Source organism: Rhodococcus sp. NPDC079359 (assembly GCF_040702585.1).
In the GTDB taxonomy this organism is placed as follows: domain Bacteria; phylum Actinomycetota; class Actinomycetes; order Mycobacteriales; family Mycobacteriaceae; genus Rhodococcoides.
The window spans coordinates 1-57,671 of the sequence record NZ_JBFBLH010000018.1; the positions used below are offsets into that span (position 1 = coordinate 1).

General features: G+C 64.5%; 51 protein-coding genes (1 of these 51 running past the window's edge). 26 read left to right on the top strand and 25 right to left on the bottom strand.

The window, feature by feature from the left end; genetic code table 11:
* Positions 1–75: 75 nt before the first annotated feature.
* Together AB0362_RS25390 and AB0362_RS25395 are read right to left on the bottom strand one after the other, a co-directional pair.
* Positions 76–519 (bottom strand): alpha/beta hydrolase-fold protein, encoded by a 444-nt coding sequence (locus AB0362_RS25390; RefSeq protein ID WP_366236285.1) that lies wholly within the window; start codon positions 517–519, stop codon positions 76–78.
* Between the two features lie 6 nt (positions 520–525).
* Positions 526–771 carry a hypothetical protein gene (locus AB0362_RS25395; protein ID WP_317533299.1) on the bottom strand — a complete coding sequence of 82 codons (246 nt, stop codon included), beginning with the start codon at positions 769–771 and terminating at the stop codon, positions 526–528.
* A 577-nt stretch (positions 772–1,348) separates the two neighbouring features.
* On the opposite strand from AB0362_RS25395, the gene AB0362_RS25400 reads away from it, so the two are divergent.
* From AB0362_RS25400 to AB0362_RS25420, 5 genes are all read left to right on the top strand, one after another.
* The gene (locus AB0362_RS25400; protein WP_317533300.1) at positions 1,349–1,756 is read left to right on the top strand and encodes a hypothetical protein; all 408 of its coding nucleotides are present in this window, start codon (positions 1,349–1,351) and stop codon (positions 1,754–1,756) included.
* A complete protein-coding gene (locus AB0362_RS25405; protein WP_317533301.1) occupies positions 1,753–2,979 on the top strand; it encodes a DUF6575 domain-containing protein in 1,227 nt (408 codons plus the stop codon). The genes AB0362_RS25400 and AB0362_RS25405 overlap by 4 nt, the downstream gene beginning before the upstream one ends.
* Before the next feature lie 1,085 nt (positions 2,980–4,064).
* Positions 4,065–4,883, top strand: a complete 819-nt coding sequence (locus tag AB0362_RS25410; RefSeq protein WP_317533302.1) for a hypothetical protein — start codon at positions 4,065–4,067, stop codon at positions 4,881–4,883.
* Positions 4,884–5,576: 693 nt separating this feature from the next.
* Complete coding sequence (locus AB0362_RS25415; RefSeq protein ID WP_317533303.1) at positions 5,577–6,398, top strand: hypothetical protein; 822 nt, start codon at positions 5,577–5,579, stop codon at positions 6,396–6,398.
* On the top strand, positions 6,395–7,216 hold the full coding sequence (locus AB0362_RS25420) for a hypothetical protein (RefSeq protein WP_317533304.1): 822 nt from the start codon (positions 6,395–6,397) through the stop codon (positions 7,214–7,216). Before AB0362_RS25415 ends, AB0362_RS25420 begins: the two co-directional genes overlap by 4 nt.
* A 637-nt stretch (positions 7,217–7,853) precedes the next feature.
* Here the strand turns inward: AB0362_RS25420 and ychF are convergent.
* From ychF to AB0362_RS25440, 4 genes are all read right to left on the bottom strand, one after another.
* Complete coding sequence (gene ychF / locus AB0362_RS25425) at positions 7,854–8,933, bottom strand: redox-regulated ATPase YchF (RefSeq protein ID WP_121873315.1); 1,080 nt, start codon at positions 8,931–8,933, stop codon at positions 7,854–7,856.
* Between the two features lie 12 nt (positions 8,934–8,945).
* On the bottom strand, positions 8,946–9,740 hold the full coding sequence (locus AB0362_RS25430; RefSeq protein WP_317533305.1) for a TIGR03620 family F420-dependent LLM class oxidoreductase: 795 nt from the start codon (positions 9,738–9,740) through the stop codon (positions 8,946–8,948).
* Positions 9,741–9,788: 48 nt separating this feature from the next.
* Positions 9,789–10,103 carry a CD225/dispanin family protein gene (locus AB0362_RS25435; protein WP_317533306.1) on the bottom strand — a complete coding sequence of 105 codons (315 nt, stop codon included), beginning with the start codon at positions 10,101–10,103 and terminating at the stop codon, positions 9,789–9,791.
* 94 nt (positions 10,104–10,197) lie between these two features.
* Positions 10,198–11,034, bottom strand: coding sequence for a helix-turn-helix transcriptional regulator (locus tag AB0362_RS25440; RefSeq protein ID WP_317533307.1), 837 nt, complete (start codon positions 11,032–11,034; stop codon positions 10,198–10,200).
* Between the two features lie 102 nt (positions 11,035–11,136).
* Here AB0362_RS25440 and AB0362_RS25445 point away from each other — a divergent pair, with 102 nt between their 5' ends.
* Positions 11,137–11,907 (top strand): SDR family oxidoreductase, encoded by a 771-nt coding sequence (locus AB0362_RS25445; protein WP_317533308.1) that lies wholly within the window; start codon positions 11,137–11,139, stop codon positions 11,905–11,907.
* A gap of 19 nt (positions 11,908–11,926) precedes the next feature.
* Here the strand turns inward: AB0362_RS25445 and eda are convergent, their stop codons facing one another.
* Both eda and edd read right to left on the bottom strand, forming a co-directional pair.
* The gene (gene eda / locus AB0362_RS25450; RefSeq protein ID WP_317533309.1) at positions 11,927–12,556 is read right to left on the bottom strand and encodes a bifunctional 4-hydroxy-2-oxoglutarate aldolase/2-dehydro-3-deoxy-phosphogluconate aldolase; all 630 of its coding nucleotides are present in this window, start codon (positions 12,554–12,556) and stop codon (positions 11,927–11,929) included.
* Positions 12,557–12,586: 30 nt separating this feature from the next.
* The gene (edd, locus tag AB0362_RS25455) at positions 12,587–14,410 is read right to left on the bottom strand and encodes a phosphogluconate dehydratase (protein WP_317533310.1); all 1,824 of its coding nucleotides are present in this window, start codon (positions 14,408–14,410) and stop codon (positions 12,587–12,589) included.
* A gap of 142 nt (positions 14,411–14,552) precedes the next feature.
* On the opposite strand from edd, the gene AB0362_RS25460 reads away from it, so the two are divergent.
* The 6 genes from AB0362_RS25460 (at position 14,553) to AB0362_RS25485 (ending at position 21,670) form a co-directional block, all read left to right on the top strand.
* Entirely contained in the window at positions 14,553–15,734 is a 1,182-nt protein-coding gene (locus AB0362_RS25460) for an ROK family transcriptional regulator (RefSeq protein WP_317533311.1), read from the top strand.
* A 141-nt stretch (positions 15,735–15,875) separates the two neighbouring features.
* Complete coding sequence (locus AB0362_RS25465; RefSeq protein WP_269595267.1) at positions 15,876–18,149, top strand: carbon starvation CstA family protein; 2,274 nt, start codon at positions 15,876–15,878, stop codon at positions 18,147–18,149.
* Positions 18,150–18,320: a YbdD/YjiX family protein gene (locus AB0362_RS25470; protein WP_094641195.1), complete on the top strand. Its 171-nt coding sequence runs from the start codon at positions 18,150–18,152 to the stop codon at positions 18,318–18,320.
* 57 nt (positions 18,321–18,377) lie between these two features.
* Positions 18,378–19,844 (top strand): AlkA N-terminal domain-containing protein, encoded by a 1,467-nt coding sequence (locus AB0362_RS25475; protein ID WP_317533312.1) that lies wholly within the window; start codon positions 18,378–18,380, stop codon positions 19,842–19,844.
* A complete protein-coding gene (locus AB0362_RS25480) occupies positions 19,841–20,338 on the top strand; it encodes a methylated-DNA--[protein]-cysteine S-methyltransferase (protein WP_317533313.1) in 498 nt (165 codons plus the stop codon). Before AB0362_RS25475 ends, AB0362_RS25480 begins: the two co-directional genes overlap by 4 nt.
* 96 nt (positions 20,339–20,434) lie before the next feature.
* The gene (locus AB0362_RS25485; RefSeq protein ID WP_269595264.1) at positions 20,435–21,670 is read left to right on the top strand and encodes an AI-2E family transporter; all 1,236 of its coding nucleotides are present in this window, start codon (positions 20,435–20,437) and stop codon (positions 21,668–21,670) included.
* On the opposite strand, the gene AB0362_RS25490 is transcribed toward AB0362_RS25485, so the two are convergent.
* Both AB0362_RS25490 and AB0362_RS25495 read right to left on the bottom strand, forming a co-directional pair.
* A complete protein-coding gene (locus AB0362_RS25490; protein ID WP_317533314.1) occupies positions 21,652–24,660 on the bottom strand; it encodes an SMC family ATPase in 3,009 nt (1,002 codons plus the stop codon). The two genes, AB0362_RS25485 and AB0362_RS25490, sit on opposite strands and share 19 nt — an antisense overlap.
* Complete coding sequence (locus tag AB0362_RS25495; protein WP_317533315.1) at positions 24,657–25,847, bottom strand: exonuclease SbcCD subunit D; 1,191 nt, start codon at positions 25,845–25,847, stop codon at positions 24,657–24,659. The genes AB0362_RS25490 and AB0362_RS25495 overlap by 4 nt, the downstream gene beginning before the upstream one ends.
* Before the next feature lie 122 nt (positions 25,848–25,969).
* Between AB0362_RS25495 and AB0362_RS25500 the strand changes: the two genes are divergently transcribed.
* Positions 25,970–27,136, top strand: a complete 1,167-nt coding sequence (locus AB0362_RS25500; protein ID WP_317533316.1) for a DNA recombination protein RmuC — start codon at positions 25,970–25,972, stop codon at positions 27,134–27,136.
* 20 nt (positions 27,137–27,156) lie between these two features.
* Positions 27,157–28,299 carry a DUF6542 domain-containing protein gene (locus tag AB0362_RS25505; protein ID WP_317533317.1) on the top strand — a complete coding sequence of 381 codons (1,143 nt, stop codon included), beginning with the start codon at positions 27,157–27,159 and terminating at the stop codon, positions 28,297–28,299.
* A gap of 60 nt (positions 28,300–28,359) precedes the next feature.
* Here the strand turns inward: AB0362_RS25505 and AB0362_RS25510 are convergent, their stop codons facing one another.
* Complete coding sequence (locus AB0362_RS25510) at positions 28,360–29,367, bottom strand: 4-hydroxy-3-methylbut-2-enyl diphosphate reductase (protein ID WP_068052876.1); 1,008 nt, start codon at positions 29,365–29,367, stop codon at positions 28,360–28,362.
* 122 nt (positions 29,368–29,489) lie between these two features.
* Here AB0362_RS25510 and AB0362_RS25515 point away from each other — a divergent pair, with 122 nt between their 5' ends.
* From AB0362_RS25515 to AB0362_RS25525, 3 genes are all read left to right on the top strand, one after another.
* Positions 29,490–30,089: a lipid droplet-associated protein gene (locus AB0362_RS25515; RefSeq protein WP_068052864.1), complete on the top strand. Its 600-nt coding sequence runs from the start codon at positions 29,490–29,492 to the stop codon at positions 30,087–30,089.
* Positions 30,090–30,169: 80 nt separating this feature from the next.
* Positions 30,170–31,348: an exodeoxyribonuclease VII large subunit gene (gene xseA, locus AB0362_RS25520; protein ID WP_217901090.1), complete on the top strand. Its 1,179-nt coding sequence runs from the start codon at positions 30,170–30,172 to the stop codon at positions 31,346–31,348.
* A gap of 14 nt (positions 31,349–31,362) precedes the next feature.
* The gene (locus AB0362_RS25525; protein WP_068052858.1) at positions 31,363–31,587 is read left to right on the top strand and encodes an exodeoxyribonuclease VII small subunit; all 225 of its coding nucleotides are present in this window, start codon (positions 31,363–31,365) and stop codon (positions 31,585–31,587) included.
* On the opposite strand, the gene AB0362_RS25530 is transcribed toward AB0362_RS25525, so the two are convergent.
* Positions 31,584–32,156, bottom strand: coding sequence for a DUF4245 domain-containing protein (locus AB0362_RS25530; RefSeq protein ID WP_269595257.1), 573 nt, complete (start codon positions 32,154–32,156; stop codon positions 31,584–31,586). The genes AB0362_RS25525 and AB0362_RS25530 overlap by 4 nt on opposite strands.
* Positions 32,157–32,291: 135 nt before the next feature.
* Here AB0362_RS25530 and glpX point away from each other — a divergent pair, with 135 nt between their 5' ends.
* Both glpX and AB0362_RS25540 read left to right on the top strand, forming a co-directional pair.
* Positions 32,292–33,332, top strand: coding sequence for a class II fructose-bisphosphatase (gene glpX / locus AB0362_RS25535; RefSeq protein ID WP_068052852.1), 1,041 nt, complete (start codon positions 32,292–32,294; stop codon positions 33,330–33,332).
* Positions 33,333–33,379: 47 nt separating this feature from the next.
* Positions 33,380–34,780, top strand: coding sequence for a class II fumarate hydratase (locus AB0362_RS25540; protein ID WP_094641182.1), 1,401 nt, complete (start codon positions 33,380–33,382; stop codon positions 34,778–34,780).
* A gap of 101 nt (positions 34,781–34,881) precedes the next feature.
* Here the strand turns inward: AB0362_RS25540 and AB0362_RS25545 are convergent, their stop codons facing one another.
* The gene (locus tag AB0362_RS25545; RefSeq protein WP_317533318.1) at positions 34,882–35,739 is read right to left on the bottom strand and encodes an acyl-ACP desaturase; all 858 of its coding nucleotides are present in this window, start codon (positions 35,737–35,739) and stop codon (positions 34,882–34,884) included.
* Between the two features lie 174 nt (positions 35,740–35,913).
* Between AB0362_RS25545 and AB0362_RS25550 the strand changes: the two genes are divergently transcribed.
* Entirely contained in the window at positions 35,914–37,461 is a 1,548-nt protein-coding gene (locus AB0362_RS25550; protein ID WP_317810890.1) for a serine hydrolase, read from the top strand.
* Positions 37,458–37,865 carry a limonene-1,2-epoxide hydrolase family protein gene (locus AB0362_RS25555; protein WP_317785836.1) on the top strand — a complete coding sequence of 136 codons (408 nt, stop codon included), beginning with the start codon at positions 37,458–37,460 and terminating at the stop codon, positions 37,863–37,865. The genes AB0362_RS25550 and AB0362_RS25555 overlap by 4 nt, the downstream gene beginning before the upstream one ends.
* A gap of 53 nt (positions 37,866–37,918) precedes the next feature.
* Here the strand turns inward: AB0362_RS25555 and AB0362_RS25560 are convergent, their stop codons facing one another.
* From AB0362_RS25560 to AB0362_RS25570, 3 genes are all read right to left on the bottom strand, one after another.
* On the bottom strand, positions 37,919–39,244 hold the full coding sequence (locus AB0362_RS25560; protein ID WP_170945933.1) for a PhoH family protein: 1,326 nt from the start codon (positions 39,242–39,244) through the stop codon (positions 37,919–37,921).
* Between the two features lie 530 nt (positions 39,245–39,774).
* Positions 39,775–41,058: a serine hydroxymethyltransferase gene (gene glyA, locus AB0362_RS25565; protein WP_037191396.1), complete on the bottom strand. Its 1,284-nt coding sequence runs from the start codon at positions 41,056–41,058 to the stop codon at positions 39,775–39,777.
* Between the two features lie 46 nt (positions 41,059–41,104).
* On the bottom strand, positions 41,105–42,301 hold the full coding sequence (locus AB0362_RS25570; protein ID WP_317533321.1) for a DUF885 domain-containing protein: 1,197 nt from the start codon (positions 42,299–42,301) through the stop codon (positions 41,105–41,107).
* Positions 42,302–42,466: 165 nt separating this feature from the next.
* Between AB0362_RS25570 and coaA the strand changes: the two genes are divergently transcribed.
* Positions 42,467–43,390 carry a type I pantothenate kinase gene (gene coaA, locus AB0362_RS25575; protein WP_037191653.1) on the top strand — a complete coding sequence of 308 codons (924 nt, stop codon included), beginning with the start codon at positions 42,467–42,469 and terminating at the stop codon, positions 43,388–43,390.
* A gap of 3 nt (positions 43,391–43,393) precedes the next feature.
* On the opposite strand, the gene AB0362_RS25580 is transcribed toward coaA, so the two are convergent.
* Positions 43,394–44,176 carry an isoprenyl transferase gene (locus AB0362_RS25580; RefSeq protein WP_037191390.1) on the bottom strand — a complete coding sequence of 261 codons (783 nt, stop codon included), beginning with the start codon at positions 44,174–44,176 and terminating at the stop codon, positions 43,394–43,396.
* A 146-nt stretch (positions 44,177–44,322) separates the two neighbouring features.
* On the opposite strand from AB0362_RS25580, the gene AB0362_RS25585 reads away from it, so the two are divergent.
* Entirely contained in the window at positions 44,323–44,988 is a 666-nt protein-coding gene (locus AB0362_RS25585) for a hemolysin III family protein (RefSeq protein WP_068052828.1), read from the top strand.
* A 6-nt stretch (positions 44,989–44,994) separates the two neighbouring features.
* Here the strand turns inward: AB0362_RS25585 and AB0362_RS25590 are convergent, their stop codons facing one another.
* The 4 genes from AB0362_RS25590 to mca form a co-directional block, all read right to left on the bottom strand.
* Entirely contained in the window at positions 44,995–45,930 is a 936-nt protein-coding gene (locus AB0362_RS25590) for a GGDEF domain-containing protein (protein WP_317533322.1), read from the bottom strand.
* Between the two features lie 96 nt (positions 45,931–46,026).
* The gene (locus AB0362_RS25595; RefSeq protein ID WP_317533323.1) at positions 46,027–48,036 is read right to left on the bottom strand and encodes a thioredoxin domain-containing protein; all 2,010 of its coding nucleotides are present in this window, start codon (positions 48,034–48,036) and stop codon (positions 46,027–46,029) included.
* Positions 48,036–48,308, bottom strand: coding sequence for a hypothetical protein (locus AB0362_RS25600; protein ID WP_300525448.1), 273 nt, complete (start codon positions 48,306–48,308; stop codon positions 48,036–48,038). The genes AB0362_RS25595 and AB0362_RS25600 overlap by 1 nt, the downstream gene beginning before the upstream one ends.
* A complete protein-coding gene (gene mca / locus AB0362_RS25605) occupies positions 48,305–49,180 on the bottom strand; it encodes a mycothiol conjugate amidase Mca (RefSeq protein WP_176460389.1) in 876 nt (291 codons plus the stop codon). The genes AB0362_RS25600 and mca overlap by 4 nt, the downstream gene beginning before the upstream one ends.
* A gap of 104 nt (positions 49,181–49,284) precedes the next feature.
* On the opposite strand from mca, the gene AB0362_RS25610 reads away from it, so the two are divergent.
* On the top strand, positions 49,285–49,725 hold the full coding sequence (locus AB0362_RS25610; protein ID WP_068052817.1) for a DUF4307 domain-containing protein: 441 nt from the start codon (positions 49,285–49,287) through the stop codon (positions 49,723–49,725).
* 225 nt (positions 49,726–49,950) lie between these two features.
* Positions 49,951–50,445 (top strand): transcription elongation factor GreA, encoded by a 495-nt coding sequence (gene greA, locus AB0362_RS25615; RefSeq protein ID WP_032394210.1) that lies wholly within the window; start codon positions 49,951–49,953, stop codon positions 50,443–50,445.
* Positions 50,446–50,515: 70 nt separating this feature from the next.
* Here the strand turns inward: greA and AB0362_RS25620 are convergent, their stop codons facing one another.
* The 3 genes from AB0362_RS25620 to AB0362_RS25630 are packed head-to-tail and all read right to left on the bottom strand — an operon-like array spanning position 50,516 to position 55,462.
* Positions 50,516–51,310, bottom strand: coding sequence for an ABC transporter permease (locus AB0362_RS25620; RefSeq protein ID WP_094669390.1), 795 nt, complete (start codon positions 51,308–51,310; stop codon positions 50,516–50,518).
* On the bottom strand, positions 51,307–52,275 hold the full coding sequence (locus AB0362_RS25625) for an ATP-binding cassette domain-containing protein (RefSeq protein WP_068052812.1): 969 nt from the start codon (positions 52,273–52,275) through the stop codon (positions 51,307–51,309). The genes AB0362_RS25620 and AB0362_RS25625 overlap by 4 nt, the downstream gene beginning before the upstream one ends.
* Positions 52,276–52,330: 55 nt before the next feature.
* Positions 52,331–55,462, bottom strand: coding sequence for an arabinosyltransferase domain-containing protein (locus AB0362_RS25630; RefSeq protein ID WP_317533324.1), 3,132 nt, complete (start codon positions 55,460–55,462; stop codon positions 52,331–52,333).
* A gap of 166 nt (positions 55,463–55,628) precedes the next feature.
* Here AB0362_RS25630 and AB0362_RS25635 point away from each other — a divergent pair, with 166 nt between their 5' ends.
* Positions 55,629–56,765, top strand: a complete 1,137-nt coding sequence (locus tag AB0362_RS25635) for a hypothetical protein (protein WP_317533325.1) — start codon at positions 55,629–55,631, stop codon at positions 56,763–56,765.
* 22 nt (positions 56,766–56,787) lie between these two features.
* Here the strand turns inward: AB0362_RS25635 and ilvA are convergent, their stop codons facing one another.
* Positions 56,788–57,671: the 3' portion of a threonine ammonia-lyase gene (gene ilvA, locus AB0362_RS25640; RefSeq protein WP_218829037.1), read on the bottom strand. The gene runs 280 nt beyond the window's last position; the window shows 884 of its 1,164 coding nt (coding positions 281–1,164); its start codon lies off the right edge, out of view — the gene reads right to left on this strand; it ends in the stop codon at positions 56,788–56,790.

Consider the following 57,671-nt stretch of genomic DNA (forward strand, 5'->3'; position numbering starts at 1 on the left):
GACTACGAAAACGAGTACCGTCATCAATGCTCGACCGCCACCTCCGACCGCGAAGTGGCTTGAACCAGGTCTCCATCAGATCCAGGACGGTTCAGTCGCGTGCAGAAATCGGTGCCTACTTCGATCGCCCCGCCGATCACCAGCGTGTCGAGGTCTTCGAGCGTCTCGTACCGCTCGTGCGGACCGGGGGCCGCTGGCGGAAAAGAGGTAGATCGACATTCCGCGCAGCGGTTCTGCGTTTACCAACAGGTCGTGGGCGGCCCACCCCGCGTTGAGGGACCCGCCGAGCATATTGTCCGCTTTGCCGCCGTAACCGGCGACGATGCTTCGCAGGACGGTTTGCCCGAGTATGCCCTCGGATAGAAAGCACCCGCTGTACGCCGCGACGGCCGAGTACTTGTCCGGGTTCCGGGCGGCCAGCATCATCGCCGACTGAGCGCCCCTCGACAGGCCCGCCACACCGTCACTGCCGTTGCCCTCGAACTCCGCGTCGATCAGCGGCGGAAGCTCCTGCGTCAGAAAGGTTTAGAAGCGGTAGGGGCCGAGGCGGGGGTCGTTGTTCTCCCCGTCGGTGTAGAAGCTCGCTGGACCGACAAGCGGGAGAACCACGTTGATGTTCTTGTCACGGAAGAACTCCGCCGCGTTGCCCTTGCGAAGCCAGATGCTGCTCGACGGTTCGTTCTCCCCGGATCGGCTGAGCATGTACAGCGTCGGGCGCGGGCCTTTACGCTCCGCGGAGGTCAGAACCTGCACCTCTATGGTCCGATCCATGCTCGGCGAGTACACCGACAGCCACGTTAGCGTCGGGCCGGTATTGATTCGGTTCTCGATCCGCGCAGGCTGGCTCGGTGCAGGATTTTCAGTGTCGATGTCTTGAGCAGCGGCGGGCACGCCCGCTAGGCAGGTGAGCAGAACTGCGATCACCACCAGAACCGGCCGCACGCCGAGCATAGAACCCCCACTGCCCGCGGCGCTGTGGCCCGCTGTCGTCGAGGCAATCTTGCAAGAAGGAATGGCACGAATCGGACTAAATCGTCAGCAACTTGTGAAAAATCCGGGATTCAGCCTGTTTTGTGCCGCACCCATTTGAATAGTTCAGTACTTAACCTAGGCCGCGAGCTTCCAGTGGGCTCCCAACAAGTGACATGCCCGGGTGACCTACTGATGTCGCACGTCGGGCTAGACCTTGAAGCGGAACGCGAGCAAGACCAAACACAATCCTCCGACCAGGTAGAACGCATAGCGCTAGGTTCGAGACATTCCCGTTTCATCCCCCTAGCTCACGATGCCCCGCTCGGCTTACCCGCCGAGTCTGAGGAACGTCGGAGTGCTGTGCGAAGATCTGCGAATGACTGGAGGAGGAGTAGACATCATCTGGCCGGACCACTATCCGGACCAGTGCCCTCCTGCTGACGCCGCACGGGCGGTTGGTCTCTACTTCCGGCTGGTCGACGCGGCCCCGCCGACAGGCGAGGACACGCTCAGCCACGTGGAGCTTAAACGGGCAGGTGCCCGCTTTAAGAACAAGGACTTCGGCGACCAAGAGTGCATGGCGTCAGGGTTCAGCGTCTTTGACGAGCAACTTGCAGCGGAACGGACACGTGAAGCAGTAGGCCCCTTGCGCAAGAAGTTGATCGCCAAGGTAGACGTCTCAGGCTCGGGGGTCCTTAAACAAACGGGGGGCAACCAGAATCACCACACGTGGTGGAGGCCGGCGGCTGACAACGACTGGGGAAACTGCGAGGTCGTGGCATGAGTTGGGTTCCGGTCGGAACAGCACTTGGGCGTCTTGAGATTGATGAGACGTTCGAGTTTTACGACGGACCACGCCTTTTTGCAGCATCGTCCGCGTCGGGCCAGCGTTACTTGGCCGCTTGGGCCGAGGAAGCCCCCGATCACGACCTCTGGCTTTACCTGCCAATATCGAATGAACGGTTCAGCATTGCACGTTCCGGTGGGATAACAGTTCGGGCAGCATTCCTGAATGCCGAGGACTTCGTGTATCTGGTTCGCACCCCCACGGATGGTGAAAACGTGGACACGATCGAGCGACTAATTAGTGGACCCGAAATTCAGGAAGAATGGCTTCCCGGCACAAATTATCGGATAGAGCGACACACCGATACAGCACCCCGTGCAGAGAGGCCATCAGAACTCGCTCGTCGAGCGATGCGCGAGGCGCGGCCATTCCTTCGTGTCGAAGTGGAACCAACCGCCAGTCGACGGACGGTCGCTCCTACTCGAGCAGTTGGCAATCTCCTAGTCCTCACCCAAAACCTATTGGACAACATGGGATACTCACAAGCACTGTCTGGTAGAGAAGCTGCGCTGCGCGGACGCGTGCCAACGAATATTCAGGAAACAATGGCCAGCGAAATCGTCAGCTTGACAGCCGCAAGTTTCGTGATTGATATTGCATCAATGGGCTTCATGAATCTGTTTGGCTCCCCGTTCGAGGATAGCTCAAACGCTATAGTGTTAATTTTTTCCATGGACGACACGAAACTGGAATTCAAAGAACAAGTGAAGTCCCTCAATACTCGTGCGCAGAGAAGTTTCCGTAGCCTTGTAAAACAATTCGACAACATCGGGGGGCCGGTCAGCCTTGTTGCAGCCAATGAGTCAGCGGAGTTCACTGAAGCAAAGCTGTCCTCTTTGAAAATTCAACGAATGCTTGCGACCCTTAATTACTTAACCCCTGATCAAATCGAGCCGGAAGTTCGAGCGCGTATGCGCCTGTTCAGGGGCGACGTTGACCATTCGACATTCGGTGCGGATAATCCGTCCAGCGAACAGACATACACGGGATACGTTGATGAACAAGCACTTTCGGGATTCAAGCAGGCCCCTCTCGGGGCCTTCTACGATATGGTCCTGTCAGTGACGAGCGTGACCGACGAATTGACCAACGCCACGCAATACACATACCGCCTGATGCAAATTAACCCAGTCCCGACTGATGGCGCGACTGCCCCCTGAGCATCCACAAGTTCGATCTGATCGCTGTGCCAAAACAGCGAAGGCGGCACCGCTCACATCCGTGACCGCGTCTGAGACGTCGTCATAGAGGTCCCCGTAAATCTCCATCGCAACTTTGAAGGAAGATTGGCAAAGGTGAGCTTGAATGGCCTTCGCTGACACGTCGGCCGCAATGAGAAGCGCGGCGCAAGTATGTCGGAGATCGTGGGAGCGCAGCGTATCTGGCGACCCCGCGACTATTGCAGCATCTTTCGAGTGCGGCAAGTAGAAGACTCGGCACCAGTGCATCGGTGTCGACCCGCAGGGCTCTGCCTCAGACATAACCGGGGTCTGCCACACATACACGGCCGGGGCCGAGCGCACCCCGTTTCGCCTGCTCTTTTCCATCAGCCGCGAGTGATGATGCGAGGACGGGAGTCAACGGTACGTCTCAAGTCTGTTGGACTGCGGCGGAACCACCTACCACTCCCCAGAACTGCTCGTGCTGACTGATTCGCTAACCGCGACCAGCCGGCGCAACCTGTTGACGTTCTTCCCCCGCAGACCGCAGATTTCGCTGGCACGCATTCTGGTCTGCGCGGTGAACCGCACCAGCATGCCGTGGCCGTCGAGTCGCTACTGCCAGCGTCGATGGCCACGGACTCCAAAGCAACAGCCAACCGCTCTACTTGCGGCACCCTCAAGAACGTCACCTCTTCTCGATGGTGTCGGGGCATGTCGTCGCGAATAAGCCCGTTGGCTGGGCTACCGTGCCCGCACCGCAACATGCCCTCGCGCGCCGATCTTCAAGGCCTAACTTAGCCCTGTTTAAACCCCGCCGGCCCCCGCATCGGGGCTCAACCACTCCTGTTCGGGACTAGACCGACGCCGTCCGGAAAAAACCGTAGGCAAGCGGTTGTCGAGTCTCAGGTCGGTCCGAACTCGGCTTACCCGTCGCGCTGAGAGCTTCCTAGTCGTTGAAGCTGAACGCTGCCCAGGCCGCGGCTAGTCGCTTGAGCAGCAACAATGCGTCGTTCAACTGAGCACTTTGCACCAAACTAGCCCAAGACTCCCGAGGTGGGTTTTCCATAGTGCAGAATGCTCCAATGACCACGCAACTGTTGGCTTCCTTCTTCGAAGGCGGGGACTCGACCTGGCCACTTACCGCTGCCTCGGCGGCGGTTGGGATATCAAGTGCCGCAGCAGCTGTTAGCGCCTTTGTCCGCACCAGCAATCGCAAGGAACAGCTCAACGAGGCCGAGGAGTTAGTGGGAGACCTTGAGGCCATCGGGAAGAAGAACCGTGAAGAGCTATACGATTTTCTTGAACTTCACCTTGGTTCAATTGACGGTGGAAATCCAGAGAGTAGCGGCAGCGTCAGCGACATCTCTGCTGCAGACCTCGCCACACTGGATGATAAAGCGGCAAAATACGTCCAACAAGCCGAAATCAAATCGAATATAGATGAGTTTACGACCAAACGAGCCAACTTATACCTTAATCACCTTAGATCTGCAGAACGTCAAAATTCGATACTACGCTTGCTTTCAATCGCGAGCATCATCCTGGGGCTCGCGGTTGTAATTTTAGGAGTCGGATTAGCTCTATTCTCAGCACTTGACGTAGGCATATTCACAGGCGTCTGCGGCGCTGTACCGACCATTTTCGGGTCGCTAATATTCCAGCGCGCAGATGCGGCAGAGAAGGTAGCGAACGAGAATTTTGCGCACCTCAACCAGGCCGTCAATGATTCGAACCGGTTAAATCAATCGCTTTCCATTGCGGCAAATCTAAAGGACGAGGCTCAGCGAGAGTATGTCTTCTCTACCATCGCACTATCGCTAGTTATGCAAAGCAGCACTCAAAGTGGCCACCCTGAGGCTGTGTACCGATCTGCGTTAGAAAACCGGCCTTCGTTTTCCTAGACGAAGCTGAACGGCCGACGACCTGGGGCCTCAATCTCTGATCACCCTCGCATCCCTCTCCCAAATGCCAGGTGCGCCAAGGCCGCTCACATCGCATCCGTGACGGCAGCATGGGCGTCGTCGTGCAGGCCAGTCACTCCTGCCAACTGGACTCATAGAGCTGACTAGCGGTGGCCATCTAGCCTTGATCTTTCGTCAGGTTGAGGTGCTGGCTGAGCGGTTCGAGACTGCGGTTTTCGACCCGCCTTGCGCCGGGTGCGCAAGGCGATGTCGGTCGGCGGCGCTCGGTTCCTCGGTACGAGTCGGGGTCTATCGGGTTGGCGGTGCGGGCGGGTTGATGGTCAGGCGGGCGCAGTGAACGCCGCCAACCGGGCCAGGTCGATGACGATCAGCGCCGACCAGGTCGCAGTTTTCGACAGTCTCAAGTGCGTGTAGTAGGCGTGGATGGCGATGCGGCAGGCGACCGAGAAGATTCATAGACGAACATGTTTGGGTCCCGCCTGCTGGCGTCGTGGTCGGCGAATTCGGGGCCGTCTCTCATTCCGACCCGCTGCATCGCGAACACACCAGCTCCCACCAAAATTGCGAGGGGTGGGGCTGACAAGCACTGACCATCGCTCGAGTTTCACCCAGCCGTCACACTTGAATGGCGGCCTACACCCGGTAGTGCCACGAATCGACAAGGATCGTTCCGTGACCGACATCTGCAACCCCGCCTACAGACTCCACACCATCCTCACCAAGATCAGGAACGCCAACGCCGACATCTCCCTGCGCGACAACCTTCGTCCACTGCTCGATGCTGAAACTCACGCCGAGGTCTTCACCAGTATCGGCCGACTATTGGCGCTGCCGGACGAAACCGAAAAGGCGCTGATCGACGCCGCAAACCGCACCGGACTCGACGTCAACAGTGCCCAGTTCATGTTCTATCGCCGCTGGCACCCCACCGTCAGCAAAGCCCTCCACACCGCCTTCTACAATCTCGCCGGCCCGACCTCCGCCGTCAGCCGAGTCATCGACGTTGAAGAGATGGCAAGTCTCGAAGCCGCCCACTACTGGCTGCAGAACCTCACTACCCACCCACCTGTCACCACCGCGACCCTTGTCGAACTACGTGAGCGCGTCACACAGCTGATCGCCGAGATATACGGCTCCAACGACTTGGACGAGCAACTTCGCTACTTCGTAACCGAACAACTCGGCCGTGTCATCGCCGCCCTTGATGCGGCCGAGCTCGTCGGTACCCGCGTAGTCCAGTCCTCAGCCGACGAAGTCCACGGCGCAATGATCCGCACCCTCACCAACACAGGCATTCCCACCACACCCGAGGGCCGCACCCTCCTGCAGAAAGTCGGCAAACTGCTCGCTGCCATCACGCTCGCTACCGGAGCCGCAGGCGGAATGCTCGTACTCCCCAGCCAAGCCAAAGAGGCGTGGGAAGTGTTCGCCGGGGAAGCCTCTTCAACCTTGAGCGATCAGCCTGCAAGCACCGCAACGAACACCCAGCGATGACCGACGGCGATCCCGCGGTCATCGGATGGCTCGCGTCCGCGGCCGTCAACATTTGGAGGTCATTCACGGCATTGCTGTCACGGTTTGCGACGGTGGAGTGGATCGCCGACGTCGGGCTGCCCCTGGTAGTTGCCGGTCTTGGTCTTTGGCTTGCCGGTCGGTACTTCAACGGCACCCTTGAGGCGGACCGCAAAGCACTGAATACACAGCTCGAGGCCGACCGAGCTGCCCGCGAACTTGAGCGACGGCACGGATTTGGTCTTGATTATGCTGCAACAGCTCGTCGCATCGCCGACAACCTTCTGGAGGACTGCGCCAGTTTCGTCCGCGAGACCGACCTTGGAAGCGTCACTACGTTCATCAAATCTGCCACGCGTGCGAACGTGGATCTATCTGCTGCGGCTGCTCTACTCAGTTCGAGACTGGGGTCCGGCCCCTATGTTTGGGCCGCCTACCAAATCCCAAACGTCTCAATTGCTCAGGCGAAAGTACTGCAGCACCACAAGCTTCGGCTCAGTGGTGAAGACCGGGCAGAAGTCATTGGCCTTCGCCGTCTCGACGTTTCCCTCCGGACTGCAACGGTTACGATCGGGGCGATCCACAAACTAGCCCTAGAACTGGACAAGTGGGATGGCGGGACGCAGAATCCCTACCGGCCAACCCCCTTCGACTACCCCCTACCGACGGACACTGAGGAGCGCACTCACTCCGCTGAACTGTCTGAGCACGAGCTCAGCGACTACCTTGAGAATCGATGTACCGAAATGGCCGATGCCGATGCGATGTTCACTCCCAGAACGTCTGGGGACACCTCTTAACTATCGTGCTCAGTTTGTTCGAGCCGGTCTCAAGCGAATGAAGCCGACCAATCGGTTCGCCATCACCCGGCATTTCATCAATTGAACCCTTTTCCCACATTTTCCCAATGACCTACAGAACCGTGGGTCCTCGCCTTTAATTGCGTTTCCAGGGAAGCCTTGACACTTGCATTAACGGGCGCAGGCGCGGCCAAGTGCACGCGAGCAGTGGGTGCACTGAGCAAGCTTCTGACCTGTTGGACGGATGCTACCCGAGATGATCTCCATTGCGGGTGCGGTCGACCAACACGTCGAGTCAGTTGACCAGCCTTTGCGGACTTCGCCGGTCCAGACCGCCCGCTGAAGCAATCGTGCTGTGATCTTCGGATGCTCCAATAGACCGAAGCAACTAAGACCACCCTGATAGTTGCTGAATTGGTGACCAGACACAGGGTTCGTCGTACCACGCGATTCAATGTGGACGGATTAGATTCAGCTAGCTCCAGCTTCGATTGGCAGTTGCTAAGTACGCCGTCGAAATATGAGCGACGTTGGGAGGGGTCCCAAACGCAGCGTTCTGCGAATGGTCGGCAGTCGCCCGTTTAGTCAAGTCTCCGACAGTGTCCATCGACCCATCCGCGCGACGACTGACCAGCGGTTACACGTTGAAGCGGAACTCCACCACATCGCCGTCGGACATGATGTATTCCTTGCCCTCGATGCGCACTTTGCCTGCAGCCTTGGCCGAGGCCATGGAACCCGCGGCAATCAGGTCGTCGAAGGAGACGATTTCGGCCTTGATGAATCCGCGCTCGAAGTCGGTGTGAATGACGCCCGCTGCCTGCGGTGCGGTGTCACCACGATGAATGGTCCACGCGCGGGCCTCTTTCGGGCCTGCGGTGAGGTAGGTCTGCAGACCGAGAGTGTGGAAGCCGGCGCGGGCGAGAGCGTCGAGACCGGGCTCGGTCTGTCCGACCGACTCGAGCAGTTCCGCTGCCGATTCCTTGTCGAGTTCGAGCAACTCGGATTCGATCTTCGCATCGAGGAACACGGCGTCGGCGGGAGCGACGAGGCGCGCGAGTTCGCCGATCTTCGCATCGTCGGTGAGCACCGACTCGTCGGCGTTGAAGACGTAGAGGAACGGCTTGGTGGTGAGCAGCTGGAATTCACCGAGCAGCTCGAAGTCCAGCTTCGCCTTGGCCGAGAACAGCGTCTTGCCATCGTTCAGTACAGCCTGCGCTGCCAGCGCCGCGTCGAGTGCAGGCTTGCGATCCTTCTTGATCCGCACCTCTTTCTCGAGGCGCGGGATGGCCTTTTCTAGCGTCTGCAGATCTGCGATCGCGAGTTCGGTTTCGATGACCTCGATATCGGCGGTCGGGTCGACGCGACCGTCGACGTGCACCACGTCGTCGTCGGCGAAGACACGAACAACCTGGCAGATGGCGTCGGCCTCACGAATGTTGGCGAGGAACTTGTTGCCCAGACCTGCGCCCTCGGACGCACCCTTGACGATGCCGGCGATGTCGACGAACGACACCAGCGCGGGCACGAGCTTCTCCGAACCGAACACCTCGGCCAGCTTCTCGAGCCGGGGATCCGGCAGCGCGACCACACCGACGTTGGGCTCGATGGTGGCGAACGGATAGTTCGCGGCCAGCACATCGTTGTTGGTCAGTGCATTGAAGAGGGTGGACTTGCCGACGTTGGGCAGTCCGACGATTCCGAGGGTGAGGCTCACGGTCTATGGAGTCTACTTTGACAACACCACCAGCTCGGACAGTGCCCGGCCAGCAGCGATGCTCGACGCGCCGAGCGGCGCAAGAACGACGTGATCCGCCCCGGCCTCGTGGTGGGCGGCCACTCGATCGGCGATGTCGCCGACGCTCCCCCACACCACCAGCGCGTCGACCAAACGGTCGCTGAGCTGGTCGACGTCGGCCCCTGTGAATCCCATGCGCAGAAAGTTCTGCCGATAGCCAGGGACTGTGGCGAGAAAGCTCAGCGGCTCACGGGCGGCAGTACGGGCACGATCCGTATCGGATTCCACGACGACAAACTGATCGACAACCAGCTCGGCCGTCCCCAGAGAGTGCCGCGCCTGCGCCGTCCACTCGGGCGTCACGAGCAACCCGATCGCGCCGGCAGCGCGATCGCGGGCCATCTCCAGCTTCTTCGGCCCGAGCGCCGCGAGCAGAATTCGATCCGATGGCACAGCCAACTCGTCAAGGTAGCGATGCAATGCGGCCAATGGCCGCGCAGTCTGCGGCCCACCGAGCCCGAGGACGAATCGACCGCTGGGCGAGAGCTCGTCGAACAGCTTCCCGGTCTGCGCAGGCGAGTACACATCGACCGGCACGATGCCCGGAACGATGTTCGCTGTCTCGGTCGCCCGAACCAGATCGGTCAGCCTGCCGAGTCGATCGATCTGCCCGCCCGGCAGCCAGAACGAGGTGAATCCAAGTGCCTCCAACTCGCGCACGTCGTCGAGATACGATGGCGATACGTCGATGGAAATGCCGATTCTGCCGAGACCGAGTGTGTCCATGGCTACGACGCTAGAACCTCGAGTTATGTCGAGGTCAAGTGTCGGGACCTAGTACGAGTTCGCGACGACCAGTGCAATGAAGGCGAAGTACAGGACTATGAGGACGACGAAAATCCCCAGCGACAGCTTTCCGAAGAACCCGGCACGATTCGACGAATAGTGCGCGCCCTGAGCATCTCCCATCATCCACAGCGGGTGCACCTTCAGTGCGTGATTGAACGCCGGGATGGCCAACGGCCAGAAGAAGATGATGGCGACGACGGCCCATCCCGCATTGGACGACGGCAGAGTCGGTGCCTGCACATAGGACTGCGCTGCCGGATAGGGCTGCTGAAACTCTGACTGCTCGTACGGATTCGACATGACCATTTCCCCCGATTGTTCGATGACGGACAGCTAGTAGGACGCCGCACCGACCCGTTGGGTTCCACCGAATCGAATCCGGTCGATCCCGAGTTCAGGTGGTGATTGCCGAATTGGGGTCCCAGCTCGCCAGGATCGGCAGGATCTTGGCGGTACTCGACCCGTCCTCGACCGTGTAGACGATGAGACTCTGAGTCGGCTCGCTGGGCGAGGTCAGAAACTCGATACCGAATTCGAGGGTCCCCGCCGCCGGATGCTGAATGATCTTTGTTGCACGCTCGAATTCTCGAACCTCGTGGTCGCTCCACCATTGCTCGAAACATGGCTCGCTGGAACGCAATTCGTCGATCAACGCAGTGAGCGCACGGTCCCTGGGGCGACGGGCGAGGTCGCGGCGCAGATTGGCGACCGCGGCGGCCGCGAACTGCGACCAGTTGACGATTCGCTCGCGGGCGATGGGATTGCGAAACAGATAGTCGAACAGTGATTCTCCGGCCGCCGAGGGCAAACTCAGCACTGATCGAACCAATGCGTTGCTGGCCAGGATGGTGCCCGAGCGTCCGAGTAGCAGCACAGGAACGTGATCGAGCGTCCTCATCACCTGGAGCAATCCCGGATCCGGTCGCTCAGTGGCGTCATCGACGGATCCGGCGGGAGACGCAAGGTCGAGCAGATGAGCCGACTCCACCTCGTTCAACTTCAGCGCCCGAGCGATCGCTCGCAGCACCTCGATCGACACGTTCGCCTGACGACCCTGTTCGAGCTTGCTGTAGTAATCCGGGCTCACTCCGGCCATCGCAGCAAGTTCTTCCCGCCGCAGTCCAGGCACTCGTCGGGTACCGGGATACGTGCGCAGTCCGGCCTCGGTGGGGGTGATGCGGTCGCGCCGATCACGCAGAAATGCGCTGAGGGCGGACCTGTCGTTGCTCACGAATTCCACAGTAGCGACAACGATGGTTACCAGCCTGGTCATGTCAGACCTAGGTCGAGTGACGCCTGGATGGCCGTGTTCACCGCCCGTAGACATGACGTCATGACTTCTTCTACATCACAGCGACTTTCCGGACGGACCGCCGTCATCACCGGATCCACCAGCGGTATCGGTGCCGCAATCGCCTCGACTCTCGCCGCGCACGGAGCATCGATCGTCGTCAGCGGCCGCGACTCCGCGAAGGGTTCGGCGGTGGTCGATCGAATCTCCGGGGCCGGCGGCACCGCGAGTTTCGTGCCGGTGGACCTCTCCGGCAGCTACCAGGACATCCGCGGGTTCGCGGGCGTCGCTACCGCTGCACTCGGCGGCCGAGTCGACATTCTCGTCAACAATGCCGGCATCTATCCCGCCACCGCAACCGCAGATCTCGCCGACGAGGAGCTCGATGCGATGCTCGCCGTCAACGTTCGTGCTCCACACGTGCTGGTCGGTGAATTGGCACCGGCCATGGCTGAGCGCGGCAGCGGCGTCATCGTGAACATCGGATCGTGGATGGCCACGATGGGGAGCCCGTTCGCCGCGATGTACTCCGCAACCAAGGCCGCCGACGAACAACTCACGCGCAGTTGGGCCGCCGAGTTCGGTCCACGCGGCGTGCGGGTGAACGCCCTCGCACCCGGTGCGACGCTGACGCCGGGCAACGAGGATGCGCGGGAGGTGTTGGACGCCATGACGGCCGGAACGCCTGCAGGCACTGTTCTTTCGCCCCAGGACATCGCGAACGGTGTGTTGTTCCTGGTCTCCGACGACGCCGCGATGGTGCACGGCACAACGCTCTACGTCGACGGCGGTATCTCGGTCACCCGCGGATGAACGCGCGTACCGAAGACCGCTACTGAGCTGAGGTCTTCAGCGTCGAGGTGGCCTCGGCCAACCGAGTGACGGCGTCCCAATCCTCCTGCGCAACGGCCGAACCCGGAGTGAGCCACGATCCCCCGACGCAGCCGACGTTCGGCAGAGCCAAGTACGTCGAGGCATTTTCGGTCGAGATGCCACCCGTCGGGCAGAAGCGTGCGGCCGGGATCGGCGAGTGGATCGACTTCAGGAAGTTCGCCCCGCCCGACGCCTCGGCCGGGAAGAACTTGAGCTCGGTGTAGCCGGCTTCGAGGAGGGTGAGCACCTCGGACACAGTTGCGGCACCGGGCAGATGCGGTAATCCGGTATCTCGCATGGACTTCGTCAGGGAAGGCGTGCAGCCCGGCGACACCAGGAACTGAGCGCCCGCATCGGCGGCCTGCTTGGCCTGACCGGGGGTGATGATGGTGCCGGCACCGACGAGGATGTCGGGAACCTCGGCGGCGATGCGCTCGATGGCGTCGAGGGCCACCGGTGTCCGCAGGGTCAGCTCGATGACGGGCACTCCGCCCGCCACCAGGGCGCGGGCGATCGGAACGGCATGATCGAGGTTCTCGATGACGACGACAGGGATGACGGGGACGCGGTCGAGCAGAGATGCAGTCACGTTCTTACCTTCTTCTGGAGTTACAGGGGCTCAGCGCATGACGAACATTGCACCCTCGTCGGCAGGGCCGACGAGCGCACGCATGCCCGAGAACAGGTCCCGACCGGTGCTGGACCACTCGTCCTTGTCCAAGGCTCGGCCGGTGACCGGCCGTGCCTCGAACTCGTCGAGCGGTACGTCGATCGACAGTGTGCCACCGAGGGAATCGAGGGTGATGATGTCACCGTCGAGAATTTTCGCGATCGGTCCCCCACTCGCGGCCTCGGGCGTGAGGTGAATTGCCGCAGCGACTTTGCCGGAGGCACCGGACATTCGGCCGTCCGTGATCAGCGCGACGGAACGTCCCTTGTCCTGCAAAATTCCGAGAGCCGGGGTGAGCTTGTGCAACTCGGGCATACCGTTGGCCTTCGGGCCCTGATAACGCAGCACGGCAACGAAGTCGCCGTCGAGTAGCCCTGCTTCGAATGCCTCGAGGAAGTCGGCTTGATCATCGAACACTCGCGCCGGTCCGGTGACCACGCGATGTTCGGGTGCCAGTGCAGAAGTCTTGATGACGCACTTACCGATTGGCCCGGTCAGCATCTTCAGTCCGCCGTCGGCGCTGAACGGCTCGTTCGCGCCTCGTAACACGGTGTCGTCGTGGCTCATCCGAGTACCGTCCTGCCACATCACCCCGTCGCCGTCGAGCTTCGGCTCCTGCGTGTAGCGCCGCAGACCCGGCCCGGCAACGGTTTTCACATCCTCGTGCATCAACCCGGCGTCGAGCAGAGACCCGATGACGAACCCGAGTCCACCGGCCGCGTGGAAGTGATTCACGTCGGCCTTGCCGTTCGGGTAGATCCGGGCCATCAGCGGCACGACGGCCGACAGATCGGACAGGTCCTGCCAGGTCAACGTGATACCCGCGGCTTTCGCGATGGCGACGAGGTGCATCGTGTGATTGGTCGAGCCGCCGGTGGCGAGCAGTGCAACGCAGCCGTTGACGATCGACTTGACGTCGACGACCTCCCCCACCGGCGTGTAATTGTCGCCGAGCGACGTCAGACCGGTGACGACGTGGGCGGCCTCGCGGGTCAACGCGTCGCGCATCGCGGTTCCGGGGTTGACGAACGACGATCCCGGCAGATGCAGGCCCATGACCTCCATGAGCAACTGATTGGAATTGGCTGTTCCGAAGAACGTGCAGGTACCACTACCGTGATACGACGCGGCCTCGGCGTCGAGCAGAGCCTCGCGCCCCACCTTGCCCTCGGCGTAGAGCTGGCGCGCTTTTGCCTTCTCCCCGTTGGGGAGTCCGGACGTCATCGGCCCGGCGGGCACGAACACCGCAGGCAGATGGCCGAAACTCAGTGCGCCGATGAGCATTCCGGGGACGATCTTGTCGCACACCCCGAGCATCAGGGTGGCGTCGAACATGTCGTGAGACAACGCGATTGCGGTCGACATCGCGATGATGTCGCGACTGAACAGCGAGAGCTGCATGCCGTCACGGCCCTGGGTGATGCCGTCGCACATGGCGGGGACCCCACCGGCGAACTGCGCGATGCCGCCGGCGTCGATGACCGACTTCTTCAGCACGGCCGGATAGGTCTCGAACGGCTTGTGCGCCGAGAGCATGTCGTTGTAGGCGGAGACGATCGCAATGTTGGGCTTGACCATGCCGCGCAGGGCCTGCTTGTCGGCCTTGCCGGAGGCTGCGAAGCCGTGAGCGATGTTGGCGCAGGCGAGGCGGCCACGGGCCGGGCCTCGATCCCCGGCCGATGCGATTCGCGCGAGGTAGGCGGTGCGGTCGGACTGGCTGCGGTCTGCGATGCGGTCGGTGACCTGACGCAGGACCGGATGAAGTGTGTCCATGAGTATCTCCGATGTTCGGTCTCTCATCACTCACCCTAAGGCCAATTAGGTCGACCGACAACCCAACTTATGCTTTTCAAAGTTATAAGTGGCACTTCTTAGGCTGTTGCCGTAAAAGTTGCCAGTTGGTTGAATGGCGTTTATGACCATGCCGCGCCTGAGCGCTCCACCTGCGACGGCAGGTGAGGTTTTCGCTCTGATTCGCGACAGAGAAGCAGCTACTCGTGCCGAACTCGGCCGAATCACCGGACTCTCACGGTCGGCCGTCGCCTCCCGCGTCGCCGCGCTCACCGAGCTCGGCCTGGTCATCGAAACCGAGGACACGCACTCCACCGGCGGTAGACCCCCGGCGAGACTGTCCTTCGACATCGACGCCGGTGTGGTGCTCGCCGCCGCGATCGGACGCAGCCGCTCCCAGCTGGGCGTGTTCACCCTCGGCGGCGAGTTGCTCGCGAGCGATACCGTCGATCAGGAAATCGGCGTCGGCCCGGACGAGCTGATGCCGCAGATCACCAAGCGCTTGCAGGCATTGCTCGACGAATCGCACCGAACCGACCACCGCATCCTCGGCGTCGGACTGTCCATCCCCGGCACCGCCGACACCGACCGAGGGTGCAGCCTGGACTCGCCGATCATGCACGGCTGGGACGGAGTGCCGCTGGCACCGTTCTTCGCCGACACCACGTCTGCTCCGGTCTTCCTCGACAACGACGCCAACGCCATGGTGTTGGCCGAACGCCGCGACAATCGAGATCGCTTCCAGAACGCCCTACTCGTCAAGGCCTCGACCGGGCTCGGTGCCGGAATCGTCGCAGGCGGCGCATTGCAGCGCGGATCGTTGGGCGCTGCAGGCGAATTCGGCCACACCAAGACCGCTGCCGCGGCAGGGGTCGCGTGCAGGTGCGGCGACAGCGGCTGCCTCGAAGCCATCGCGGGCGGCTGGGCTCTTGTGCGCGCACTCAACGAGCAGGGCCGCGAAGTGGGCCACGTTCGCGGCGTCGTCGATCTCGCGGTGAGCGGTGACCCCGAAGCGCGCAGACTCATTCGCGACAGCGGACGCCACATCGGTGAAACTCTGGCCGGTGCCGTCAACCTGCTCAACCCCGAGGTCCTCATCGTCGGCGGCGACATGGCGAACGCCTACGACATCTTCGTCGCCGGCCTCCGCGAGACCGTCTACGGAAACGCAACCGCGCTGGCCACCAAGGCCCTCACCATCCAGGCCACCACCCACGGTGACCTCTCCGGGGTGATCGGCAGTGCGGCGCTGGTGCTGGATCAGGTGCTCAGCGCCCGGGCCGTCGACGACGCACTGGGCGGCTGACCGCGGGCATCGTCGCCGCGGTTGCCGCTCGTCGCACTCCAGCGACCGCCGGGCGCACCGCGATGCGTCGATTCGAGGACGCACACCGGCGGCCCACATAGGGTGATCGCAGTCACACCTGCGATCCTGGAGACCCCACACATGTCACTGAAAGCGGCCGACGAACCACACGTCGAATTGCTGAAGACAGATCCCGACCTACCGCCGGTCGGCGTCGTCGAGTCACATCCGATGACCCCGATCAAGCGCCTGATGCTCGTCGCCATCGGCCTACTCGGCGGTGTTGCGTGGACGATCATCGCGATCGTCCGCGGAGAGAATCCCAACGCCGTCTGGTTCGTCATCGCCGCGGTGTGTACGTACATCTTCGCTTTTCGCTTCTACGCCAGGCTGATCGAACGCAAGATCGTCCTCCCACGCGACGACCGCGCCACTCCTGCCGAGATTCTGGAAAACGGCAAGGACTACATGCCGACGGACCGTCGGGTGCTGTTCGGCCATCACTTCGCCGCCATCGCCGGTGCCGGTCCTCTCGTCGGACCCGTCCTCGCCGCCCAGATGGGCTACCTGCCCGGCACCATGTGGATCATCATCGGCGTCGTGTTCGCCGGGGCGGTCCAGGACTTCCTGGTGCTGTGGATCTCCACCCGCCGCCGCGGACGCAGCCTCGGGCAGATGGCCCGCGACGAACTCGGAGTCGTCGGCGGCACCGCCGCGTTGATTGCAGTGTTCACCATCATGATCATCCTGATCGCGGTCCTCGCACTCGTCGTCGTCAACGCCCTCGCCGAGAGCCCCTGGGGAGTCTTCTCCATCGCGCTCACCATCCCGATCGCGCTGTTCATGGGCGTCTACCTACGCTTCCTGCGACCGGGGGCCGTCACCGAGGTCTCGCTCATCGGCGTCGTCCTGCTGTTGTTCGCGATCATCGCCGGCGGCTGGGTGTCCGAAACCGATTGGGGCAACAACTGGTTCACGCTGTCGAAGGTGACCGTCGCATGGCTGCTCATCGGCTACGGTCTGCTCGCCTGCATCCTGCCGGTGTGGCTGCTGCTCGCCCCGCGCGACTACCTGTCGACGTTCATGAAGGTCGGCACCATCGCGCTGCTCGCCGTCGGCATCCTCATCGCCCGCCCCGAGATCCAGATGCCCGCGATGACGACCTTCGCCACCGAGGGCAACGGCCCGGCCTTCGCAGGCTCACTGTTCCCGTTCCTGTTCATCACCATCGCCTGCGGCGCACTCTCCGGCTTCCACGCACTGATCTCCTCCGGAACCACGCCGAAGCTGCTGGAGAAGGAAAAGCAGATGCGGATGATCGGGTACGGCGGCATGCTGACCGAGTCGTTCGTGGCCATCATGGCGCTGATCACCGCATGTGTTCTCGATCAGCACATCTATTTCGCCCTCAACGCGCCGACTGCACTCACCGGCGGGACCCCGGAGACCGCAGCGGACTACGTCAACGGACTGCCGATCAGCGGCGGCGACATCACCCCGGCCGAATTGAGCCAGGCGGCAGCCGATGTGGGCGAGGAATCGATCATCTCCCGCACCGGCGGAGCCCCGACCCTCGCCTTCGGCATGTCCGAGGTACTGAGCCAGGTCTTCGGCGGAGCGGGTCTCAAGTCGTTCTGGTACCACTTCGCGATCATGTTCGAGGCGCTGTTCATCCTCACCACGGTCGATGCAGGAACCCGCGTCGCACGTTTCATGCTCTCCGACAGCATCGGCAACCTGCCCGGAGCCTCGGCGAAGAAGTTCAAGGATCCGTCCTGGCGTCCCGGCGCGTGGATCTGCTCGCTCATCGTCGTCGCAGCCTGGGGCGCAATTCTTCTCATGGGCGTCACCGATCCCCTGGGTGGCATCAACACCCTCTTCCCGCTGTTCGGTATCGCCAACCAGCTCCTCGCCGCGATCGCCCTGACGGTGGTGCTCGTCATCGTCGTCAAACGCGGTCTCTACAAGTGGGCCTGGATCCCCGGACTCCCACTCGCCTGGGACCTGATCGTCACCATGACGGCCTCGTACCAGAAGATCTTCTCCTCCGTTCCCGCCATCGGCTACTGGACGCAGCACTCGCAGTTCCGCGAGGCCAAGGCCCAGGGACTGACCGAATTCGGCAGTGCCGCAACGCCCGAGGCGATCGACGCCGTCATCCGCAACACGTTCATTCAGGGCACGCTGTCGATCATCTTCGCGGTACTGGTCCTGGTCGTCGTGTTCGCCGGAGTGTGGGTGTGCATCAAGGCAGTTCGAGGCGACAACCTGCCCGACAACGAGGATCCCGAGGTGCCGTCGAAGATCTTCGGCCCCACCGGCTTCGTGCTCACCCCGGCCGAGAAGAAGATCCAGGCGGAATGGGACGAGCTGATCGAGGCGGGCACCGTCCGTCGACCCGGATCGGCGCACTAGATGCGCGGGCTGTGGTGGTGGATCACCTCGGTGATGGGCGATCACGATTACGACCGCTACGTCGCCCATCTGGCCCGCCACCATCCGGATCAGGAACCGCCGACCGTGCGGCAGTACTGGAAGGACAGGCACGCGGAGGCGGACCGGAACCCGGGTGCTCGATGCTGCTGACACGGTGATGTCCGATTTCCGCTAGCACCGACGCGTCCTCGCTGACACAGTAGGTGCATGAGCAGTGAACGGCAGGTGCAAGAACTGGACTTCGATCGGTGCTATCGCGCGGTCTCCTCGCGTGACGCACGGTTCGACGGCCAGTTCTTCACCGCCGTCTCCACCACCGGCATCTACTGCCGACCATCCTGCCCGGCCCGCACACCCAAGCCCGGCAACGTCTCGTTCCTGGCCACCGCAGCGGCGGCTCAACAATCCGGCTACCGCGCCTGCCGCCGCTGCCAGCCCGACGCCACCCCCGGTTCCCCACGCTGGAACATCCACTCGGACCTCAGTTCTCGCGCCATGCGGCTTATCTCCGACGGAGCCGTCGAACGCGGTGGCGTCGACGGCCTCGCCAGCACCCTCGGCTACTCGACCCGGCAGCTGACCCGAGTGCTCACGGCCGAGGTCGGTGCAGGCCCGCTCGCGCTGGCCCGCGCGCACCGCGCCCACACCGCCCGCACGTTGATTCAGACCACCGACATGCCGATGGCCGACGTCGCCTTCGCGGCCGGTTTCTCCAGCGTCCGGCAGTTCAACGACACCATCAGGGAAGTCTTCGCCGTCGACCCGTCGACGTTGCGTCGAGAAGCGCACCGCACCGCCGTACCGACCGCGGGCGGAACCGTCACCCTGCGGTTGCCGTACCGCCCGCCGCTCGACCGCGGCTGGATCGAGTGGTTCCTGCGTGGCCACGTGGTCGAGGGCATCGAATCGTTCGCCGAGGACGGCGAATACGTGCGATCCCTGAGCCTGCCGCACGCCGCCGGGCTCGTGGCGTTGCGGGTGATGGATGGATTCGTCAGCGCCGCAGTGACATTGCAGGACATGCGAGACCTCGCCCCTGCCGTCGCCCGAATCCGACACCTGCTCGATCTCGATGCCGATCCACTCGCCGTCGACGACGCACTGAGCGCAGACCCACAGTTGGCACCGAGCGTCGACGCCCACCCGGGCATTCGCGCCCTGGGAGTGGTCGACGGCGCAGAGATGTTGCTGCGAACCGTGATCGGACAACAGATTTCGCTGAAGGCTGCGGCCACTCACACCGCTAGACTCGTCGACGCTCTCGGCGCACCACTCGATCTCGGCAACGACTCCGTCACCAGACTGTTTCCCGAACCTGCCGTCATCGCCGAACGAGGCCACGAGGTACTCACCGGACCTGCCGCCCGGGTCCAGACCGTCATCCGCGTCGCCGACGCCATCGCGTCGGGAACCGTCGTGCTCCATCCCGCGCGAGAAGGCCCGGAACTGGAGCGAGAACTGCTCGCACTCAAAGGAATCGGACCCTGGACCGCCCGATACGTCGTGATGCGGCTGCTCGGCGATCCCGATGTTCTGCTCGATACCGATCTCGTCGTCAGACAAGGTGCTCAGGCACTCGACATCTCGTTGAACGATTCTGGCCGCTGGGCTCCGTGGCGTTCGTACGTCTCGATGCACCTGTGGATCACCGCATTGGAAAGAAGACAGCCATGACTGCCACCGCCGCCACCCAGGACACCCCGATCGGGCCGTTCAGCGCCATCGTCGACGCCGATCAGCGCGTCCTGGCATCCGGGTGGACCGCCGATGTCGACGAACTCCGCGTCCTGATCCACCCGACGATGCGCCCCGACAGCGTGCGCACGGCGGCCGATCTCGGCGATGTGACGCGCGCCGTCGAGAGCTATCACCGCGGTGAGCTGACCGTCATCAACTCCGTTGCCGTCGCGCAACGATCCGGCGAATTTCTCATGCACGCCTGGGGAGTTCTGCGCACCGTCGAACCCGGTGCGCCGGTGACCTACTCCGAGTTCGCAGAACTGTCGGGCAGACCGGCAGCCATCCGTGGCGCTGCGTCGGCATGCGCTCGCAATGCGGCCGCACTGTTCGTGCCGTGCCATCGGGTGGTTCGAATCGGCGGGGCCCTCGGCGGTTTTCGCTGGGGCCTGCCCGTCAAGCAATGGCTGTTGGCACACGAGGCGGCCTGAAAGGCCTCGCCTTGGACGGCGGTGACATACAGCTGGGCATACCGAGACGTTATGGTTCTTCACGATCCGCCATCCGCCGAATGTGAGGAAGCCACAGTGACCGAATCGGCAGTGCCCGGCAGTCCGTCGAAGTCCAAGACGTCCGGCAGTGATCGTGGTGACCTCATCGGGGTCGGCGGTATGTGGCTGGCCAAGTGGTCGCTGATCCTCATTGCGATCGCAGCCGGGGCGTGGGTGTTGGGCTGGCTGATCGGGCAGTTCTGGGTGATCCTGCTGCCGGTCCTGCTCGCCGTGATCGTCGCGACGGTGCTGTGGCCGCCGGCGAAGCTGATGATGCGTCTGGGATTTCCTCCCGCCCTCGCCGCGTCGGTATCGCTCGTGGTGTTCTTCGTCGTCATCGGCGGCATCATCACTCTGATCGTTCCGTCGGTCGCCGAGCAGGCACCGGAATTGGTCGACCAGGCCTCGGGCGGTATCGCACAGGTACAGGACTGGTTGAAGGGGCCGCCGCTCAACATCGGCGACGACCAGATCGACTCGGCCGTGTCGGCGATCGTGTCGCGGCTACAGGACAGCGGGGAGGTCATCGCCACCGGCGTGTTCACCGGCGTGTCCGCCGCCGGCTCGCTGTTGGTCACTCTGGCGTTGGTGTTGGTGTTGACGTTCTTCTTCGTCAAGGACGGACCGAAGTTCCTGCCGTGGTTGCACGGGTTCTCCGGTGGCCGCGCCGGGACTCATCTGGGCGAGGTGCTCTCACGGATGTGGGCGACCCTCGGCGGATTCATCCGAACTCAGGCCATCGTCAGTTTCATCGACGCATTCTTCATCGGTCTCGGACTGGTCATTCTCGGCGTTCCGCTGGCGCTGGTGCTGGCGACCCTGACGTTCATCGGTGGCTTCATTCCGATCGTCGGAGCGTTCGTCGCCGGCGCACTCGCTGTGCTGGTGGCCCTGGTTGCGAACGGGCTGACCACTGCACTGATCGTGCTCGCCATCATCGTCGCGGTACAGCAGTTGGAAGGCAATGTGCTGCAGCCCATTCTGCAGAGCCGCAGCATGAACCTGCATCCGGCGATCGTGCTGCTCGCCGTGACGGCAGGCAGCTCACTGTTCGGCATCATCGGCGCGTTCCTGGCCGTCCCGGCCGCGGCGGTTGCGGCCGTGCTGATCCGGTACCTGTCCGAGCAGATCGATGCGCGCTCGAACGAACCGGACCAGGACGAGTTAGAGGACAAAATCCCGCCGCCCGACGGATTGACCGAGGAGCAGGCCGGCCTCGACGAGGAGAAGAACTCCGACAAGAAGGACTCGGGTCAGGAAGCCACTACCTGAAGCGTGGATCCGGTGCGCTCCCGCTTGACGTAGAGGCGACTGGGAATGCGCTGACGCATCTCGTCGACGTGACTGACGACGCCGACGACGCGTCCGCCCGCACGTAGTTCGTCGAGAACCGCCATCACCGATTCGAGGGTGTCGGCGTCGAGCGTGCCGAATCCTTCGTCGATGAACATGGTGTCGAGGACGACACCACCGGATTCGGCAGCCACGACATCGGCGAGGCCCAACGCGAGCGAGAGCGACGCGAGAAATGCCTCACCGCCCGACAATGTCTTGGCCGAGCGCACCACACCGGTGTAGTCGTCCCTGATGTCCAGTCCGAGACCGCCCCGTTTGCCGCGGACGCCTGCCTCGTCGGAGTGCACGAATTCGTATCGTCCCGAAGACATTCGACGCAGCCGCGCGGATGCGGACTCGGCGACATCCTCGAGTCGAGACGCGAGGACGTACGAACGCAACGACATCTTGCGTGCATTCTGTCCCCGGCCTGCCACCACGTCCGCCAGGTTGGCGAGCTCGTCGAATTCCGCACGTTGCGGCGCGATGGCCTGGGCCGCGGTGAACAATTCGGCGATCAACCGTTCCAGATCGTCTGCGCGCCTTCGACATTCCGCCACCGCCGCGGCAGCGACCCTGACCTCGTCGTCCATCTCGGCGCACGCCTGCTCCAACGGGGCCAGATCCACCGGCGGCCGACCGGCCACGTCCACGATGGTGGGCTCGCGCAGCACGTGCTCGGCATGCGCACGCGTCTCCTCGGCGGTACGCAGCTCGGTCTCGATCTGCTCGACGCGGTCTGCGGTCAGCACTGCCCCGGCCGCGGCGTCGACGGACTCGAAGTTCGACGCCTCCACCCGACGGTCCAGTTCTGCTGCCAGCGAATCGGCCCGCGCAGTGGCGTCGAGCCAGGCGATGCGCGCTTCCTGAATTCGCCGGGCACCGTCGATCAACGCTTCTCGCTCCGCGATTCGGTCGGCCAGCGACGCGCCCTCGTCCACTTCCTCGGCCACCGACGCACGCATCTGCGTCAGCGATTCCTCGGTGGCCGCGATGCGCTCGTCCACAGCACTCCGCGAGGCAACCAGGTCGTGGAGCGTGATCGTCAGCGCGTCCGACTCGCTCCGCAGGCGATCGAGCTCTGCGGTTGCCGGTTCGACATCGGCAGCACGCGCACGGGCGTCCTGCACTGCGGTGGTTGCAGCATCGAGCGTCTGGGCCAGCTCTGCAGCGGAGGCCCCACCGGTGCGGTCGTGCAGCAGATCCACGTCCCGTTGCGCTCGAGCAACAACCGCGACCGCCTGATCGAGCACGGCAGCGGCCTTGCGTTCTGCAGCAGCGGTCTTGTCTTCCTGTGCCTTGGTCACCGTCGACGTCGACGCTGCGGCGGGATGCGGGTGCACCTCCGATCCGCACACGACGCACGGCTCGCCCGCCTCCAGACGGGCCGCCAGCTCGGCGGCCATCCCGTCGAGGCGTCGCTCACGGAGATCGAGCAGGTGCTCCCAGGCGGTGTTGTGCGCTGCCCGAGCGCTGTCGCGGACACGTTCGGCCTCGGCCAGAGTCGCGCGTGTGCGTACCAGTTCGAGAGCGGACTCGGCTGCCGCGCGGGCCCGACTGCAGCGCTCCTCTAGGCCCGGCAACTCCGCCACAGCCGAGGCGGCTCGTGCCATCCGTGATTCGACCGCTGCGATCTTCTCGGGCATCGAGGCCTGCGATTGCACGGTGCGTTCGATCGCCGCTGCGGTAGTACGTTGCTGCGCACGATATTCGACGAGGGTGCCGTCGAGCCGGTCGGCCTCGCGAGCGAGACCGAGCAGCGACTGCAACCGCGCGACGTCGGTGGTCCAGTCACGCACGAACTGTGCAACGACCGTGCGCTCGTCCGACGGATCCGCCGGCGCGGGTGGCCAATGCAACGCAGCGTGAAAGCGTCGCCCCTCCGCCGTTGCCGGCAGCGCACGCTCCGCCGCCGCGAGTGAGGAGGTCGCGGCCTCGGTGGTCCGGCGGGCGAGACGGAGGTCTGCGGCAGTGGCCGCGATCGGTCCGGCGTCCGCGGAATCGGCGAGCTCGGTTCTGCGCGCAGCTCGCGCCGTCTCGCCCTCCCGATACTGCACGAGCTGCGCCTCGGCGAGAGCCCGACGACGCTGCAGATCGAGAACGATGGTGGCCTTCGTCAGAGCTGCCGACGCACGCCGAGCTGCCGCGTCGATCAGCACCGCCCGACCTTGTGCGAGAGTCCGATTCTGCCGGGCATCGGCCAGGACGTCGGCCGCCCACTCGAGCGGGTCCGGCTGCTCGCCGTCCTCGCCCGCGGGCTCGGGTATCCCCGACGCCTGCGACACCCGGCCGAGCATGATGTCGATGGCGTGGTGAGCGTCGGCGAGTTCGGCGGCCAGCTCCCGGCGGCGCTGCGCGAACCATTCTTCGACATCTCCGAATCGGCCTGTGTCGAAGAGCCTTTCGAGCAGATTGCCGCGTTCGTCGCTGTCGGCTCGGAGGAATCGCGCGAATTCACCCTGCGGCAACAGCACCACCTGGAAGAACTGGTCGGCACTCATTCCGAGCAGCGCGTTGACGGCGTCACCGATCTCGTTGAGCCGGGTGAGGTTCTGCCCGCGGCCGTCGAGCCAGGTGAGACTGGCTTTGGCGTGCTGCTTGGTGGTGCCCGTGCTGCGGAGCTTGGGCCGCAGGAACTCCGGACTGCGCACTATTCTGATGCGTCGCCCAGCAAGTGTCGCCTCCAACGTGACCTGTGGCACCGCGCCTTTGGCTGCGTGATCGGACAGCAGTCGCTTGCCCTCGCGACGAGCTCCGGGCACTGTTCCGTACAGCGCGAACGCCACGGCGTCGAGCACCGTCGTCTTGCCTGCTCCGGTCTGCCCGTGCAACAGGAAGAGCCCGTCGGCTCCCAGTGCGTCGAAGTCCACCGTCTCGGTGCCCGCGAAGGGGCCGAAGGCGGTGATCTCGAGTGAATGCAGTCTCATGCAGCACCGCGGTCGGCGGTGGTGGCCGTCCCGCGGATGGCCTCGGTCTCGCGATGCACGGAGGCCAGCGCGCGAGCCAGGAGCCCGGACTCCGCTGCCGTCGGCACGCTGCGCATGTCCGTCACGAACGAGGTGGCGATGTCGAGATCGCTACGGCCGCGCACACGGTCGCGGTAGCGAAGCTCGCCGGATCCCTCCGGGCGACGCCATTCCAAATGGATCGCGTGCGGGAAACGCTGCTGCAACAAGCGCATTGCGTCGACCGGGCGTACCTCGTCGGTGAGCACGGCGGAGACGTAATGATCCTCGAACTCGCAATACGCTGTGTCCGTTGTCAATTGCTCGACCGTGCCTTCGATGCGGGCAAGTCCGCGTACCACCGGCAGGTCGACTCGCTCGACGGTGCCGAGCCCGTTGGCGTCGAGATCGAGGATCCATACCGCCTTGCGATGCGACCGCTCACCGAAGGAATAGGGCAGAGGGGAACCGGAGTACCGCACTCGATCGGTGAGGGTCTGGGGCGAATGCAGGTGCCCGAGCGCCACGTAGTCGACCCCGTCGAACGCCGACGCAGGCGCAGTTTCGATACCGCCGGAGGAAATCGACCGCTCAGAGCCGGTCGCCTCACCGCCGACGATGAACGCGTGCGCGAGTACGACCGAGCGATGATGTTGTCCCGCTTCGTTTCTCGTCGCGAGATCACCCCGGATCCGATCCATGGCAGCGCTGAGCACCTCCGCGTGCGTCCGCGCGGTGGGAACGTCGAGCTCGGCCCGCGTCGTCTCGGGCTCGAGGTAGGGAATGCCGTAGAACGCAACGCAGCCGTGCTCGTCCTCGATGACCACCGGGGTGGCGACGTCGCCCACCCGCGTCATCAGATGCAGCCCTCCGGCCGAGGCGAACGCGGCACCCGCGCCCAGCCGCGCGGGTGAATCGTGGTTTCCCGACGTCGCGACGATCACCGCGCCTGCCGCTCGGATCGCCTCGAGTCCGCGGTTGCAGACCAGGACGGCATCGGCACTGGGAACAGCGCGGTCGTAGATATCGCCCGGCACCACCACCACATCGATCGATTGTGCCGCAACCAGTTCCGCGATGGACTCCAGCACAGCGCCCTGATCGGCCAACAGGTCGACACCGTGAAAGGTGCGACCGATGTGCCAGTCCGAGGTGTGCAGAATTCTCATGCGTTCGACGCTATCGGGAACCACCGACAAACTCCTCGAGGCTCTTCGGCCTGTCGGACGTGAGCTGCGGTGCACGCCGTCACGAACCGAAGTTGTCGGTACCGTCCTGCATCATCTGCTCCATGAACATTCTCACCGCGTTCGGCCTGCTCGTCGCTCTCGGTATCGGTGCGGTCGTCGGCTGGTTGTTGCACGCCTCGCGGATGGGCGATCGTGCCGTTAGAGCCGAAGCCCAGCTGGCCGCGCTCCGCGAGCACGAGGGCATGCTTCGGCAGTCGTTGAGTGCGGTCAACGAGGATTCCGCGCGGCGCAATTCGACCGTGATCGGCCAACAGGTCTCGCACCTGGTCGAGCCGTTGCACGACGCCGTCGATGCGCTCTCCGAGCACGTGCGCCAGGTCGAGCACAATCGAATTCGGGCGTACGCGGGATTGTCCGAGCAGGTCACCGGGATGCATCGAGCGTCGATGCATCTGTCCACCCAGACCGGTCAGCTGGTCACGGCACTGCGCGCACCGCAGATCCGGGGCCGGTGGGGCGAGATCCAGCTCGAGCGGGTCGTCGAGCTCGCGGGCATGGTCAAGCACTGCGATTTCGACACGCAGGTGAGCAAGGACGGCATCCGACCCGACATGATCGTGCGTCTCGCCGGCGGTCGACAGATCGTCGTCGACGCCAAAGTACCGTTCGCGGCGTACCTCGATGCCGCCCAGGACGAGGATCCCGCCGCGCGGGAGAAGAATCTGCGACGCCACGCCAAGCAACTGCGCACCCACATCGACCAACTGGCCGACAAGGCGTACTGGCAGGCGTTCGAGCCGACGCCGGAGTTCGTCGTGCTGTTCGTTCCCGGCGACCCGTTTCTCGACGCGGCCCTGACCTCGGACACCGGTCTGCTCGAGTACGCCTTCGGCAGGAACGTGATCCTGGCCACCCCGACCACCCTGGTCGCGTTACTTCGAACCGTTGCCTACACGTGGAAGCAGGAGTCACTGGCCGAGGACGCTGCGCGCATCCAGCAACTGGGACGCGAGCTGTACACGCGCATCGGTGTCGTCTCGACACACCTGGACAAGCTCGGTGCCCACCTCGGCAAGGCCGTGGAATCCTTCAATTCCACCGTCGGGTCCGTCGATACCCGGGTGAGCGTGACGGCGAGAAAGTTGCACGAGCTCGAGCTGTTCGACGCCGATCCGGTGGACATCGCCCGAGTGGACGAGCGGCCCAAACTGTCCGATTCGTCCCGCTACCGGCACGACTTCGGTCATGTCAGCGATGCAGTGGGCTGAACAACGGCTAACCTCGGGGGGTGTCTACCTCCCAACGTGCCCGCTCCGGGGTACCGCTGGATCACCGATCCATCCTCGCGACCCTGCCCGGCGTTCCCGCATGGGGTGCCGTCGCGATCGCCGCGGGACTGACCTTTCTCGGATTCCTGATCGATGCCGCACGCGGTACCGAACTGACCGGTGCGTTCGCGTTCATGTACGTCCTCGGCTGCATCGCCGGCGTCCTCCTGGTCCGCTTCCGCGGACTGTTCACCGCGATGGTGCAAGCCCCGCTGATCCTGTTCGTGGCCGTGCCGCTGTCGTACCAGTACTTCACCGACAACGCAGGCACCAGCCTCAAGGACATCATCCTCAACGTTGCCATTCCACTGGTCAACCGGTTTCCGTTGATGTTGCTCGGCACCCTGGTCGCCGTCGGACTCGGAGTACTGCGCATCGTGCTCAAACGGCAGAACACGCATGCCCCCGCTGTGCGACGCAGCCCGAAGCCCAGCGACGACAAGCCCACCAGAGCACAGCGTCGGGCACAGGAAGAGCGCCCCGAACGCTCCCGCAGGCGAGCAGCCGCAGCCGATCGCAGCACCGACTCCGCGGCGGAGGCAACCGACATCGTGCCCGGGCCGTACGTCGGTCGCAGAAGCACCGATCCTCGCCCGCGTTCGACCCCTCGCACCGGCTCTCGTGCTGCGGCAGATCCCACCGTAAGCCCCCGGCGATCGGCTACCCCGACCTCGGCACCGCAGACTCGATACTCCGCCGACTCCCCGCGTCAGGACCACAAGCCAGAGCACCAGAAGCCCGAATACCCACGAACGCAGTATCCGCAGGCACAGTCACGTGATGCCCGGCGGCCGCAACCTTCCGAGTCGCGTTACGCGCCGGAGCCTCGCTACTCGGCAGAGCCGCGGTATTCGACCGAACCTCGTCGCGAACGATCGACTCGGGTCAATGCTCCGCGGGAGGCTGCCGATCCGTACGGCTCCGGAGCTCAGCCGGTCGTTACTCCTCGGACGAGCGCCCCCGCCGCCCCCGCCGGCCCCGCTGCCACCGACTACATCGCCGGAAACAGCCAGGGCAGCCATTCTCTGCCTGACCCGCGCCGGGACGACATTCCCCCGCACCCGGTGCCGAAGGTTCGCTACCGCGACCGTCACAGTGACTAGTTCGAACAAGAAACGCCCCGTACAGGAATTCCTGTACGGGGCGTGAATCCTTTCCCGCTGCTAGCGGGCTGGGCGCAGCTCGCGGGGCAGGGAGAACACCAGGGTCTCGTTGGCCGTGGTGACCGGCTGTACGTCGGCGTAGCCGTGCTCGGCGAACAGTTCGATGACGCCCTGCACCAGGATCTCCGGTACGGATGCACCCGAGGTGATGCCGATCGTCTCGACCCCGTCGAGCCAGGCCAGGTCGATTTCCTTGGCGTAGTCGACGAGGTAGCTCGCCCGCGCACCCGCGCCCAGTGCAACCTCGACCAACCGCACCGAGTTAGAGGAGTTCTTCGAACCGACGACGATCACCAGATCGCATTCCGGTGCCATCGCCTTCACCGCGACCTGACGGTTCTGCGTGGCGTAGCAGATGTCGTCGCTCGGCGGGTCCTGGAGCGTCGGGAAGCGCTCGCGCAACTTGGCGACCGTCATCATGGTCTCGTCGACGCTCAGCGTGGTCTGGGAGAGCCAGATGACCTTGCTCTCGTCACGGACGGTGACGTTGGCGACCGAGTCGGGGCCGTCCACCAGCTGAATGTGCTCGGGTGCCTCGCCCGCGGTGCCCTCGACCTCCTCGTGGCCCTCGTGGCCGATGAGCAGGATGTCGTAGTCGTCGCGAGCGAAGCGCTTGGCTTCCTGGTGCACCTTGGTCACCAGCGGGCAGGTGGCGTCGATGGTGCGCAGGTTCCGTTCGGCCGCGGAAGTGTGCACGGCGGGCGAGACGCCGTGCGCGGAGAACACGAGCAGTGATCCCTCGGGCACCTCGTCGGTCTCTTCCACGAACACCGCACCGCGATCGGACAACGTCTCGACCACGTGTTTGTTGTGCACGATCTCCTTGCGCACGTACACCGGCGCACCGTGCTGCTCGAGCGCTTTCTCGACGGTCTCGACCGCACGATCGACACCCGCGCAATAGCCCCGCGGCTCCGCGAGCAGCACTCGCTTACCCCCCGCGTACGAGGACTTACCCGTACCGGCGGACTGTGCAATACCAAGATTCAGAGGAACAGCCGAAGACATACCTCCCAGGATACGTGCACCGAGCTCGCCTGCCTCGTTTCCATGTCCTCCGGCCCCGGCTGCAACGGGTCGTACAGCCTGTCGGCTACCCAAAGTTCACCGTTTCGGGCAGTCTGGTGCACATGACTCGAGTCCCCTTTGCAGCGCGTGTGGCTGCAGGCGTCGCCGTGACCGTCGTGGAAGAGGCTCGTAAGCTTCCCGGTTCCGCTCTGATGCTGCCGATGACGGTCGTCAGCGAAGCGCTGGCCCGCGGGATGCGATTTCAGCAGCAGGTGACGGCGTTGGCCATCAAGGGCGATCTGATCATCGCGAGCTTGCCGGTGATCGGGACCCCGACCGAGGAGCAGCCCTCCTGGGCCAGCTTCGACGAGGACGAAGACGACGTCTTCGACGCCCCGGTCGTCACCGACGACGTCGACGTGCCCGACGCCCCCGTAGCCGAACCGGTCGCGGCGAACGGCCGCTTCGCGCTGTACTCGACGCCTCCGCTGGACGAGCCGGTGCAGGACACCTCGGCCAAGCGCGCGCCCTCCGCCGACAAGCCCGAGATCGTCGAGATGATCGACTTCGACACCCTCGCCCTTGCCCAGCTGCGCGCACGCCTGCGCACGCTCTCGATCGAAGACCTCGAAACTCTGCTGGACTACGAGAACGACACGCTCGCCCGCGCACCGTTCCAGACCATGTTGGCCAACCGCATCACCACCGCCAAGGCCAAGTGAGCACTCCCTCAACCCAGTCCGGTCCCACCCAGCCAGGCTCGAGCACCGCCGAACAGCCATGGCCGGTGCGTACCGTCGCCATGAAGGTGGCGGGCTGGATCGACAAGCTCGGCTCCATCTGGGTGGAGGGCCAGCTCACGCAGATCAACGCGCGTCCCGGCACGAGGACGGCGTTTCTGACGCTGCGTGATCCGTCGGCCGACATGTCGTTGTCGGTGACGTGCTCGCCGCAACTGCTCGACCGCTCTCCGGTTCCGTTGACCGAGGGTGCGCGCGTCATCCTCTACGGCAAGCTGTCGTTCTTCACCGGCCGCGGAACCATTTCGCTGCGCGCCACCGACATTCGCGCGGTGGGCGTCGGCGAACTGTTGGCCCGCATCGAGCGGCTCAGAGCGCTGCTCGCCGCAGAGGGGTTGTTCGACCCACGCCTCAAGCGCCCGTTGCCGTTTCTGCCGGGCACCATCGGCCTGATCACTGCGCGCGCCAGCGCAGCCGAGAAGGACGTGCTCACCGTGGCGCAGAGGCGTTGGCCCGCGGTTCGATTCGAGGTTCGCAACACTCCGGTCCAGGGGCCACAGTCGGTGCCGGCGATTCTGGATGCGCTGAAAGATCTGGACGACGACCCCAGCGTCGACGTCATCATCCTCGCCCGCGGCGGCGGAAGCGTCGAGGATCTGCTGCCGTTCTCGGACGAGGCCCTGTGCCGCGCCATCTCGCGCGCCACCACGCCGATCGTCAGTGCCATCGGCCACGAGCCCGACAGCCCACTGAGCGATCACGTCGCGGACCTGCGCGCCGCAACCCCAACCGACGCCGCCAAACTCGTGGTGCCCGACGCCGTCGCCGAACAAGCTCTGGTCTCGGAGTTGAAGTCGAGAAGTGCTGCAGCGCTGCGCAATTGGGTCGAGCGCGAGGCACGCGGACTGGACATGCTCCGACACCGGCCGGTACTGGCGGACCCGTTGGCCTCGCTCGAGCAACGCCGCGAGGAGGTTCGACGTCTGCTGGAGGCGGCGCGACGCGACGTGCAACGCGAACTCACCACCCAGGACACGCTCGTCGAACATCTGCGGGCCAGGCTGTCGACGCTGGGGCCTGCTGCCACACTTGCTCGGGGCTATGCCGTCGTACAGCGGGTGGTTGCGGGTTCGGATCCCGAGGTTCTGCGTTCGGTCGAGGACGCGCCACCGGGTACACAGATCAGAGTGCGAGTGGCCGACGGTGCCGTCACCGCCGCAGTCATGGGGCGAGTCAAATGACAGAAGGAGTACGTATGAGCGAGAACGAAGACAAGCCGGTATCGGAATTGGGCTACGAAGAGGCCAGGGACGAACTGGTGGGCGTGGTGAAGATCCTCGAGCAGGGCGGGCTCGATCTCGACGCCTCCCTGGCCCTGTGGGAGCGCGGAGAGCAGCTGGCCACCCGCTGTGAGGAGCAGCTCGCCGGAGCCCGCAAGCGGATCGAGACCGCACTCGCGAGCACCGAGAAGGACAGCTAGGGCTCCAGCGGTTCGGCGACCTCGAGGGCCTCGGCGAGCGTGGTGAAGTCTGCGTCGTTCGCGGTACCGCCCAGCAGGATTCGCACATCGCCGAAGTCCGAGACCCAGTACTTCCGCGAACCTTCCTCGCCGTAGACGACCCAATCTCGACCCGACACGTTCTGCGAGCCCGACGCGTACACCGTCTCGTCGCCGGCCACGAAGGGAACCAACACTTCCTCGACGGCGCTGGTCTGGGTCAGCTGCAGATACGCACCCGATCCGGTGATGTACCCGACAGTCGACACCGGTCCGCCGTTGTCACCGGAGATCGTCGGACGACTGCCCGAGTTGGGCGTCCAATCCTCCGGAACAGCCGGATTACGCACCGGAAAGCCGATTTCCGACGCGTCGTACTGCAACGCGGTGTCCACGTCGAAGTTGGGGATGGGCCCCTGCTGGGGCCCGCCGGGGCTCAGCGAGCACTGACTGGCGATGCCCGCAATCAACAAACACGCGATGACCAGCGGAATGAGCGACCACACCATGTCGCGACTGTTGTTGAGAATCCGAGGTTTGCTGTTCGCCACTCCACCAGTATCCCCTCTGCGCAGCAGTGCTCGGTCGGCGCGTGCCTCACAGACCACCCGACCCCACGGCAGGCATCACAGAAGTGAGATAATCGCGCCTGGGTAACACCCCACCAACCAGGAGGCTACAAACCGATGACGGCCAGCACCGAGTCCACTCGCGCCATGGCGCCAGATCGCAACCTCGCACTCGAACTCGTACGCGTCACCGAGGCCGGTGCGCTCGCCTCGGGTCGCTGGGTCGGTCGCGGCGACAAGGAAGGTGGCGACGGAGCAGCAGTCGACGCCATGCGTCAGTTGGTCAGCTCGGTCTCGATGCGCGGCGTCGTCGTCATCGGCGAGGGCGAGAAGGACGAAGCGCCGATGCTCTACAACGGCGAACAGGTCGGCAACGGCAACGGCCCCGAGGTCGACTTCGCCGTCGACCCCGTCGACGGCACCACGTTGATGGCCAAGGGCATGCCCAACGCCATCTCGGTTCTCGCCGTCGCCGAGCGCGGCGCGATGTTCGATCCGTCCGCCGTCTTCTACATGAAGAAGATCGCCGTCGGACCCGACTTCGCCGACGTCATCGACATCACCGCACCGGTCGCGGAGAACATCGCCCGCGTCGCCAAGATCAAGAAGGGATCCACCTCCGACGTCACGGTGTGCATCCTCGACCGCCCCCGTCACGCCGAGCTGATCCAGCAGGTGCGCGACACCGGCGCTCGCATTCGACTGATCTCCGACGGCGACGTCGCCGGTGCCATCGCCGCCGCGCGTCCCACCTCCCCCATCGACATCCTCATGGGTACCGGTGGAACTCCCGAGGGCATCATCGCCGCGGCCGCCATGCGCTGCATGGGTGGCGCGCACCAGGGCATGCTGGCTCCGACCGACGACGACGAACGCCAGAAGGCGATCGACGCAGGACACGATCTCGATCGCGTCCTGTCCACCGAAGACCTGGTCTCGGGAGAGAACGTCTTCTTCACCGCCACCGGCGTCACCGACGGCGACCTGCTCCAGGGCGTCCGATACTCGGGCGGCGGCGCGCACACGCAGTCCATCGTGATGCGCTCGAAGTCCGGCACCGTCCGCATGATCGACGCGTACCACCAGCTCAACAAGCTCAAGGAGTACTCGACCATCGACTTCGACGGCGACACCTCCGGCGCCATCCCGTCCTTCTGACCGTCCGCTCGACGAAGTTTCCGCTCCCCTACCGAGGCAAGAGGTCAATGACAGAGAACGAACAGCAGTTCCGGATCGAGCACGACACCATGGGAGAGGTTCGCGTTCCCATCGATGCGCTCTGGCGTGCCCAGACGCAGCGTGCGGTGGAGAACTTCCCCATCTCCGGCCGTCCGCTCGAACGCACTCAGATTCGCGCGATGGGTCTGCTCAAGGCAGCCTGCGCGCAGGTCAACAAGGATCTCGGTCTGCTCGACGGCGCACTGGCCGACGCGATCATCGCCGCTGCCACCGAGATCGCCGACGGCAAGCACGACGACCAGTTCCCGATCGACGTCTTCCAGACCGGCTCGGGCACCAGCTCGAACATGAACGCCAACGAGGTCATCGCGTCGATCGCGAAGGCGGCCGGCGTCGAAGTACACCCCAACGACCACGTGAACATGTCGCAGTCCTCCAACGACACGTTCCCGACGGCCACTCACGTCGCCGCCACCGAGGCCGCCGTGACGTCGCTCGTGCCCGCACTGCGCCACCTCCACGAGGCTCTCGTGGTCAAGGCCACCGAGTGGAAGCACGTCGTGAAGTCCGGCCGCACCCACCTCATGGACGCCGTTCCGGTCACCCTCGGTCAGGAATTCGGCGGCTACGCCCGTCAGATCGAAGCAGGCATCGAACGCGTCGAGGCCACCCTGCCGCGCCTCGGTGAACTGCCCATCGGCGGCACCGCCGTCGGCACCGGCCTCAACGCACCCGACGGCTTCGGCCCGAAAGTCGTTGCAGCACTGGTTGCGTCGACCGGAATCGACGCACTCACCGCAGCCAAGGATTCGTTCGAGGCACAGGCTGCACGCGACGGACTCGTCGAGGCATCGGGCGCACTGCGCACCATCGCGGTCTCACTGACCAAGATTGCCAACGACATTCGCTGGATGGGATCGGGACCGCTCACCGGACTCGGCGAGATTACCCTCCCCGACCTGCAGCCCGGTAGCTCCATCATGCCCGGCAAGGTCAATCCCGTTCTGCCCGAGGCTGTTACGCAGGTCGCGGCTCAGGTCATCGGCAACGACGCCGCAGTCGCATTCGGCGGCGCGTCGGGCGCATTCGAGCTCAACGTGTACATCCCGATGATGGCGCGCAACGTGCTCGAGTCGTTCAAGCTGCTCGCCAACGTCTCGGTCCTGTTCGCCGACAAGTGTGTCGTCGGCCTCGAAGCCAACGTCGAGCACCTCAAGACCCTCGCCGAGTCCTCGCCGTCCATCGTGACGCCGCTGAACTCCGCGATCGGCTACGAGGAAGCTGCCGCCGTCGCAAAGCAGGCACTCAAGGAGAAGAAGACGATCCGTCAGACGGTCATCGACCGCGGACTGATCGGCGACAAGCTCAGCGAAGCAGAACTGGACAAGCGCCTCGACGTCCTCGCCATGGCGAAGGTCAAGGACTAGCTTTCCCGTTCGCCCCGCCGGACCCCCGAACGCGTGAATGGTCCATTGCACCGCCGAGACGTGTGCAATGGACCATTCACGCTTTCGAAAGGGGCCGAACCTCAAGCCAGGTGAGCGAGTTCCTCGCGTGCCTTCAGGCCGTCCTCGCCCAGATCGGTGCGGTCGAAGATCTTCCAGCCTGCGAGCAGCGGCTTGAACACCTTGTCGCGTTCCTGGTCGGCGTCGTAGATTCCGGCTTCGGCGAGCGCGGCGGTGCTGCTGCCGCGGTCCGGGAGGTTGACCTCGGGAATCTTGAAGCCGTTGATCCGGTCCGCGATGGCGCGAGCGGCCTGATCGGGCACCACGGCGAATGCCTCGTCGAGGATGCTGGCGAAGAATGCCGACTGCAGCGCGTCGTCGTCGGCGATCCGGCCGAGGATGGTGGCGAGCACCGGATCCTTGCCGAGGGCGACGGTGTTGCGGTTGCGCAGCGAGGCTGCAGCTTCCTCGATGGCGAAATGCGCGAGGATGTCGAGCAGATGCTGGCTGGGGGCGTCGTATCCGAGCGTCATGTGCTCCATCCGAACGCGCTCGAGGGCGACCGGATCGACTGCGCGGGTAAGCACCAGGAAGTTGCGCAACACGATCGACTGTCGGTTCTCCTCCGACGTCCATCGGCCGGTCCACTTCCACCAGGCTCCGAGACCGGTGAGGGCGTGGGCCAATTCGCGGTGGTACGCGGGCAGGTTGTCGGCCACCAAAACGCCGACCGTTGCGGACAGGATTTCGACATCACTGAGGTGCGACTGCTCCGGCGTCCAGTCCTCGCCGCCGAGGAACGCGAAGTTCTTGCCCTCGTCGAACGGCGCGAGATCGTGGGGATGCCAGTCGCTGGCTGCCTCGATGTGGCGTCGTAGATTCTCTTCGACCGCGGGCTCCAAACGGACCAGCAGATCACCGTCGGACAGGTTCGTAGACATGCGGTAACCGTAGCGCCTACGCCCGAGCGCCCGACGCCGTGCCCCTGACCATTGTGAATTCTCCTAACGCCAGGTCGTTGCGGGTCTATTCTCAGGTGCATCCAGTCATCGAAGTGAGGACTCCTCATGATGCGGTCGGGGCGAAATTTTCTGTGTCTTGCTGTCGTGTGCTCGATGGTCGTGCTGGTCGGGTGCTCGAACGACGCACCCACCGCTGAGAGTCCGCCGACATCGGAGCCCGCGCCGCCCAGCGACCTCTCCCCCGGTCAGGTCGCAGGCGTCGATGTTCCGACCGGCCGCGTCGACGAGGCGGTCGGCAAGCTCGACGGCATCGCCGAGGAGCTGATGGCGTCGTCGAACATTCCCGGTATGGCCATCGCCGTCGTGCACGGTTCGGACGTCGTCTACTCGAAGGGCTTCGGCGTTCGCGAGGTGGGTGAGGACGACCCCGTCGACGGTGACTCGGTGTTCCAGTTGGCCTCGTTGTCCAAATCGGTCGGTGCGACGGTCATCGCGTCCCAGGTGGGAGCGGGCGTGGTCGACTGGTCGACGCCGGTGGTCTCGCAGTTGCCGTGGTTCGCGCTCGACGATCCCTGGGTGACGGAGAACATCACGGTCGGCGACTTCTACGCCCACCGAAGCGGGCTTCCCGAGCATGCCGGTGATCTGCTCGAGGACCTCGGCTACGACCGGCGCCAGGTTCTCGAACGCCTCAGGGAGGTGCCCCTCGACCCGTTCCGGTCGACGTACCACTACACCAACTTCGGAATCACGGCCGCGGCCGAGGCCGTCGCTGCGGCGTCGGGCAAGGACTGGGACACCCTCAGCCAGGACACGATCTACGGCCCGCTCGGCATGACCTCGACCAGCTCGTCGTTCGCGGACTACATCGCGCGGGCCGACCGAGCCGTACCTCACGTTCTCGTCGACGGCGAGTATCAGGCGAAGTATCAGCGGGAACCCGATGCACAGACTCCGGCCGGTGGCGTCAGCTCCTCGGTGAACGATCTCGCGAAGTGGCTGACGATGCTGGTGGCCGACGGTACTCACGACGGACGAGAGATCGTCGATCCCGACGCCCTCCTGCCCGCCGTCAGTGCGCAGATCGTGTCGAGTCCGTCGGCGACGCCGGACTCACGCGCCGGCTACTACGGGTACGGGTTCAACGTTTCCACCAGTGCGGCCGGCCGCACGACGGTGAGCCACTCGGGAGCGTTCGCGCTCGGGGCAGGCACCAACTTCCTGTGGATTCCGTCGCTCGACGTCGCCATCGTCGTACTGACCAACGCCGCGCCCCTCGGTATCGCCGAAACGGTGACTGCCGAGTTCGCGGACCTCGTTCAGTTCGGTGAGGTGCGGGAGGACTGGCGAACGCTGTACAAGAATGCGTTCGCCGGCATGAGCGAGCCGGAAGGCGAACTCGCGGGCAAGACCGCTCCCACGAATCCCACTGCGCCGCAACCTCTCGCGTCGTACACCGGGGTGTACCAGAACAGCTACTGGGGGCCGGCGACGGTGGCGGAGGTCAACGGCGAGTTGGTGTTGTCCCTCGGACCGAACTCGACGTCGTACGAGTTGTCGCCCTGGGACGGTGACACGTTCACGTTCGAGCCCACCGGCGAGAACGCGCCCGACGGAACCATTTCCCAGGCGATGTTCGACGCGAATACGCTGACGCTCGAGTTCTTCGACGGCGATGGATTGGGGCGGTTCACGAAATGACCGAGACACAGCAGGCAACCGAGACCGTGCTGGATCTGTTCGACGCGTTGCGAAGTCGAGACACCGATCGCGCGATGTCTCTGCTCGACAACCGCATCGTCTGGCACAACGTCGGGTTGCCCAAGGTGCGCGGCCGCGCGAACGTGGGCAAGTTCATGGCGATGCTGGCCAAACCCGCGTTCGGCTTCGACGTGATCGTGCACAACATCGCCGCCGACGGGAATGTCGTGCTCACCGAGCGCACCGACGTTCTGATCTGGCGGCGACTCCGAATCGAGTTCTGGGTGTGCGGAACCTTCGAGCTGCGCGACGGCAGAATAGCCGTGTGGCGGGACTACTTCGACACCGTCGACTTCCTGAAAGGCGTTGTGCGAGGTAGCTTCCGGGTCGTCGTCGGCCGGTGACCCAGGTGAGCGGAACCTCGTAGTGGGCTACGAGGTTCCGGTCACGAGGGGGGTCAGGCTCCCGACGGGCCGAACTCTTCGAGCATTTCCGTCACCAGTGCAGCGATCGGTGAACGCTCGCTGCGGGTGAGGGTGATGTGCGCGAAAAGTGGGTGTCCCTTGAGCTTTTCGATCACTGCGGCAACGCCGTCGTGACGTCCGACGCGGAGGTTGTCTCGCTGAGCGACGTCGTGGGTGAGTACGACGCGTGAGCCCGAGCCCAGCCGGGACAGCACCGTCAGCAGCACGTTGCGCTCGAGTGACTGTGCCTCGTCGACGATGACGAAGGAGTCGTGCAGCGATCGACCGCGAATGTGCGTCAGCGGCAACACTTCCAGCATTCCGCGGGCGATGACCTCCTCCATCACCTCCGGGCTCGCGAGCCCTTCGAGGGTGTCGAAGACCGCCTGACCCCAGGGGCCCATCTTCTCGCTCTCGCTACCGGGGAGGTAGCCGAGCTCCTGGCCGCCGACGGCGTAGAGAGGCCGAAAGACAACGACTTTCCGATGCGAGCGACGTTCGAGAACGGCCTCGAGCCCTGCGGTCAGCGCCAGAGCGGACTTGCCGGTGCCGGCCTTTCCGCCGAGCGAGACGATGCCGATGCTCTCGTCGAGCAGAAGATCCAGCGCCACGCGCTGTTCCGCCGAACGGCCGTGCAGGCCGAACGCCTCACGCTCACCGCGAACGAGTTGGATCTGCTTGTCCGGCGTGACGCGCCCCAGCGCACTCTGCCGTCCGGCAAGCAGTCGAACTCCCGTGTGGCACGGCAGGTCTCGCGCCTCCGCCAGGTCGATGACACCGTCGTTGAACAGCGTGTCGACCGCGTCGGACGGTACGTCGAGCTCGGTCATGCCGGTCCAACCGGAGGGAACGACGTCGTGAGCGTGGTATTCGTCGGCGGGGAGACCGACAGCACCGGCCTTGACGCGCAACGGAATGTCTTTGCTGACCAACACCACGTCCTTGCCCTCGGCCGCCAGATTCAGGGCGCAGGCGAGGATACGAGAATCGTTGGAGTCGGTGCGGAATCCGACGGGAAGAACCGAAGGATCGGTGTGATTGAGCTCGACTTGCAGTGTGCCACCTGAGGTTCCGATGGGAACCGGCTGGTCGAGTCGGCCGAATTCGACGCGCAGGTCGTCGAGCATGCGCAAGGATTCCCGCGCGAACCATCCCAGTTCGTGATGGTGGCGTTTGCCCTCCAACTCGCTGATGACGATCAACGGGAGTACCACATTGTGCTCGGCGAATCGGATGACTGCCCAAGGGTCCGACAGCAGGACCGAGGTGTCGAGCACGAATGTCCGAAGAGGGGCGGAAACGGAGCGTGAAGTGGTCACGTGGGGCTCCTACGTCTGCGCGGCACCGCGCAAACTCTGTCGCTCGGCCGGTCGGGTCCGATGTGTCAGGTGACACGAGGACCGGGTACCGGCCCTCTCGCGCTCACTAGCTCAGTCACGTATCAGAACCTCCCGCACAGGTAGCTTCCCCGCTGCCTGTTACTGCCGACGGTACCGCCGAAATCGGGTATCGGCTCGCTGGAAGTCTGGCGTGTCGGTGAACAACGCGTTACGTCGACATCGCCCCAGGTCGCCGGCCGACCGGTGCCGAAAGTGCCCTCCCCCGGGGTGAATCAATGCGACTTCGTTGCACTCGGATCGACTGAAAGCCACATTGATCCACCGAGGTTGGGTGAATGGACCACCGCATACGTCTGGGCGGTGCAACGGTCCATTCACGCAGATCAACGTCCGGCGTTAATGGACCACTGCAGACGTCTGGGCGGTGCAATGGTCCATTGACGCGGGCGAGGGGCACGCGGGCGAGGGTGCACGCGGACCGGGTGGGCGAATCTGCAGAAGAACCAGCGTCAGCCGAGCAATCCCCAGTCTTCGAGGCCCTCGTACAGCGGCTTGCTCTGTGCCAGTTTCACGACGCGGTCCTTGAGGGAATCGCTGGCTTCACCGGTGGCCAGGGCGGTGGCGATGATGTCGGCGACCTCGGTGAACTCGGCTTCGCCGAATCCGCGGGTTGCCAGTGCGCCGGTGCCGATGCGCAGGCCGGAGGTGACCATCGGCGGGCGCGGGTCGAAGGGCACTGCGTTGCGGTTGACGGTGATGCCGACCTCGTGCAGGAGATCCTCGGCCTGCTGGCCGTCCATCTCCGAGTTGCGCAGGTCCACCAGAGCGAGGTGCACGTCGGTGCCGCCGGTGAGGACCGACACGCCCTTGTCTGCGACGTCGGCACCGGTGAGACGCTCGGCGAGCAGTGATGCACCGAGGAGGGTGCGCTCCTGGCGTTCCTTGAACTCGGGCGTCGCAGCGATCTTGAACGCAACTGCCTTGGCGGCGATGGCATGCATCAGCGGGCCGCCCTGCTGGCCGGGGAACACTGCGGAGTTGAGCTTCTTGGCCCATTCCTTCTTGGCCAGGATGATGCCGGAGCGGGGTCCGCCGAGGGTCTTGTGCACGGTGGAGGAGACGACGTCTGCGTACGGCACGGGTGAGGGGTGCACGCCTGCGGCGACGAGTCCGGCGAAGTGCGCCATGTCGACCCAGAGCAGTGCGCCCACTTCGTCGGCGATGGAGCGGAACGCGGCGAAGTCCTGGTGACGCGGGTAGGCCGACCAGCCGGCGATGAGCACCTGCGGCTTGGCGGCGATGGCCTGCTTGCGCACCTCGTCCATGTCGATCCGGTGGTCTTCCTTCGACACCCCGTAGGACTCGACCTCGTAGAGCTTGCCCGAGAAGTTGAGCTTCATGCCGTGCGTGAGGTGGCCGCCGTGGGCGAGGTCGAGGCCCATGATCTTGTCGCCCGGGTTGATCAGTGCCATCAGGACCGCGGCGTTGGCCTGCGCTCCGGCGTGCGGCTGCACGTTCGCGAACTCGGCACCGAAGAGTTCCTTGGCGCGGTTGCGCGCGAGATCCTCGACGATGTCGACGTGCTCGCAGCCGCCGTAGTAACGGCGGCCGGGGTAGCCCTCGGCGTACTTGTTGGTCAGGACGCTGCCCTGGGCCTGCAGCACCGCGCGGGGAACGAAGTTCTCCGAGGCGATCATCTCCAGCGTGTCGCGCTGACGCCCCAGCTCACCGGCCATCGCTTCGGCGACCTCGGGATCGAGTTCGGCCAGTGACAGGTTGTTGACGTCAGTCATAACAGGAGTCTCCAAGGGACAGCAGAATGAAGGGGGCCAGGCCAGTTTACGAGACGCGCAGTGCACCGGGTGTCAGTGGCTCGTCGAGCAGCCTGCCGAACAGTTGCGCGCGCTCACTGGCCGTCTCACCTCGGTCCATCCAGCCGGCGAGCAGCTTGTAGCCCTCGACGTAGGTGCTGATGTACGCCCGCCACAGCGGGGAGGACAGAAACCGCAGGCTGTGCCGGGCGCGCTGCGGCGATGCCAACGACCATCGCTCCAGGTAGGCGGCCACGTCGTCCTCGCTCTTGTGTTGATCGTGCAGCAGCAACGCGGCGTCCTGCCGCACCCCCAACAGCTGGCTCGACGCGGCCGCGAGACGCTCGGCCTTCTCGCCGTCGAATCGCAGTCCCAGATCGGCGTAGATCTCCTGTGCCCACAGGCCCCAGCCTTCGCCGACGACGGCACCGAGCGCGTGATCGGCCAAGCCCTCGGCCATCAGGCACTGCGGGGTGTTCACCACGAACAGTGTCTGCTCGAGTTGGCCCGCACCGACCAGTCCGGTCTCCTTGCGGCAGTGTTCGGTGTGGTGGCCCGGGTAGGACTCGTGCGCGATCAGGTGCGGCAGGTTGGCCATCTGCTGTTCGATATCGGAGTTGATGGCAACGGTGGACTGGAAATTGCCGAGGTAGTAGTTGAATCCGGACCACGGCTTGTCTCCGACGACCTCGTAGGTGACCTTCTCGGTGTCGGGCAGCGTGTATTCGGCGCGGACGCGGTCGCGCAACGCGGACGAGAACGCCTCGACGCAGTCCTGTAGTCGGTCGGCCGGAATGACGTCGGCACGGCGATGCGCGATCAACCGTTCGCCGAGCGACCCGGGACCGGCGAGAACCTCGTCCATCTTGCGGTGTGCCTGCAGGTACTGGTCCTGATCGCCGGCGGAGATTCGGACGTCGAAGTAGGCGTGCACCTCGTCGACGAAGCCGATGTCCTCGCCTGCGAACTTGCGCGCCGAGCATTCGAGTGCGCGCAGGTGGACGTCGAGGAACGTCGTGCGCTCGGGTGTCAGATCGACGTTGCCGAGCTCGGCGCGCAGTGTCTGTGCTCGACGGATCAGCTCACGCGGCTCGGGAGCCGGGGCGTTCTCGGTGATACGACGCAACTCGGGATCGCCGGTGTACGCGTCGACGAAACCGTCTTCGAGCCGGTCGAAACTCAGGCCCAGCAACAGGTATTCACGAACGAGGGAAGCAGCATCCATATCCGAACCCTAGTACGGCGAACGACCCCGCCCGTGCGCGATCCACCGGCACCGAGCACAATCTGGAACCATGCGACTCGCGCTCGACAGGAGCTCAGCCGAACCCTCTGCAGCTCCGATGTGGCAAGAGTGGAGCCTGCGGAACGATTTTGGTCGGAGTCGTGCGTGAGCGAGTCCAGTCCGTATGTCGAGTTCGACCGTGTGCAGTGGCGCACGCTGCGTCAATCCACGCCGTTGGTGCTGACCGAGGAGGAACTCGTCGGTCTGCGTGGTCTGGGTGAACAGATCGATCTCGACGAGGTGGCCGAGGTCTACCTACCGCTCGCCCGACTGATTCACCTCCAGGTCGCGGCCAGGCAACGGCTGTTCGCCGCGACCGCGACGTTCCTCGGTGAGAAGCACCCCGACCGTCAGGTCCCGTTCGTCATCGGTGTCGCAGGGAGCGTCGCCGTCGGAAAGTCGACGACGGCCCGTGTGCTGCAGGCACTCCTGGCCAGGTGGGACCACCATCCGCGGGTCGATCTGGTCACCACCGACGGATTCCTGTACCCGACGGCCGAGCTCATGCGTCGAGGCATATTGCACCGCAAGGGTTTTCCCGAGAGCTACGACCGGCGCAAGTTGCTCAGATTCGTCACCGAGGTCAAGTCCGGGACCGAAGAGGTGGGCGCACCGGTCTATTCGCACGTCTCCTACGACATCGTCAAGGGCCAGTACCACATGGTCCGGCAGCCCGACATCCTGATCGTGGAGGGGCTCAACGTATTACAGACCGGGCCACGGTTGATGGTCTCCGATCTGTTCGACTTCTCGATCTACGTCGACGCGCGAATAGAGGACATCGAGAGCTGGTACGTCAAACGCTTTCTGGCATTGCGCAAGACGTCGTTCACCGACCCGTCCTCGCACTTCCACCACTATGCGGGCCTGTCCGACGACCACGCGCAGATCGCGGCCGAGGATCTGTGGCATTCGATCAACCTGCCGAATCTGGTGGAGAACATCCTGCCGACGCGACCGCGAGCGACGATGGTGCTGCGCAAGGATAACGACCACGCGATCAACCGGCTGCGGCTTCGTAAGTTGTAGAGCTCAGATACCGAAGCGCCGATGTCTGGCCGCGAAGTCACGCAGCGCCCGCAGGAAGTCGACGCGTCGGAATTCGGGCCAGTAGGCCTCGGTGAACCAGATTTCCGAGTAGGCGCTCTGCCACAGCAGGAAGCCGGAGAGTCGCTGTTCGCCCGAGGTGCGGATGACGAGGTCCGGATCGGGTTGGCCGGAGGTGTAGAGGTGGCTACCGATCTCGTCGACGTTGATCGACGCCACCAGCTCGTCGCCGCTGACGCCTTCGGCGATCTTCTCGGTCACCAGGGACTGCACGGCGTCGGCGATTTCCTGCCGACCGCCGTATCCGACGGCAACGTTGACGTGTGTGCCCGACCGTCCCTCGGTGAGCGCAGCCGCTTCCTTGAGTCGACGCGCGGTCGACGCGGGCAGCAGATCGAGGGTGCCGACGAGTTTGACTCCCCAGTTCATCTCGGGTCCGCAGATCTCCTCGACGACGTCGGTGATGATGTCGAGCAACGAATCCAATTCGTCGGCGTCGCGGCGGAGATTCTCGGTGGAGAGCAGGTAGATGGTCGCCATCTCGATTCCGGCAGCGTCACACCAGCCGAGCATCTCGGCGATCTTCAGTGCGCCCATGCGGTGCCCGTGCGCGACGTCGGTGAACCCGTTCTCGCGAGCCCAGCGGCGATTGCCGTCGCACATCACCGCAACGTGCCGCGGGTGCTGGACGCCTTCGAGCTGGCTCAGCAGACGCCGCTCGTACACGTTGTAGAGAACGCCGCGGACCTTCTGCGGAATGATCACCACTGCTTCGTCACCACTGCCCCGTCACCGCTGCTCTCATCACCACGAAGGATCACCTTACGCCGACGTCTGCGAGGCGGTCGCCGGTACAGTAGCGTCAGAACCTACGGTTGCGTAGGTTCAAGGCGGCGGCACGGGAGGCAATCGACATGACGATGTTCGGACTCGACGAGATACCCGTCAAACCTCGCATGCGCGGCTGGATTCACCTGTATGCGTTCGGCGTGGCGGTGGTGTGCGCGATCACTCTCGTCACGCTCGCGTTCAGCATGGTCTCGGTCAGTGCGGGTGTGGCCGTGAGCGTGTATTCCATCACCGTCTGCGGCGTGTTCGGGGTCAGTGCCACTTACCACCGCGTGCACTGGAAGACCACGGCGTCGCAGATCTGGATGAAGCGCGCCGACCATTCGATGATCTTCCTGTTCATCGCGGGTAGCTACACCCCGTTCGCAGTGCTCGGTCTACCCGGATCCACCGGACGCACGTTGCTCGTCGTCGTATGGGCCGGGGCCCTCGCCGGGGTGGCCCTGAAGATGTTGTGGCCCACCGCTCCCCGCTGGGTCGGGGTACCGCTGTACCTGCTCCTCGGCTGGGCGATCGTCCCGGTCGCACCCACGCTGATCGACCACGTCGGCTACGCGCCGTTCGTCTTGCTGCTCGTGGGCGGAGTCTTCTACAGCATCGGAGCCGTGCTGTACGCCACCAAGTGGCCGAATCCATGGCCGACGACCTTCGGCCATCACGAGTTCTTCCACGCGGCAACGGTATTGGCGGCAACCTGCCACCTGGTTGCCGTCTGGCTCGTACTGTTCTGATCGACCTCAGGTGGTTCGGGATGCCTTGTCTCGGTACATCAGTGCGTCGGCGCGCTGAATCAGCCGGTCTCTCGACTCCCCCGGCTCACGTACTGCAACGCCCACGCTCACCGATACCCCGAGCAGATTCGATCCGAACGGCACCGGCTCGCCGCAGATCGCCGACCGCACCGATTCGGTGACTTCGGCGGTGTCGAGGCCCGCCGACCCGTCGAACGTCACCGCGAACACGAATTCGTCTCCCGCGTATCGGCCGACGACGCTCCCGCGCGGCGACCACTGGTGCAGTCGACGGCCCGCTGCCTCGAGCACGGCGTCACCTGCCGGATGTCCGTGCGCGTCGTTGATGGATTTCAACCGATCGACGTCGACGAAGGCCAGGGCAACCGGCAGATCCTCGGCGATCCATTCGTCGACGTGGGCGAGCAGAGGACCTCGTCGCAGCAATCCGGTCAGTTCGTCGCGCTCGGCGCGATCGCGCCAGTGAACGGTGTCGTCGACGACGGGATTGACCAGGTCCAGCAGTGCGACGATGAACCGTCGCCCGGCGATCGTCGAGATTCCGACGTGCATCCAGCAGGAGACGACCTCCCCGTCGACGCGCCGCACTCGACGCAGAGCTCCGATCGGTCGACCGTGGTCGGTGGGGCCTGCCTCGGGGTAGCGGTGCTCGAGTTGGACCGCGATACGCGTCGCCGACGCGCGATCCCCGAGCGGCACGAAATCTGCAACGGGGCGACCGATCATGTCGTCCACGGCGCACCCGAGCACGCCCTCGCACAGGGTGTTGGCACCGACCACCTCGTAGTGCATCGAGTGCACCATGGCCGCCATCGGAACCGCGGCCACGAACTGGGCGACAGCAGCGCGCTGGTCGTCGGTCACTGCCTCGTGCACGGTGTCCGCACGCACCACACCCTCATTCATGACGCCTTCACTCATGACACCGTCGATCCATTGGTAGACGCTCGACCGCCCCAGGCCGAGGAAACTCCCGGCAACAGTACTGTTGCTCCGTCGAAGCATCGACGAGCGTGGTCAACTCCGCAGTGCGAACGGCAATTCTTCGGCAGAGGTCACAGGACGGTCGCACACGAAGCCACGACACACGTACGCCGTTTCGAGGCCGTCGACCGGTGGACGGTCGCTCAGCAGCACCGACGAATCCGTCACGCCTGCGACCACCACGGAACCGCCAGGGGCCAGAGCCCGGACGGCCGAGAGCAGGTCACCGCCGGGTGCCGTCGACACCGCGACCTGAATGGGACCGCGAACGGACGCTTCCGCGACCGCCAACCAGTGGCCACCGGACCTGGGTGCTCGTTCGAGAATCGAGGCCGATCGTGCCAGCGACGCAGCCGCCAGTTCTCCGTACCGCGCCGAGGAGGTGTGATCGACCAGCGCCGCCGCGGTGAGCAGCGCCTCGGCCATCGTCGACGCGCCCGACGGGGTGGCCCCGTCGATCGGGTCACGAGGCCGGGTCACGAGAGTCTCGGCATCGTCGGCGGTGTCGAACCACGCGCCGACGTCGTCCGGGTCGGCGAAGTGGTCGATCGCGGCATCGACGATCGACGTCATACGCTCGGTCCAGACCGTGTCTCCGGTGGCCTGGAACAACGCTGCCGCCGCGACCGCGAGAGCCGCGTAGTCCTCGAGCACACCGGTGGCCTCACCGACTGCACTGCCGAGCGAGGCGCGGCGGACTCGGCCCGACTCGACGTGGCCGGCGAACAGTTGCTCGCCGCACTCGACTGCCGCGTCGACCCATCGCGGTTGCCCCAACCCGGTCCCGGCCTCGACCAACGCCGTGATCGCCAACCCGTTCCACGCGGTGACGACCTTGTCGTCGCGGCCCGGTTGCGGCCGAGTCGCGCGAGCGGCGAACAACGTGCTGCGCACTCGGGCGAACCGGTCGTAGTCCTCGGGTTCGGCGGGCAGCTGCAAGACCGACATGCCGGCCTCGAACGTGCCTGCCGAGTTCACCGCGAACAGCCCTGCTGCCCACACACCGTCCTCGAAGCCGAGTGTCTCGGTCAGTTGCTCCGGAGTCCACGCATACGTCAGACCCTCGATGCCCTCGGTGTCGGCATCGAGTGCCGACGCGAAACAGCCGTTGGCCGTGCGTAATTCACGCAGCATGAACTCCGCGGTGTCCGACGCCACCCGCCGGGCGAGCGCATCGTCGTCGACTCGCGCTGCGTGCGCGTAGAACCGCAACAGCAGAGCGTTGTCGTAGAGCATCTTCTCGAAGTGCGGGACGATCCACTCGGCATCGACGGAGTAGCGCGCGAATCCCCCGCCCAGTTGGTCGTAGATACCCCCGCGCGCCATGGCCGACGCGGTACGGCGCACGACGCCGAGAACCTCGGAGTCGCCGGTGCGCTCGTAGTGCCGGAGCAGACCTTCGAGCAACGCGCCGGGCGGGAACTTCGGTGCCCGGCCGAAGCCGCCGTAGAGGGTGTCCTCGTCGGCGCAGATCGCGGAGACCGAGGCCGCCAATGCATCGGCGTCGATAGGGCGACCGCCTGCGGGCACGCCTGCACTGTGCTTGCGAAGTTCGGTGACGATGTCGGCGGAGGCGTCGAACACCTCCTGTCGCCGCGTCGACCAGGTGTCGGCGATCGCGGTGAGCAACTGCTGGAACGACGGCATTCCCTGACGCGGAGCCGGCGGAAAGTAGGTACCGCAGTAGAAGGGTTCGGTGTCGGGGGTCAGGAAGCACGTCATCGGCCACCCGCCCTGGCCGGTCATCGCAACGGTGGCGTTCATGTACACCGCGTCCAGGTCGGGTCGTTCCTCGCGATCGACCTTGATGCACACGAAATTCTCATTCATCAGCGCCGCGGTCGCCTCGTCCTCGAACGACTCGTGTGCCATGACATGGCACCAGTGGCACGCCGAGTATCCGATCGACAGCAGGATCGGAACATCGCGATCGCGAGCGGACTGCAGTGCCTGCGGTCCCCACTGCTGCCAGTGCACCGGGTTGTCCGCATGTTGCTTCAGATACGGGCTGGTGGACTCACCGAGGGCATTGGCGTCGAGCATCAGGGCTCGTCGGAGACGACGGGTTTGGTTCGGTTCTGTTCCGGTGGAAACGGATCTGCCAATCCGCCGCGATCGGTGCCCTCGTCGAGAGCCTGATCCAACGTCGGATCCTCCTGCTCGAACGTGGCGGGCAGACGCTTGATCTTCTTGTTCATGGACCAGATCAGCAGTGCCGTTCCGACCAACAGCGCGACCAGGATCACCAGACCGATGGGCGAGGACTTACCGAATTCGGGACCGGTCGGCTGCTGGGCGAGGATCGAAACGATCATTTGTCGGTCTCTTCTATTCCGGCGAACAGGTCCGTCTCGGGCAGCGACGTCGTGACCCGAGTGCGGGCCAGCTCGAACTCTTCGGTGGGCCACAGCTTGCGCTGCACGTCCAGCGGCACGGCGAAGAACGAGCCGTTGGGATCGATCTGCGTCGCGTGTGCGCGTAGGGCGTCGTCGCGCTGCTCGAACCAGTCACCGACGGTGACCTGAGTGGTGATGCGGCCGATGATCTCGTCGCGCTGGCCGTCCCACCGCTTCAGCCAGTCCACGAACGGGCTCTCCTCGCCGCGATCGATGAACCAGTCGTGGAACAGCTGCATGCGCTTACGGATGAAGCCGTGGGAGTAGTACAGCTTGAGCGGAGTCCAGGGCTCACCGGCGTCGGGGAAGCGTTCGGGATCGCCCGCTGCCTCCCATGCCGCCATCGAGACCTCGTGGCACCGGATGTGGTCCGGGTGCGGGTACCCGCCGCGTTCGTCGTACGTGGTGATGACGTGCGGCTTGAACTCGCGAACCACCTTCACGAGCGCCTCGGTCGAGACCTCCAACGGGACCAACGCGAAACAGCCGTCGGGAAGCGGCGGGAGCGGATCGCCCTCGGGCAACCCGGAGTCCTCGAACCCGAGCCACGTCTGCTGCACGCCCAGCACTCGGGCGGCCTCGGCCATCTCCTCACGCCGAACCTCGTGGATGCGCTCGTGCACGCCCGGAATGTCCATCGCCGGATTGAGGATGTCTCCCCGCTCGCCACCGGTCAGGGTGACGACCAGAACATCGTGTCCTTCGGCTGCGTAGCGAGCCGTTGTCGCAGCGCCTTTGCTGGATTCGTCGTCGGGATGGGCATGCACTGCCATGAGCCGCAGTCCGGACACGTTCTTCCTCACCTCGGATTCGCCTGATTCTTGCCTGCCCCTATAGTTCCATCTGACGCCGACAGGCCCCCAGCGGCACCCCCGAATCGATCCCGAGAGCGGCCATGACCAACGCACTTCCCGCAGGTAGATACCCGTCGGGTTCAGGCCCGAGCGGTATTCGACAGGCCCCCAAACGTGCGACGAAGATCGCACTGGTGGCACTGGTCCTGCTGGTCGGGCTGGGCGTGGCCTACTACGCGTACAGCAAGTTCTCGGTCAAACCGATCGAGGGCAGTCAGCTCTCGTTCGACATCGTCGACGAGGACACGATGTCGATCAGGTTCAGCGTCACCCGGCAGGATCCCGAGCAGCCCGCTGTCTGCATCGTCCGCGCTCGCTCGCGCGACGGCTCCGAAACCGGCAGGCGCGAGGTGTACATCCCACCGGAGTCGGCGTCCACCACCGTGGAGATGACCACCGAGGTGACGACGTCGGCCGCCCCTGCCGTCGGCGACGTCTACGGCTGCACCCTCGATGTTCCCGAATATTTACGAGCCCGATAGGCGAACTGCCTGTTCGTGGTAAGGTCGGGTCATACACGGCCACCGCAGAAGGTGCCGTGTATTGCTGCATTGCGGGCAGGGTTCACCTGCGAACGATGACGACGGCTCCAGGATGTGGGCCGACCAAGGGGATCCAACCATTGGAGTCCCCTGTTCGTTGCGTGCCCTACCTGCTCAGAAACCGGAATCCGAGCTCGAGATTCCGACTACGAGGGAGTGATCGAGATGACCGAGACCCAGGTGACCTGGCTTACCCAGGAATCACACGACAGGCTCAAGAGCGAACTCGACCAGCTCATTTCCAATCGCCCCGTCATCGCCGCCGAGATCAACGAGCGTCGCGAAGAGGGCGATCTGAAGGAGAACGGCGGCTACCACGCTGCGCGCGAAGAGCAGGGCCAGCAGGAAGCACGTATCCGCCAGCTGCAGGAGCTGCTCAACAACGCGAAGGTCGGCGAGGCACCCACCCAGTCCGGTGTCGCACTGCCCGGCTCGGTCGTCAAGGTCTACTACGACGGCGACGAGTCCGATACCGAGACGTTCCTGATCGCCACCCGCGAAGAGGGTGCCCGCGACAACAAGCTCGAGGTGTACTCCCCCGCGTCACCGCTGGGCGGATCGCTCATCGACGCCAAGGTCGGCGACACCCGTGAGTACACGCTGCCCAACGGCAAGACCATGAAGGTCACCCTCGTCAGCGCGGAGCCGTACCACACCTAGGCCTGCTCACGAGAAGACATGAAAGCACCCCCGGTCGCCGAGCGACCGGGGGTGCTTTTCTGCGTGGATGTCAGGCGGTCATCGTCTTCTGGTACTTGCGCACCGACAGCGGCACGAACACCACGAGCATCAACACGACCCAGATCAGGGTGTAGAGCACGGGGTTCTGCAGTGGCCACACCTCCGGCGGCGGTGCCATCGGGTTGGTGTTGCCGAACTGCTCTCGCACCGCCAACGTCACCGACGAGATCGGATTCCACTCCGCGATGGTCTTGAGCACGGTGGGGAAATTGTCGATCGGGACGAAGGTGTTGGCGATGAACGTCAACGGGAAGATCACGATGAACGACGCGTTGTTGAAGATCTCGGGCGACCGCACGATCAGACCAACCAGGGCCATCACCCACGAGATCGAGTACGCGAACAACAACAGCAGCACGTACCCCAGCAGGGCGTCGAAGAACGAGGACGTGATGCGCCACCCCACGAGGAGTCCGGTGAGCGACATGATCGTGATGGTGACGAGGTTGTTGCCGACATCCGCTGCGGTCCGCCCGATCACCACGGCCGATCGTGCCATCGGCAACGACCGGAACCGATCCATCACGCCCTTCTGCAGATCCTCGGCCAGCGACGACCCGGTGAGGGAGGCACCGAAGATCATCGTCTGTACGAAGATGCCGCCCATCAGGAAGCTCTTGTAGTCGATTCCGGGGACATCGATCGCACTACCGAAGACGTACGCGAACAGCAGGACGAACATGATCGGCGAGAGCGTCGCGAAGAACAGTAGGTCGGGAACTCGCTTGAGCTTGATCAGATTTCGCTTGGTGATGATCGCGGAATCCAGAAGAACGTTGCTCATTTCTCTTCCTCCGCCGTCTCGGGTTCGCCGGTGGTCTGACCGGTCAGACTCAGGAACACATCGTCGAGGTTCGGTCGCCGAAGACCGACGTCGACGACTCCGATTCCGTTGTCCTCCAGCTGGGCCAGCGCCGTGGACAGGTCCTTCGATCCCCCGTTGACGGGCATGACGATCCGGCCCACCTGATCGTCGAGGGTGGGTGGCTCGACGCCGATCGGAGCGAGGATCTGCATCGCTCGCTCGGCCTGGGACCGATCGGTCAACACGAATTCGACTCGCTCGCCGCCGGTTTGGGCCTTGAGCTCGTCGGCCGTGCCACGCGCGATGATCTTGCCCTTGTTCAGCACGATGATCGAATCGGCCAACCGGTCGGCCTCCTCCAAGTACTGGGTGGTCAACAGAATGGTCGTGCCGTCGCGAACGAGATCTGCGATGAACTCCCACATGGTGATTCGACTACGTGGATCGAGTCCGGTGGTCGGTTCGTCGAGGAACACCACCCGTGGTCGACCGATCAGGCTGGCCGCGATGTCGAGTCGCCGACGCATACCTCCCGAGTACTGCTTGGCTGTCCGGTCACGTGCGTATTCCAGGTCGAATCGTGCGAGCAGTTCGTCGGCCCGCTTCTTGGCCTCGGCCTTGCGTAGGCCGAACAGTCGGCCGACCATCTCGAGATTCTCGTACCCGGTCAGGTACTCGTCCACGGCCGCGAACTGACCGGTCAGCCCGATCGTGCTGCGCACCTCGTTGGCCTGCGTCGCCACGTCGAGCCCGAAGATCCGGGCCGAGCCGGATGTCGCTTGCAGCAAGGTGGCGAGAATACGGACCGCCGTGGTCTTTCCCGCGCCGTTGGGGCCGAGCACACCCAGCACCGTGCCCTCGGGAACGGTGAAATCGATCCCGTCGAGCGCGACGTTCTTGCCGTACCGAAGTACGAGGTCCTCTACTTCTATAGCGTTCGCCATGGCCCTCTCCCCGTTTCTCTACTGGTCGGTGTAAGGACTTCCGAACGCGTAGAGATTAACCGGTCTTGATCGGACCGGGCGTCCACAGACCCGAACGCTGGACCTCTTCTGCTGTGATCTGCGCCGCCTGCGCCGTCTCGTCGTACGGGATGTACTGCTCGATCGATCCCCAGTCGCGGTCCCAGTCGCCGTCAAGATACGACGGGATGGTGCGGGCGGAGGCGACGATGTCGATCCACCCGAGCGGCCCACCGCCGAAGTGGTCCTGCCACGCGTTGGTGATGACGGCACCGCTGCGGTCCGGCAGCACCCGGTACTGCGGAACTTCGGCGACCCCGAGGCGGTGATCGAACGGATGCTGGCAGGGGAAGTTGAAGCCGACCTCCCAGTCCAGCATCACCGGAGCGTCACGGCCGACGACCTCGTTCAACGTCTGGGTACGCGGAACCCGCGGCGGCGTGATCGCCAACCACTGGTCGGAATCTCGATCGTTGTCGGCCAGCACGAGCCGAATCGTGTTGGCACCGTTCGGAATCTGATCCATCGGCACACGCAGGTTGCGCCACGACGGCGTCGGGCCGATGTCGATGGGGGTCACCCGACCCTGCGCCTGCCCGTCGACTCCGTACTCGAGTTCGAGGCTCTGCCCGTACGTGACGATGCCGTCGGAGTCCACCGAGCGGATGCGTCCGGCAGCGGCGATCGAGATCAGGTCGCCGGGATCGGCAGGCAGCGCGTACCAGCCGGTCGTCAACGTGGCGGGGGCGTCGGATCCGAACGAACCGAGCACCGGCACGGTGGCCGGATCGAGGCCGAACGGCAATGCGCTACCGCCGGTTCCGGCCCCGGTGGTCGACGTCGGCTGCTGCTGCTCGTCGGTGTCGACGGTGTTCGAGGTACCCGACGCCGAGGACTCCTTGTCTGCGGTGAGATCGCCCGCCACACCGTCGGGGGTGAACCCGTCGTTCTCTTCGCCCAGCGCGGCGAACGCATCCCCGGTGACCGGTTGCAGCACATCGGCATTGGGGTTCGTCTCGAGCAACACGTCGTTGGCAAGGCCGCACGTGTCGCCGGCAAGCGCCGAGAGATTCGATTTCGCGACCGAGTACGACGGCCACTGCGCCACGGCACCCTTGGCCATCGACGCGACGGCCACCAGCACCATCAGTGCTGCCCCGACAGCGATCGGCGGCACCGACCACCATCGCGCCATCGGTTTGTCGGTGCGCACGTACGGCGCGCGGAGATGGAACCAGACGGCTGCGAGCAACAGCAGCAGGGTCAGGCCGAGGAACATGGTCGAGATGCCGAGACCGGCAACGAGGATCGGCTTGTCCCAGAACGGAACTCCCCAGGCCGAGACGTACCAGTACCCGTTGGTTCCGGTGAACGCGACGGCCATCACGAACGAGACCGACGCGGCGAACAGCAGTCGGTTGCGCCGCGATCGCAGTACCGCCGCGCCGGTCGCCACGGCTGCGAGCACCGCAACCGATGCGGCGAGTCCGGCGAAGACCCCGAAGTGGTGGGTCCACTTGGTAGGGGTGATCATCATCAAGGCCATAGCCCCGACGGTGATGCCGACGATCCGCCGCGCCGGTCCCGTTGCGGTACCGGGGATCTTGCCGCCCTTGCGCAGCATGGCGACGACGACCGCGATCAGCGAGACGATCATCACGAACACTCCGAAGCGGCGCGCGAGCGAGCCGTCGATGTCCATGTTCATCAGCCACTGGTAGCGCAGGTACTCGTCGAACCAGGCCTGGCTCGGCCCGGCCGCGTTGTGCACCCGCTGCATCTCGAGCATGCCTGCCACGGTCTGGTTGCCGAATGCGAACACCAGAACCACCGTGCCCGACGCGATCAGCGGGGCGAGCAGTGTCAGCGCGCCCAGTGCGGTACTGCCGAACTCCCGGGCGCGGGCGACGACGATCTGCAACACCGGCCGAGCCCCGGCGATCAGCGGTGCGAAGCAGATGAAACCGGAGGGGCCGCACGTGACCGTCAACGCCGCGATGAGTATCGCCGCGGCCGCGGGCAGCAACCTGCGGGTCGCGATCGAGCGCTCCACCGAACACCACGTCAGTAGTACTCCGAGCGCCACGAACGGCTCCGGACGCAGGCCGTTGTTGTACGGCAGCCAGAACGCGAGCAGCACCAGCCCGCCGGTCCACAGGGCAGTCTTCGAGGCGCGAGCCGCAGCACCGAACCGCGGAATCACCTCGCGACTGATGACGAGCCACGCCACGACCGCGCAGATCAGCGTCTGCAGGCGCATCCAGACACTGGCCGTCGAGACGTGCGACATGATTCCGAACATGTCGTACAGCGGCGTACCGAACGGTGTCTCGGGCACACCGAAGTAGCGGAAGTAGTTGGCCATGTACCCGGCGTGATCGGCCGTACGCGCCATGCCCAGCTGGTAGCCGTCGTCGGAGGTGTTCGCGCCGATCAGATGCCACACCAGCAACGTCCCGATCACCACCGCATCGGCAGCACCGAACGTCCACCAGCGACGCGGCAGGAACCGTCGGGCACGTCGGCCGTCGGACAGGTCGAGGCGGTGCAGCGCCACCAGCGAGATGCCCGTGGCGAGGACCCCGACGATCATCGCGAACCACTTCAGCGCACTGGGTGTGGACGAGAATCGACTGTCGAGCTGCGCTGTCAGCGTCAGACCGTCGACGGTGCCGCGAAGATCGCTGAACACTCCGACCAGCTGCGGCCGAACATCGCCCTCGCGCGTCACGGTGTCGGCACCGGTCAGCCCGACGGTGGTCGCCGTGCCGTTCGAGGTGATCGTCAACGCGCAGTCGTCCGCAGTCGAAGGGCTCAGCTCCGAGATCGGCTTCTCTAGGATAACGGAATCACGCAACGTCACCTTCAGTTGCGATGCCTCACCACCCGTGACCTCGGTGACGAGACCGTAGCGATAGGCGTCGGGCGATCCCTCGGGCGAGGTCGACAGCAACAGCCCGCCGTCGGGCAACAGATTCGCGGCAGCACACGGGACGGTCGCGTCGACGCTGATCGGGGTGTATCCGACGAGCGGAGCCTCGACACTGGCGATCGTGTCCGACTGCGGCCACGTCAGGGAGGACTGTTGCTGCTCGATCGGCAACAGCGGTATCGCGATCGTCAGCAGGATTCCCAGGACTGCGGAGACGATCGCGACGAGCCGAGCCATGCAAATATCTCCCACCGATGTCCTGGTCCAAGTCGCTGATCAAGGTACCAGCCGGGGTCGAGCGAACCCGGCACGCTGATCGTGCGGAAATGTGCTCGACGCAGAACAGTTTCCTTCCGACCGATACTCCGGTTCGGACAACCTTCGCTGTGGCACACTCAGCCCGATGATCAGCCCGATGACGGTGCATGTCGACGACACCGGTGCTGATTCCATTGCCGCGCGAATAACGACCCCATCGGGCGTCGAAGTGCGAGTGAGAACCGAGTCGAATTACTCGCTGGACCATTCCTCCAATCCCTGGCTTCCTCCGCTCCTGACCGCCGGGATGCGCAAAGGGTGGGATGTCGCTTTCGACGGACCCGTGGATTCGACGGCACTTCGAGGTGCATCCGAGGCTCAGAAGATCTTCCTGGACTGGTATCCCAAGCGTTTTCGAGAGGTATCGATGTCGGCGGAACCCGGCCGCGTTGCCACCGGCGCGACGGGAGTGGGTTGTTTCTTCAGCGGGGGCGTCGACAGCTTCTACTCGGCAATCATGGAATCCGACCGCATCACCCACCTGGTCTTCGTGCACGGTTTCGATATCGGTATCGACGACGAGAGTTTGGCGGCCAGAGCCTTGGCCGGAGCCCGAGAGTCGGCGGCGGAATTGGGAAAGCCGTTGATCGAGGTGAAGACCACGATCAGGTCGGCCTTCGCCGACCGACTGCCTCTCGATTGGGGATACGACTTCCACGGTGCCGCGTTGGCGCACGTCGGTCTGGCGTTGTCGCAGCACCTGAGCACCGTCATCATCCCGTCCTCGAACTGCCGCGAGGAACTCGCACCGTGGGGCTCTCATCCCGACCTCGACCCGTTGTGGTCGAGTAGCTCGGTCGCCTTCGAGCATCACGAACTCGATCTGCACCGTTTGGGCAAAATTCGTCGAATCGGCGAGAACCGGACCGCGATGAACCATTTGCGGGTCTGCTGGGAGAACCTCGACGGGGAATTCAATTGCGGCCGATGTGCCAAATGCGTTCGCACCCAGATCGGGCTGGCGGCCGCGGGTGCGCGGTGCACGACTTTCCCCGAAACCATGGATGTGCGCGCTGTGGCTCGAATGCACATGAGAAGCCGCGATCGCGGCTACCTGAGAACCTCACTCGCGGCGATGCAGGATGCCGGTGTCACCGACACAGAACTGCAGCGGGCCGTGAACACAGCAATACGCCGAAGCCATTGGACCCCGGCGCTTCTCTACGTGCGTAGTGCAGGTTCGTATATCGGCCAGGTGATCCGTCGAAGTCTGCGGCGTTGAATCGGTTGTGTCGACCAGCAGGTCAGTTCTCCACGTGCACTGCGTATCCGGCCGCACCGAGAGCATCGAGCACCGAGCCGCGGTGGTCCGGTCCGCGGGTCTCGACGGTCAACATCACGTCGACCTCCTCGAGCCCCAGGCGTCCGCCCGTACGGGAGTGGACGACGTCGACAACGCTGGCACCGGCGTCGCGCACCACGCCGAGCACCCCGGTGAGTCCGCCCGGCTTGTCCGAAATCGTCACGCGCACAGCGAGATAGCGTCCACCCGCCCGGAGACCATGAGTGATGACGTGGGTGAGCAGCAGCGGGTCGATGTTTCCGCCGGAGAGGACGGCGCACACCGAACCGGTCAATCCGAGCTCGTCCGCGGAATGCGTCATCAGCGCTGCCACCGCTGCCGCCCCGGCCGGTTCCACGATCAGTTTCGCGCGTTCGATGCACAGCACCAACGCCCGCGACAGCGCATCCTCGCTGACGGTCACCACGTCGTCGACCCATCCCTGCACGTGATCGAACGGCACCGATCCGGGCAGGCCGATCGCGATGCCGTCGGCCATCGTCGACATCGATGTCAACGCGATCGGATGACCCGCCTTCAGCGATGCAGGCCACGCGGCAGCACCCTCGGCCTGCACGCCGACGATCCTGATACCGGGCTTGGTCAGCTTCACCGCGGCGGCGACACCGGCCAACAGTCCACCGCCGCCGGTGGGGATCACGATGGTGCCGACGTCCGGCATCTGCTGCAGCAGTTCGGTACCCAACGTCGCCTGCCCCGCGACGATGTCGAGGTGGTCGAACGGATGAATGAGAGTGGCACCGGTGCGTTCGGCGAATTCCCTCGCCGACTTCAGCGCCTCGTCCACCGTGTTGCCCACCAGATGAACAGTCGCGCCGTAGGCCT

Excerpts from the sequence above, each read along its gene's own strand:
- AB0362_RS25495 (WP_317533315.1), bottom strand. The coding sequence starts at position 25,847 with ATGAGAATTCTGCACACCTCGGACTGGCACATCGGTCGCACCTTTCAC.
- AB0362_RS25585 (WP_068052828.1), top strand. The coding sequence starts at position 44,323 with ATGACGATGTTCGGACTCGACGAGATACCCGTCAAACCTCGCATGCGC.
- xseA (WP_217901090.1), top strand. The coding sequence starts at position 30,170 with ATGAAGGTGGCGGGCTGGATCGACAAGCTCGGCTCCATCTGGGTGGAG.
- AB0362_RS25620 (WP_094669390.1), bottom strand. The coding sequence starts at position 51,310 with ATGAGCAACGTTCTTCTGGATTCCGCGATCATCACCAAGCGAAATCTG.
- glyA (WP_037191396.1), bottom strand. The coding sequence starts at position 41,058 with ATGACTGACGTCAACAACCTGTCACTGGCCGAACTCGATCCCGAGGTC.
- AB0362_RS25540 (WP_094641182.1), top strand. The coding sequence starts at position 33,380 with ATGACAGAGAACGAACAGCAGTTCCGGATCGAGCACGACACCATGGGA.
- AB0362_RS25525 (WP_068052858.1), top strand. The coding sequence starts at position 31,363 with ATGAGCGAGAACGAAGACAAGCCGGTATCGGAATTGGGCTACGAAGAG.
- AB0362_RS25420 (WP_317533304.1), top strand. The coding sequence starts at position 6,395 with ATGACCGACGGCGATCCCGCGGTCATCGGATGGCTCGCGTCCGCGGCC.
- AB0362_RS25545 (WP_317533318.1), bottom strand. The coding sequence starts at position 35,739 with ATGTCTACGAACCTGTCCGACGGTGATCTGCTGGTCCGTTTGGAGCCC.
- AB0362_RS25460 (WP_317533311.1), top strand. The coding sequence starts at position 14,553 with ATGACCATGCCGCGCCTGAGCGCTCCACCTGCGACGGCAGGTGAGGTT.
- AB0362_RS25405 (WP_317533301.1), top strand. The coding sequence starts at position 1,753 with ATGAGTTGGGTTCCGGTCGGAACAGCACTTGGGCGTCTTGAGATTGAT.
- AB0362_RS25510 (WP_068052876.1), bottom strand. The coding sequence starts at position 29,367 with ATGTCTTCGGCTGTTCCTCTGAATCTTGGTATTGCACAGTCCGCCGGT.
- AB0362_RS25465 (WP_269595267.1), top strand. The coding sequence starts at position 15,876 with ATGTCACTGAAAGCGGCCGACGAACCACACGTCGAATTGCTGAAGACA.
- AB0362_RS25635 (WP_317533325.1), top strand. The coding sequence starts at position 55,629 with ATGATCAGCCCGATGACGGTGCATGTCGACGACACCGGTGCTGATTCC.
- AB0362_RS25630 (WP_317533324.1), bottom strand. The coding sequence starts at position 55,462 with ATGGCTCGGCTCGTCGCGATCGTCTCCGCAGTCCTGGGAATCCTGCTG.
- AB0362_RS25600 (WP_300525448.1), bottom strand. The coding sequence starts at position 48,308 with ATGATCGTTTCGATCCTCGCCCAGCAGCCGACCGGTCCCGAATTCGGT.
- AB0362_RS25550 (WP_317810890.1), top strand. The coding sequence starts at position 35,914 with ATGGTCGTGCTGGTCGGGTGCTCGAACGACGCACCCACCGCTGAGAGT.
- greA (WP_032394210.1), top strand. The coding sequence starts at position 49,951 with ATGACCGAGACCCAGGTGACCTGGCTTACCCAGGAATCACACGACAGG.
- AB0362_RS25570 (WP_317533321.1), bottom strand. The coding sequence starts at position 42,301 with ATGGATGCTGCTTCCCTCGTTCGTGAATACCTGTTGCTGGGCCTGAGT.
- AB0362_RS25395 (WP_317533299.1), bottom strand. The coding sequence starts at position 771 with ATGGATCGGACCATAGAGGTGCAGGTTCTGACCTCCGCGGAGCGTAAA.
- AB0362_RS25400 (WP_317533300.1), top strand. The coding sequence starts at position 1,349 with ATGACTGGAGGAGGAGTAGACATCATCTGGCCGGACCACTATCCGGAC.
- AB0362_RS25500 (WP_317533316.1), top strand. The coding sequence starts at position 25,970 with ATGAACATTCTCACCGCGTTCGGCCTGCTCGTCGCTCTCGGTATCGGT.
- AB0362_RS25625 (WP_068052812.1), bottom strand. The coding sequence starts at position 52,275 with ATGGCGAACGCTATAGAAGTAGAGGACCTCGTACTTCGGTACGGCAAG.
- AB0362_RS25470 (WP_094641195.1), top strand. The coding sequence starts at position 18,150 with ATGCGCGGGCTGTGGTGGTGGATCACCTCGGTGATGGGCGATCACGAT.
- edd (WP_317533310.1), bottom strand. The coding sequence starts at position 14,410 with ATGGACACACTTCATCCGGTCCTGCGTCAGGTCACCGACCGCATCGCA.
- AB0362_RS25610 (WP_068052817.1), top strand. The coding sequence starts at position 49,285 with ATGACCAACGCACTTCCCGCAGGTAGATACCCGTCGGGTTCAGGCCCG.
- AB0362_RS25475 (WP_317533312.1), top strand. The coding sequence starts at position 18,378 with ATGAGCAGTGAACGGCAGGTGCAAGAACTGGACTTCGATCGGTGCTAT.
- AB0362_RS25430 (WP_317533305.1), bottom strand. The coding sequence starts at position 9,740 with ATGGACACACTCGGTCTCGGCAGAATCGGCATTTCCATCGACGTATCG.
- AB0362_RS25410 (WP_317533302.1), top strand. The coding sequence starts at position 4,065 with ATGACCACGCAACTGTTGGCTTCCTTCTTCGAAGGCGGGGACTCGACC.
- AB0362_RS25490 (WP_317533314.1), bottom strand. The coding sequence starts at position 24,660 with ATGAGACTGCATTCACTCGAGATCACCGCCTTCGGCCCCTTCGCGGGC.
- AB0362_RS25590 (WP_317533322.1), bottom strand. The coding sequence starts at position 45,930 with ATGAGTGAAGGCGTCATGAATGAGGGTGTGGTGCGTGCGGACACCGTG.
- AB0362_RS25515 (WP_068052864.1), top strand. The coding sequence starts at position 29,490 with ATGACTCGAGTCCCCTTTGCAGCGCGTGTGGCTGCAGGCGTCGCCGTG.
- AB0362_RS25435 (WP_317533306.1), bottom strand. The coding sequence starts at position 10,103 with ATGTCGAATCCGTACGAGCAGTCAGAGTTTCAGCAGCCCTATCCGGCA.
- AB0362_RS25555 (WP_317785836.1), top strand. The coding sequence starts at position 37,458 with ATGACCGAGACACAGCAGGCAACCGAGACCGTGCTGGATCTGTTCGAC.
- AB0362_RS25445 (WP_317533308.1), top strand. The coding sequence starts at position 11,137 with ATGACTTCTTCTACATCACAGCGACTTTCCGGACGGACCGCCGTCATC.
- AB0362_RS25480 (WP_317533313.1), top strand. The coding sequence starts at position 19,841 with ATGACTGCCACCGCCGCCACCCAGGACACCCCGATCGGGCCGTTCAGC.
- glpX (WP_068052852.1), top strand. The coding sequence starts at position 32,292 with ATGACGGCCAGCACCGAGTCCACTCGCGCCATGGCGCCAGATCGCAAC.
- AB0362_RS25595 (WP_317533323.1), bottom strand. The coding sequence starts at position 48,036 with ATGCTCGACGCCAATGCCCTCGGTGAGTCCACCAGCCCGTATCTGAAG.